The organism is Cerasicoccus arenae (assembly GCF_014651635.1).
GTDB lineage: Bacteria > Verrucomicrobiota > Verrucomicrobiia > Opitutales > Cerasicoccaceae > Cerasicoccus > Cerasicoccus arenae.
In genome coordinates this window covers 57,672-115,342 of record NZ_BMXG01000005.1, presented here as the reverse complement: position 1 = coordinate 115,342, position 57,671 = coordinate 57,672, and the positions used below count along the sequence as shown (strand labels likewise).

The window sequence follows — 57,671 nt, the reverse complement described above, 5'->3', positions numbered from 1 at the left end:
CTGGCCCATCTCCGATCTCTCGTTTCATACCTGTCCCCGGATAAAACGGGTATTGGTGAAAACTCACAAAGAACACTGTAGGATCACGATAAAACGCGGATTGAGTACCGTTTCCATGATGCACATCAATGTCGATGATTGCGACTCGAGACAAGCCGTACCGCTGTTGTGCATATCGCGCAGCAATCGCTATGTTATTAAACAAACAAAAACCCATCGCTTCCGCTCGTTCTGCGTGGTGTCCCGGTGGACGCATAACGCTGAAGGCGTTCTTTGCCCTACCCTGCATCACTACGTCAACCGCCATCAACCCAGCACCAACAGCCAAACGAGCAACCGCAAAGGAATCCTCGCAAACCTGCGTATCCCCGCGATCCAGCACCGATTCTCCCCGCAAGCATACTTCCTCGACTTGCCGCACGTAAGCCGCGTCATGCACGGTTTCAATCCATTTCAATGCCGCTGGCTCAGCTTCAAGCCAAAGCAATTCGTTCCCGGTAAAAAAGCGTTGTAATGCATCAACCACTACTTGCGTGCGCTCAGCACGCTCCGGGTGATAACTACCAGTATCGTGCAACGCACAGTCCGGATGAGAAATGATAGCTGTCGGAATCATGCGCCAAAGCCTCCCCCCCCCGGTGTCTCGATGCATAAACGCTCCCCCACCTGTGCTTCATAGTCCACACTTGCCGACAAGATATCCTGATGGCCATCTAACCGCATGCGGACTTGCCGACCTGGTGCACCATCCCCCCCTCCCTGTCGACCACGCGGACCGCGAGCACGATGCTGCGTTAATAAAGAAACCGAAACTGGAGTTAAAAACTCCACTTCGCGCACAAGTCCATCGCCCCCACGCCAGCGCCCACAACCGCCCGAACCTACTCGCAATGCAAAACGCCACAAGCGCAACGGATAACGACGCTCCAAAATTTCTGGATCAGTAATCGCAGTGTTTGTCATGTGCGTGTGCACGCCCGAAGCGCCCTCATACCCGTTGCTCGCACCTGCCCCCCCCCCAATCGTTTCGTAGTAGCTCAATGTATCGTTGCCGAAGATGAAATTATTCATCGTGCCTTGGCTATCCGCCACAATACCCAACGCGCGCAAACAGCACTCAACCACGCGTTGACTCGTCTCCACATTACCACCAACCACCGCCGGCGCTTCACGTGGATCATCCGGAAATTCAGGGTTCAAAAAGCAGCGCGGCAGCTTAACGCTCACTGGTACCAGTAACCCTTCGTTGAGCGGAATGTCTTCGCTTACGAGCAGTCGCAGCACATAGATCAGCGCACTTGAGACGATCGCAGGTGTGGCGTTGAGATTACCTGGATGCGATTTCGACGTTTGCGCGAAATCAATGATTAATGCTCCTTCCTGAGCCTCCAGCGAAACATGAATTTCCTGGCCATCGTCCAGCACAGATACCGCCTTTCGCGATACAGCCGGAAGCGCGGATAACGCAGAACGTAGTGCTTCCGTCGAAAAATCCAACAACGACTGCATATAATGTTCAATCGCATCGGCACCATACGTTTTCGCCAAAGCCAATACCTGCTTTTCGCCACGTCGATTCGCCGCAACCTGCGCATTAAGATCTGCAATGTTGTCTTCTACAGCTCGCGAAGGATACGGAGCGTTGCGCAGCAAGGCTTCAAGTCCATTCATCTGGCTCTCGCCAGCGCGGAAAAGATACATGGGAGGAATCACCACACCTTCTTCAGCCAAGCAAGTTGCATTCGGCGGCATGGAACCCGGACGTATCCCCCCCAGCTCAGCATGATGTGCGCGATTAGCCACGTAGGCTATGAGCCGTCCTTTGTAAAATACCGGCGTGATCACCGTGACGTCGGGTAAATGCGACCCACCATAGCCCGGATGGTTCGTCACGATTACATCCCCAGAAGACAGACTTATCTGCTGCGCAATTGTGCGCACGCAAAGCCCAAGCGCGCCGAGGTGGACCGGGATATGCGGAGCATTGGCAACCAGTCGCCCCTGACCATCAAGCAATGCACAAGAGAAGTCGAGACGCTCCTTCACGTTGGTCGAAACCGCAGTACGCTCAAGCTGCACCCCCATCTCATCGACCACTTGACGGAAGCGGTTGGTGAAGAGTTCGCGAGCCACGGCCTCCGCCACTGCAGCACCACGCACGGCGGGTGACTTTCGTTCCATGCGAAGTGTCCTGTTTGAGCCGATAACCGCACGCCACTGTGCTTCGATGAACAAGGTGCAAGTCTCATCGTAAATAATGGCTGGGCCGTCCAACGAGGCCCCTGTTGGCAGTTCATCTCGTGATAAGATCGCCATCTCGGCAAAGCCCTCACGTACCTGCCCACGCAGTGACAACTCAGCGGGTGTCTTCGAGAAAACTTCATCCGGCAAGACAACGTCAGCAGTCGAAATCACCACTTGTAATGCAACGACTTCGATACTTCGGCCTTGTGGGAAATAACCGAACACCTGTTCGTATTCGCGCTGAAAAGCCGCTGCAAGGTACATCGCGTAGTCAATCGTCAAGGTGGACTCTTGCCCATCCAATCGCAAAGTCACACGCTGCTGCCGAACTTCTAAATCCGCTTCAGCCAATCCTTCAGCTTGCATCTCGCAACGCAATTCAGCGGCCAACTCTTTTAACTGTGAGCCTAGTGTAAGTTGAACTTCCACCAGTGGTCGCATCACCTGACGTTCGCCGATACGCTCCACCCTCGCCTGCTGGATACCATACGCACTAAGGATGCCCGCGTGCGGCGGAAAGAGCACGGTATCCATTCCGAGTTCGTCCGCAATGGCACAAGCATGCAGACCACCAGCACCACCAAAAGCCACCAGCGCATACTCGCGTGGGTCGTAACCCTCTCGCACAGAAATCGTTTCGATCGCGGCCGCCATACGTTCGTTGGCTATGCGCAGAAAACCGGTTAACAACTCTGCCTGGGGGATGTCCGCTTGACACGCAATGGCATCCGCCGCCTTAGACGCATGATCAGGATATACTGGGATGCTAAAGGCTTCAGGCAACACTCGGCCAAGCAGTAAGTTCACGTCCGTCACCGTCAACGGGCCACCAGCTCCGTAGCAAGCTGGCCCTGGATGTGCGCCCGCACTGTCCGGCCCGACGAAAAGCTTGCGCCCGTCCCAGCCACAAATCGAACCTCCGCCTGCGGCCACGGTTTCAATTTTCAAGGCGGGTGCGAGAATGGATGCGTCACCCACGCGATGCGAGGAGCGATAATCAAAATCACCTTCGCTGCGGGAAACGTCGGTGCTCGTACCGCCCATATCAAAAGCGATGACACGGGGATAGCCCGCTTGCTGGCCACTAGCAACAGCACCAACCACGCCGCCCGCTGGCCCACTCAATAGAGCATCCTTCGCGCGAAAACTTTCGCGCGCCACGAGGCCACCCGCGCTGGTCATCACACGGAGCCGGCCACTACCCAAAGCACATTGCACCTGATTCAGATAGGTGTTCATAACCGGGCTGAGATAGGCGTCGACAACGGCGGTTTGCGCACGGGGGAGCAGCTTAATAAACGGCGCGATCTGAGATGAAAGCGTCACTACCTTAAAACCAGCTTCGGCCAAAAACTGCGCCAGAGCCTGCTCATGTACTGGATTACGGTAGCTATGCAACAGCGCGACAGCGGCGGCTTTACAACCAGATGCGCGCACAGCATTCACTTGGTCCCACAACGTTTGGTCTAGCTTCAGGGAAACAATTTCTTTGCCATCGGCATCGAGACGGCCCGTCACCTCAATCGCCTGACTGATGAGCGGTACCGGCTTCTCGATATTCAACGCAAAGAGGTCGGGACGTCGCTGATCCCCAATCGCCAATAAATCGCCAAATCCCTCAGTGACAAAAAGCACCGTCTTAGTCCCCTTCCGCTCAAGGAGTGCATTCGTCCCGCGCGTAGTGCCAAGACGGAGATTCATTGGCGGCAGTGGCTGGTCACCCGGAGTCCGCGTCATCACTCGGGCACCGAGGATAGGGGCCTCTTCCCCAGTTGATAGCTCGATCATCGAGCCCGGCGGCAGGCGGCCATGCATATCGAGCAGCATCGCCTTGTCACGCGCTCGGTAGTCAAGCACGCTCAGCGATTCGCCTCCGGGAAAAGTGGCCAAAAAGCCTTTAAAGAATCCATCCGGCAGGCCCCAACTGGCATTCAGCTTTAGCCAGCCACCACCCGATTTACCCGCTACCAGCGCACGCAAGCTGGCGTTGGACAGCACCTTGGCGCGCTGAGCACGGCCATTGGGATCCACACCAATAAGATCGGTGAACGTTCCGCCAGTGTCCACCGATATTTGCCAAGGGGTTGCCATCAGCTATCAGCTAAATTCAGACAGCCCAGCAAGTCTATGCAAAAGCTGCGCCAGTATCTGGCGCAGCGCTCTTGGTCAGAATCCGGAATTGATACTAACCGAAAAGATTTGCGCCAAGCACTCTTACAGAATCATCCCTGCGGCAACGGTCTCGTTGGTAAACTCGTCGATGAGCACAAAGCTGCCTGTCTGGCGGTTACGCGAATAGCTATCATAGAACAGTGGAGAGGACGTGCGCAGGCAGATACGGCCGATGTCGTTGAGCGATAGCTCCAGATCGTCGTCGATTTTGTGCAGCGTGTTAATGTTCACCTTGTAGCGAATGTCCTTCACGATCACTTTGGCTTCCTTGGTGGTGTGGCGAATGATATACTTCTCGCGGCCCTTCAGCTTTTTCTTGTCGGAGAACCAGCAAACCATGGCCTCAATATCCTGATCAATCTTGGGCTGATTGTTCGGCTTGGCGATCATGTCACCACGTGAAATGTCGATCTCGTCTTCCAGCGTGATCGTGCACGACAGCGGGTTAAATGCCTCGGGAATCTCGCCGTCGATTGTGTGGATCGCTTTAATTTTGGTCGTAAAACCGCTGGGCAGTACCACGACGTCGTCACCCGGCTTGAAAACACCACCAGCCACACGGCCTGCATAGCCCCGGAAGTCGTGCCACTCGTTGGACATTGGACGGATCACCCACTGTACGGGGAAGCGCGCATCGATGTGGTTGGCGTCCGGGCCCACGTAAACATGCTCCAGATGATACATGAGCGTCGGGCCTTGGTACCAGTCCATGTTCTTGGACTTATCGACCACGTTGTCGCCCTTGAGCGCACTGATCGGAATAAAGGTCACTTCGACGACGTTATCCAGGCGCGAGGCAAATTTCTTAAAGTCGCCTATGATCCGCTCGTAAACTTCTTCGCTCCAGTCGACGAGGTCCATCTTGTTAACGCAAATCACGACGTGCTGAATGCGCAGCAGGCTCGCAATGAACGCGTGTCGGCAAGTCTGCTCAATCACGCCCTTGCGCGCATCAATCAGAACAATGGCGAGGTTGGCCGTGGAGGCCCCCGTCACCATGTTGCGCGTGTATTGGATATGCCCCGGCGTGTCCGCGATGATGAACTTGCGCTTCGGCGTGGCAAAATAGCGATAGGCCACATCAATTGTAATGCCCTGCTCGCGCTCGGCGCGTAAACCGTCGGTCAGCAGCGCCAAATTAACGTGCTCATCGCCGCGCGACTTCGAGCTCAGCTCCATCGCCTCCATCTGATCTTCGAAAATGTTCTTCGAGTCGTAAAGCAGTCGACCAATCAGCGTGCTCTTGCCGTCGTCCACCGAACCCGCCGTCGTAAAACGGAGCAAGTCCATGTCTAAGTATCCGCGTTCTTCACTCATGAAATTGAAAAATAGAAATTAAATAAAAAAGTCGTTCGTGCAGCCCAGGCTTAGAAGTAACCCTGCTTCTTACGGTCTTCCATCGCGGTTTCGGAGCGCTTGTCGTCGGAGCGGCCACCGCGTTCGGTTTGGCGGGCGGCGGCGACTTCCTCAATGATATCGTCAATCGTGCTCGCGTTGGAGCGAACGGCACCCGTGCAAGTCGCGTCGCCGATAGTGCGGAAGCGGACCATCTCCATACGCTTGCTGGCTTCTTCTTCCGGCAGCAGCGTAATGAAGTCCGTTTGCGCAAGTGTCACGCCATCACGCGTGAAGACCGGACGCTCATCGGCAAAGTATAGATTAGGCAGTGGAATTTTCTCCGCCTTAATGTATTGCCATACGTCCATCTCGGTCCAATTGGAGAGAGGGAACACACGGAAGTGCTCACCCTGTAGCTTACGGCCGTTGAAGATATTCCAAAGCTCGGGTCGCTGATTTTTCGGGTCCCACTGACCGAATTCATCTCGGTGCGAGAAAAAGCGCTCCTTGGCGCGAGCCTTTTCTTCGTCTCGGCGACCACCACCAAGGCAGGCATCGTAGGCATTTTTCTCAATCGTGTCGAGCAGGGTCACGGTCTGCAGAGCGTTGCGGCTAGCCTTGGCCCCCTTTTCTTCCACAGCGCGGCCTTGGTCAATGGACTCCTGCACGGAGCCAACGATGAGGTTCGCCTTAATGTCCGCCACAAACTGATCGCGGTAGGTAATCGTCTCGGGGAAATTATGGCCAGTGTCCACGTGAACAAGCGGGAAAGGCAGCTTGGCCGGATAGAAGGCCTTGCGTGCCAGCCATGCCATGACGATTGAGTCCTTACCGCCCGAAAAGAGCAGCGCCGGCTTTTCAAACTGCGCAGCGGTCTCCCGCAAGATGTAGATCGCCTCGGACTCAAGTTGCTTGAGGTGGTTTACCTGATAACTGTGGTGGTTTTCCATGAGAAAGGTTTATGCTTCCACGCGCGGCAGCACATAGTCGAGCAGCCTTTGGACGCTTTGTTCAATGGTTTCGTTTTCGGTGTCGATGATCAGTGCAGGCGCGGTGGGTTCTTCAAATCCGCTGTCCTTGCCGGTAAACTGCTTTACCTGGCCGGCCTGCACTTTCTTATAAAGTCCCTTGGGGTCACGTTCCTGGCAGCGTTCGTAGCTGGCCTTCACGTAAATATCGGAAAAATCGTCCGCGCCAATGGTTTCCCGCGCCAACGCCCGGAGCTCCTCTTTCGGACAAATAAACGACGTAATCGTGACCACACCCGCCTGCGCAAATAGCTTCGCGACTTCGGCAATGCGGCGGATGTTCTCGGAGCGATCTGCGTCGGAAAAGCCAAGGTCGCGGTTGAGCCCGCTGCGGATGTTGTCACCATCGAGAACTTGGGCAAAACGCCCCGCTTTAAACAGCTCCCGCTCCAGCGCCAGCGCCAGCGTGCTCTTACCCGAGCCGCTCAACCCAAACAACCAAAACACATGCGAACGCTGCTTAAGCGCCGCCTCACGATCTGCTCGCGGGAGCATACGGTCGAAAACGTGGTAGATGTTGTCTGGAGTTTCAGCCATGTAAGGAAAGGAAAGTTGGGTATCGATAGGCGAAATAAAGGCAAGCGCAAGCTTATTTTTAGTATCTTACCCAACTTACCAAAGATAAGACTCAAATGTCGTCCCTCCCCCCCCCTTTGAGAGGATTTATAAGCAGAAAAACCGGCAATTATTACCGAAGCTTGCCAAACCTAAAAAGCTTCGTGATATCTATACACAGTGTCTCGTTTAATCTCAGTTTTGGTTGTGGCCAGTCTGCTATTGCCGGTTTTGTTGCGCGCACAAGCGCCAACTTCGACCGAGACCCTCCCCACCCCCACCGCACGCACGCTCTATAATCAACCCCGTGATGGCGTGCCATTGCTTTTGCGAGCCCGCGAAACCTACGCAAATTGCGCGACCTACCGCGCTCAAGGTGCCGTGCGAATCGTCATCTACGAGGAGAGCGAAAACGGCGGCGGATTTCTCTTCCAAGGCCAAAACGGACCCGCACGAGCCAAGCGCTACAAACTCTTCTCCACCGCCTTCACCCGCAAGCCCTTTGCCCTGCGACACGAGATCGTCAGCTTCGGACACGGCCGCAGCTTTACCTCGGTAGATTTCTGGAGCGCACAGCGTCATGCAACCGACCACTTTTCATCCTCCCCCCTCCCCCTAAGCTCAGAAGCGCTCGCCAGCGCAATCCACGAAAACAATTACCTGCTGATCAACTACGACCCCACGCCAGAATGGCTCCTTGCCTCTAATGAGGCTCTGGAGGACGCCCTGCCTAGTAAACTCGACTGGTTCACTGATAAGCGAAAATTCCCTCGTGACGCATGGTGGGTGGGTGAAGAAAACCTAGCTGGCGTGGCCACAGACCTAGTTGTGTGGAAAAATTCCGATGGCACCCACGTTGCCGTTTGGCTCACCCGCGAACCAGTTGCCATTGTCAAAACCATGGCCGAACGTGCGGAAGAAAAAGAATACGCCAACGTCACGGCCCTGATCCAGCCTGAGTTCGGCGTAAAAGTCACTCCAGAGGAACTAACGCTCAACCGGCCCCGCCCGGCCTTTTTTGACATCGACCCGAACGGCATTGTCTTTGGGGCACTCGACCTCCCCGCCATTCCCGCCGACAATGTGGCTGTCGCTCCTGCGGCCACAGTTACCGAAATCGACCAAACGCCCCGAACAACGGTCACCCCGACACCAAGTGAGCCGGAGCCCATTCCTGAACCAGAACAACCCCGATCGGGCAGCATCTTCGCCCCTATAGCCAGCGATAAGCTCCCGGGCGAGCAAGTCATGGAAGAAGTGGTAGAGGCCGAAACCAAACAGACCCTGCTGACTGCTGAACAACTCGCTGCGATTGTCGTCATCGAAGGCGATAAAGGAGTCGGCACTGGCTTTTTCTGCAATATCCGCGGTCGTGATTTTATCGTGACCAATCAGCACGTACTCTCTGGGCACCGTCAGTTGCGGCTACGCACGGTCAACGGCGACCCCGTGGACGCTCAGGATATCTATGGTGCTATCGGCCACGACATCGCAGTTATAGCGGTCAATAATACGCAAGGTAGCCTGAAGGCTGCAATCAATGTTGCGGAAGATACACACATTAAGGACCGCGTCGTCGTCCCTGGCAACAAACTGGGGGGGGGGGTCGTCACGCAAGTTGAAGGGCAGGTGCTTGGCATTGGGCCTGATCGTGTCGAGATCGATGCCCGCTTCGTGCCAGGCAACAGCGGCAGCCCCATCATTGACTTGGACACTGGCGAAGTCATTGCCGTGGCCACCTATGTACGCAAGGATATGCCTGATAATTTTGCCGAAGAAGAAGCTCTTCGCGGCGACATAGAAAAGGACGGCGCGATTATCCGCTGGTTCGGCTACCGCATTGATTCCGTCACTCAATGGGAGCAGATTAGCTGGCCCAAATGGCAACGCCAGTATGACATGGTTCGCCAATTCAACGACGACTCCGTTGCCATCTACAATTACCTCACAGACAAGCCTGCATTCTATAACAATGACGAGTTGCGTCGCCTTTATGATGACTACCTCGAGGCCATGAGCGACCGCAAGCAGCGCACTGAATACTACGAGCGCGAGACCAAGCTCTTTCTTCAGCACGTTATCAACTTCGCCAAACGCGATCTAGACGACGTGAGCAAAACGCACTTCTACGATTACTTTAAGTCCACCGCTGGAGCCGAGGACAATATCGAGAAGAACATCGAATACCGACGCCGCCTTATTAGCCACCTAACCCGTATCCGGGATACCAACTGGCGCATTCTTTATCAGCGCGTGCGTAATTAGTAACGCAATAGCGAGCTGTGATGCCACTCGTCTGAGATGAAAGTTACCATGCAGACAATAGCGGACCGAATCGGCGTTTCAAAAAACGCTGTCTCGCTTGCGCTCAAGCATGATCCCTCGATATCCGAGGAAACTCGAAACAAAATTTTGGCCGTCGCTAATGAGCTTGGCTATCGCCGCAATCAAGTCTTCGGCGAAGTCATGTCCCAAATGCGCAAGCGAGGGAGTGACTCTGTATCCGCTACCATTGCACTGATAAACGGCAATCAAAACCACCGCGCCTTTCGTGAGCATCCAACCATTCCCAACTACGTTACCGGCTGCAAAGAACGTGCGTCACAGCTCGGATATGCCATCGATTCACTATGGCTATTCGATCAATCAATGTCTGGCCAACGTTGGATAGATATACTCCAAACCCGCGGCATACGCGGTATTGTAGTTGTCGGATTGATGAATGAGAATCAACTACCGCCAGCCTTCGTTCCCGTGATCGAGGCGTTTCCTTGCGTTGTTACCGGCGTGCGCACGCGCGAGCCAACGTTGTCATTTTCATGCGTTGATCATCACATTTTGGCTCTGCGCGCTTTTGAAAAAGCGCTGGAACTTGGCTATCAGAGACCTGGCTTAGTCTTGGATTCCGTAATCGACCAACTTGTCGAACACCGATTCAGCGCCGGTTATCAAAGTGGGCAGACAGTCTTGCCCAAATCCCGTCGCATACAACCATTTTTTGATGTTGCCAAGGCACGGGAGAATCATCGGCATTTTCAGGATTGGCTGAAGAAAGAGCAGCCTGATGTCATTTTCACGCTCTACAATGAAGTCCATGCTTGGCTAGAAGACATGGGGCTCAAGGTCCCGAAAGACATTGGACTCATCCAGTTGGAATGGCGGGCATCCCGACCCAATTGGGCGGGCATGAATCAACACAATGACATTGTCGGACAGACTGCAATGGATATGCTCATCGGTATGATTCACCGGGGAGATAAGGGCGCTCCCCCCTTTCCGCGCGCAACCCTCATTGGTCCCACTTGGGTTAATGGCCAAACCGTTCGTCAACAGACTCACGGACACTTGACTGTCAAGTCCCAATAGCCTTTTTACCGCCGCTGTAATCCATATTATGGGTTGATGGCTTATACCCTAGGAATTGATTACGGCACAAATTCTGTGCGGGCCGTTGTTGTACGTTGCTTGGATGGAGCAGAAATCGGCGAAGGCGTTCTTCATTACCCATCGGGCAAAGAAGGAATTCTTCTAGATCCTCATGATGCGAACTTAGCACGTCAGCACCCCGGCGACTATTTGGAGGGCTTGGAATCCTCCGTAAGACAGGCGATCGAACGGGCAAAGAAAGCCGATCCACTATTTAGCGCCAAAAGCGTTGTCGGCATCGGAGTCGATACGACTGGTTCCAGCCCTTTACCCGTTGACGAAGCGAACGCACCACTCGCGCTCAACCCGAAATTCAGGGACAACCTAAACGCGCAATGCTGGCTTTGGAAAGATCATACCAGCCACGAGGAAGCTGCACGCATCACGGCGCTGTCCAAGGAGCACCGCCCACAATTCGTTGCCCGAACTGGCGATACATATTCCTCCGAATGGTGGTGGAGCAAAATTTGGCATTGCCTAAACGTTGACCCCGAAGTCTTCGACGCGGCGCATAGTTGGGTCGAGCTTTCCGATTTCATTCCCAGCGTTCTCTCCGGGATAACGGACCCCTTAAAGATTCAGCGCAGTGTTTGTGCAGCTGGCCATAAGGCGCTTTATGCGCCCGAATGGGATGGCCTGCCGGACAAGGAATTTCTCGCCATGCTCAATCCAAAGCTCGCTGACCTGCGTCACCGGCTCTACGAGAAGGCCCTCAACTCAGATGCCACCGCCGGACATCTTTGTGACGATTGGGCCCATCGCTTGGGGCTGCCTACTGGCATCCCAATCGCAATGGGATTAATGGACGTCCACTACGGTGCGATCGCTTGCGGGGTAAAGCCCGGCACATTGGTCAAGGTCATCGGCACATCGACTTGCGACTGTGCAGTCATGCCTGCCGACCAAGAAATTAAGGAAATCCCTGGAATCTGCGGCATCGTCAATGGCTCCATCATCCCTGGTTGCTATGGCGTTGAGGCTGGCCAAAGCGCCGTTGGCGACATCTTCAAGTGGTGGGTGGAAGGCGTATGCCAAGGCAGCCCCAGTCTCCACGTCAAACTAACTCAGGAAGCCACCAAGCAACACCCTGGGCAGCATGGACTACTTGCGCTTGACTGGAACAATGGCAATCGAACCGTGCTCGTTGACCAGCGGCTCACTGGTTTGCTCCTTGGCCAGACTTTGCACACTACACAGGCCGACATCTACCGCGCCCTGATCGAAGCAACCGCTTTTGGTGCCCGAAAAATCATTGAGCGCATGGAAGCTTATGGCGTGCGAATCGACTGCGTTGTGTGCGCTGGTGGCATTGCGGAAAAAAACCCGCTGCTCATGCAAATCTACGCTGATGTTCTTGGTCGAGAAATGCAAATCACTGCCTCATCACAAGCTTGTGCACTGGGCGCAGCGATCGGGGCCTCAGTTGTGGCAGGTGTCCATACCGACTACGCCTCCGCCCAAGCCGTCATGGCTCACATACGCCCCCAAAGCTACCAGCCGATTGAAGCGAACCGCGCAATATATAACGAGATATATGCACTCTACGAAAAGGTCCACGACGCCTTTGGCGGCGTATCCGTGGTCAACTTGGGCAATGTTATGAAGGAACTGCTACGCATCAAAGATGGCAAACCGACGATGAAAACTTGCGATTCAAAGCCCGAATCCGTCGATGCTGCTCCTGTTTCAAACTACATCTTAAATTTCGAATAAATCATCCATGACAACCTCTTCTCGTGAACTCTGGTTAGCCACAGGCAGCCAGCATCTCTACGGCCCGGAAACACTCCGCCAAGTCGATGCCGATAGCTATGCCATCGTCACCGCCCTGAATGCCGGCGACGCGTTACCGCTCAAAATCGTATTCAAGCCATGCTTGAAAACGTCCGAAGAAATCACCGCACTTTGCCGTGAAGCCAACAACACGCCAGCATGTGTTGGCATGGTCTGCTGGATGCATACATTTTCCCCAGCCAAGATGTGGATCGCTGGGTTGAAGTCATTGCAGAAGCCGCTCTGCCATCTTCATACGCAGTTTAATCGCGATATCCCCTGGGCAAGCATAGACATGGACTTCATGAACCTGAACCAGTCCGCCCACGGAGGGCGAGAGTTCGGGCACATTTGCGCGCGAATTGGGCAGGCTCGCCACGTGATCGTTGGCCATTGGGAAGATCCGGAAATCCGCAATGACCTAGCGGCTTGGGCCCGCGTAGCGGCAGCATGGGCAGAGTTCCAATCTCTCAAAGTCGTTCGTTTTGGAGACAACATGAGACAGGTCGCCGTAACCGATGGCGACAAGGTTGAGGCGGAAAGAGTCTTTGGCGTCTCCGTTAATACCCATGGCATTGGTGATCTCGTCGGCGTTATTAACGACGTGTCGGATTCCGCAGTGACCGACCTATGCGGCATCTACGCAGATAACTATGATCTCGCGCCTGAGTTGGCGAAAGCTGGCGAACGACACGAAAGCCTCCGCACCGCAGCGAAGATCGAGCTCGGGCTGCGCTCTTTCCTTGAAACCGGTGGCTTCGGCGCATTCACGGACACCTTCGAGGACCTTCACGGGCTCTGTCAGCTTCCTGGTCTGCCTGCACAACGGCTCATGGCGGATGGCTACGGCTTTGGCGCAGAAGGTGACTGGAAACACGCCGCCCTATTGCGCGTCATGAAGGCAATGAATGCCGGCGCGGATGCTGGCACCTCCTTCATGGAGGACTACACTTACCATTTTAAACCTGACGGCATGCGCTGCCTCGGCGCACACATGCTGGAAATATGCCCCAGCATTGCCACAAAGAAACCGAGCTGCGAGATTCATCCACTGGGAATCGGCGGCAAAGACGATCCCGTCCGCCTTGTTTTTGACGGTAAGCCCGGCCCTGCGCTCAATGCGTCTCTCGTCGACATGGGCAATCGCTTCCGCCTACTCATTAACGAAGTCGTCGCCTACCCGCCCGAACAAGCCTTGCCGAAGTTGCCCGTTGCCCGCGTGCTGTGGGAAGTCATGCCTAACCTGAAAACCGGGGCCGCTGCCTGGATTCATGCTGGTGGTGCCCACCACACAGTCTTCAGCTACTCGACGACGACGGATCAGCTTCTCATGCTTGCCGAAATGGCTAGCATCGAAGCGTTGGTCATTGACCAAGATACGAACCTGCGGCAATTCCGCAACGAGCTACGCTGGAACGCCACAAGCTACGGCCTGAAAGGTTTAGCGTGAACTACCAAGCCATCCGCGAAGCCTGCTACGAAGCCAATCGTAAACTTCCGGCGACCGGTCTCGTCGACCTCACATTTGGCAACGTTAGCGTGCTGGATCCAGATAGCGGCATTTTCGCGATCAAGCCCAGCGGCGTCGACTACGACGCGCTTACCCCCGAGAACATGGTGCTTCTTGATTTAGACGGGCGCATTGTCGAAGGCGAACTACGGCCCTCCTCCGACACGCCAACGCACCGAAGACTTTACTGCGCCTGGGCTGACCAAGGTGTCGTCTCGGTTGTTCACACACACTCGCGCAATGCCGTGGCCTTTGCTCAATCTGGCCGCGACCTGCCTTGCCTGGGCACGACTCATTGCGACTACTTTAATGGCCCAGTCCCCGTGACCCGTATCATGAGCGTCAACGAAGTCGATGGGGACTATGAATGGGAAACCGGCAATGTGATCGTTGAGCGTTTTGCGGATCTGGATCCCACCGAGATTCCCGCTATTTTGGTCCAGCACCATGGCCCATTTGCATGGGGAACATCCGCCAACAAGTCCGTAGAAAATGCACGCGCTCTGGAAATCGTAGCAGACATGGCCTTGAAAAGTCTCGCTCTGAATCCCGACTTAACTGGAGCTCCTGATCACTTACGTAATAAGCATTTCTTCCGCAAACATGGAGCATCGGCCTACTACGGACAAAGATAGAAACTCCAGCATTTTAGCATGGTTGCTTTTATTCTGGCCAACCAGAGCGGAAGAACGAACAAAGACAAGTCATCGAACAGCACCAATCTTAGCTTTGCCTTGCGAGTCCAGAAGCTGCTGAAGCTTGGTCATTAATTCTTGTCGCTGGTAGGGCTTCGCCAAATAAGCGTCGGCACCCGCACTAATAACGCGAGCTTGATCCTCTGCCATCGCATAAGCTGTCAGAACGAGAATCGGGATTCGCCTATCAGCATCTTTTTTAGTCGAACGAATTTTGCGGATAGCAGCGATGCCATCCATTTTAGGCATTCGCACATCCATAATGATTACGTCGAAATCATTCTCGTCGTGCGCCGTCAGCGCATCCAATCCATTTTGAACTGCAGCGACATTGACTCCATCCACTGAAAGCATCTTGCGGAGAATATGACGGCTAGACGCATTATCATCCGCCAATAGAATATTGAGCGAGGACTTGCCCGGAGGAGGTGCCAGAGACTGCCAAACGGGAGGAGCTTCTTTACAGTCGGTGGCTATCTCACTCGGAGCAGACAAGCGGACAAGCACCGTAAAGGTGGAACCTTCGCCCAGTTTACTTTCCACCATAATACCGCCGTCCATTTTCTTGGCAAGGTGGTTGGAAATGGCTAACCCGAGCCCTGAGCCGCCACGTTCTTCATTTATCTCGCCGTGCACTTGCTGAAACGTTTCAAAAATCTCCGAGACACGATTATCCGGTATCCCGATACCAGTGTCTTCTATAACAATGCTTAGACCAACATAGTTGTCTTTGACCTCTTCAAGATGGGCCATAATCTTCACGCTTCCCTTGTCGGTAAATTTGATCGCGTTCGCGACAAGGTTCGTAACGATCTGCGAAAGACGCACCGGATCGCCATAGACATAGGCAGGTAAATCGGAAGAAAAATTTGCGGACAATAAAAGACCCTTTGCTTCCGCCTTCATCCGAAATAGCTCCACAATATTCGAAATTATGAATTTAACGTCGAACGGAATACAGCGCATTTCTAGCTTGCCCGCTTCAATTTTCGCCAGATCCAGAATGTCATTAATGATAGCAACTAGGTTTTTCCCCGACTGTTGAGCAATGGTAAGCTCTGTCTGATATTTATCCTGAAGCTCAGGATCGTCACCCAATAGCTCGATTGCGCCAAGTAGCCCATTGAGCGGCGTGCGAATTTCGTGAGACATATTGGCTAGAAATTGAGACTTCATTTCGCTGGCAGACTCAGCATCAGCTTTCTTACGGGCTTCATTGACCAGCTCCTGTTTTGTCTTTCGCAATTCCTGCGGATTGGGCAGTTGCAGGGCTTCAGGGATCATACGAAACATCACGATGGCACTTGCCAGAGAAACCACTCCTGTCACCAGTAACACCATGCTTTCAAACAAATAGTAGGGCTTCCATATCGTCAAAATGGCTATGGCGTGTGTCGTGGCGCAGCACAGGATGAACAGCCCAAATAAGACAAAGATCCGCTTGTAAATCAGGTCGCGGCGACGACGCACAAAGTAAAACAATCCAAACGAAATCGAACAATAGGCCATGAAGATCACGCCATTGGCAATGACACTAAGCCATAGGACAGATGGGTCCCATGGATATTCGTTCTCATGAGGCAGATAGGAAGTGCTACAGAAGCCCTCCCACCAGTTCGCTAGCGAGGTCATTCACCTAGTTCTATAGCAAAGCTAATATGGCGCGAGTTCAGAGTATAATACCCATTAATTTGTAGTGCAAATTCACACCTTAAAAAAGATGAGATTCAACTATCCTCGCCTCAAAAAATGTTGTAGATCGGCCCTGAGACCAATCGCCATCTATGTTTGGACCGACTTCGAACGTATATACACTCCAAAATGGGCACAAAAAGGACCGCGAGACGAACAAGGCATCTCTTTACGTTCGCGCGCGATCTTTGTAGTTAAATATAATAAGTCCTAACGTTGTTTGAGTAATTCCCCTCCGCTCCAAACGCCGTTTTACTAACGATCGATTGCTCTAAGGTGCGTCTTTATCAACCTGCAAACGCAGAAAAGAGAGCACGTCTTGGAACTTTTTCTGATTGCTGCTATCGGCTTCCACCAGACATTCGTGTGCCTTAAGAACCATAGCCGCATTATCTCGCTCGGTCTGACTCGCATTACTGAGAGACTCTGTATTGGAAGCATTAAACGACATATCGAAGGAGCCGGTCTCCACATTCATAATCCGGTGAAGACCCAAATTACGCACCAGCTCCAAATTGCGCTGACTCAACCGCACCAACGTAAAATCGCCCGGTGGCTCAAGTTTTCGAAACTCCAGCGCCGCACCTGCCATAATGCCCAGGAAGGTGCTGTCCATCCCAGTGCAGTCCTGGAAATCAATCACCACGCTTCGCTTACCCATCTCAGCTACCCGGTCAAAGAAATCACGCACCGGAGCACAGTTAAGAAAACTTGCGCGTCCTTGAATACGCAAGATCACCGGCTCAGAATAGGCGTCGATGAGAAAAACTGGGCTCTCTGCTTCGGCCATGGAATTCAATTATTTAGTTTTGGGAAATAAACGATCGATCACTAAAATCGGATGCAACCGGTTTAACGATCAATCAGCTCTCTGATGTATTTAATCGAGCAATTGCCGCAAAACATAAGTCAAGATACCACCGTTACGGTAATATTCGATCTCAACTTGGGTGTCCAGCCGCACATCTAAAATCACTTCTTCGCTCGTTCCATCTGTTCGATGGATAACAAGTGTTGCCTCGGAATTTGGCTTAATTTCGTCGCTAAGCCCTAGAAGGTCAAAGGTTTCCGTACCATCGAGGCCCAGTGTATCCTTGTCCACGCCATCCTTGAAGCAGAGCGGAAGAACGCCCATCCCAATCAAATTGCTGCGGTGAATACGTTCAAAAGATTTCGTGACCACTGCGTTCACGCCGAGTAGGACTGTACCCTTGGCCGCCCAGTCTCGGGAGGAACCCATGCCATAATCCGCGCCGCCAAAGACGATCAGACCGGCACCTCGCTCCTTGTAGGTCATCGCGGCATCGTAAATTGCTTCGATCTTACCGTCCGGCTGTAGCTTGGTGTAGCCACCTTCCTTGCCTTCGGCCATCTCATTGCGAATGCGAACATTGGCGAAGGTGCCGCGCGTCATCACCCGGTCATTACCGCGGCGACTGCCGTAGCTGTTGAATTCCTTCACTTCAACGCCCTTTTCGATCAGATAACGACCCGCTGGGGAGTCTGCCTTGATCGCGCCTGCCGGCGAAATGTGATCCGTGGTGACGGAGTCGCCCATAAGGGCCATCGGACGCATGCCCTTAAACTCGGTAATCGAACCGGGCTTCATCCCAAAACCGTCGAAGAACGGCGGCCGCTGGATGTAGGTCGAATCTTTGTCCCACTGATAAATCGCACCCGTGGAGGTCTGTACTTCGTTCCACTGTGGGTTGGCTTCATTCAGCTCGGCGTATTTTGAGCGGAACATCTCAGGCTTGAGACCCTTGAGAATGTTGGCCTGGATCTCGTCGCGAGTCGGCCAGATATCTTTCAGATAAACCGGCTCACCGTCAGCACCCGTGCCAAGCGGCTCGGAATCGAGGTCAATATCCACCTTGCCCGCGAGCGCAAAGGCGACCACGAGAGGCGGTGACATCAAGAAGTTTGCCTTAATCGAACCATGCACACGGGCTTCGAAATTACGATTACCAGACAGGACAGAGGCCGTAACGAGCTCGCCTTCCATAATTGCTTCTTCCACAGACTGGTCCAGCGGACCGCTGTTGCCGATACAGGTCGTGCAACCGTAGCCAACAAGATTGAAGCCCAGCGTATCGAGATACTCGGTCAGACCAGTTTCATTCAAATAATCGGTCACCACGCGCGAGCCCGGAGCCAGCGAGCATTTGACCGTCGAATCAACCGTCAGACCCTTTTCGACCGCTTTCTTGGCTAGTAGACCTGCGGCCAGCATGACTGACGGGTTCGAGGTGTTCGTGCAACTGGTGATCGCAGCGATCAACACTGAGCCGTGCGTGATTTGTGGCAAAGTCTCAGTGGCGACCAGCGCGCCACCTTCGTCACGCCAACGGTCGACATCCTTGCTCGTGTTAACCGTCGCGGTGCGCTTGCCATTGGCAATGGACACGCCGTAGCCACCTTCGGCGACTGGAGCGTGTAACATCGTATTAAAGCTGCTCTTGAGCGCGGGCAAGTCGATGCGATCCTGCGGACGACGCGGGCCAGCAACACAGGGAACGATAGTCGCCAAGTCGAGGTCAACTGTTTGCGTATACTCGATCGTGCCAGCCTTTGGCATCCCAAAGAGTCCCTGAGCTTCCAGGTAAGCCTTGATCATTGCGATCTGCTCGTCGGTGCGGCCAGTGGCGTGTAGGTATTCGAGCGACTTATCGTCGACAGGGAAAAAGCCCATTGTCGCGCCATACTCTGGTGCCATGTTGGCGATCGTCGCGCGGTCAGCCAACGACAGAGCTGCAGCGCCTTCGCCATAAAATTCAACAAACTTGCCGACAACCTTTTGCGCGCGGAGCAATTCCGTGATGCGAAGCGTTAGGTCAGTTGCCGTGACGCCTTCCTTGAGCATACCCGTCAAGTTCACGCCAATAACTTCCGGCGTCTGGAAAGTAACCGGCTGGCCAAGCATGCCAGCTTCCGCCTCAATGCCGCCTACGCCCCAGCCAACGATGCCCAAGCCGTTGATCATCGTGGTGTGCGAATCCGTGCCGACTAGGCTATCTGGATAAAGAACAGTCTGGCCGTTAATCTCCTTGGAGAAGACGACGCGGGCCAAGTATTCTAGATTCACCTGGTGCACAATGCCGATTGCAGGCGGCACTACGCTAAAGGTTTCAAATGCTTGCTGGCCCCACTTGAGGAACTCGTAGCGCTCGCGGTTACGCTCGAACTCACGGTCGAGGTTCGCCACGAATGCGCCTGCCGTCCCTGCGCGGTCCACTTGAACCGAGTGGTCGACGACGAGGTCCACCGGCACTAGCGGCTCGATGATCTGCGGGTCTTGGTTCAGCTCAGCGACGGCGTCACGCATGGCGGCCAAGTCAACCAGTAGCGGCACTCCGGTGAAGTCCTGCAAGACAATGCGGGAAACCACAAACGGCACCTCTTCCAGCGCAGGAGATGCTGCATTCCAGTTGGCTAGACGCTTAACATCACCTTCCGTAATGCCAGCCGATCCGCAATTGCGCAGGACGCTCTCTAACACAATGCGGATAGAAACCGGTAATTTTGAAACCGGTCCTACCCCTTTTTTTTCCAACTCGGGCAGTGAATAGTAAACGCCCGCGTCGGAGAGTTCTTTGACGACGTTAAACGGATCGGCAAGTTTAGTCATGGTATTTGTTAAAGCGAAGCAAGAATGATGCGAATTAGCTGAGCACAGCCTTAATTTCCTCGAAAGGAGGCAAATCATGTGGGTCATCCGAAGACCAAGAGTAGGCAATTTTACCCTCAGCATCGACGACGAAGGCCGAACGCTTCGAGACTCCCTTGAAACCGAGCAAGTCAGCGTAAATTACGTCATAAGCCGCGGAGACTTCCTTATTAAAGTCCGACAACAGTGTGACGCTGATCTGATTAGCCTTGGCAAAAGCCTCTTGTGAGAAGGGGCTATCAACTGAAATGCCATATACAACGGAGTCGAGCTTGGCGTAATCCTCAAGCTGGCCACTCATCGTGCACATCTCCTCTTGGCAGACACTCGTGAAAGCCAACGGAAAAAAGAGCAAAACCGTCTTTTTTGAGCCGTAGTTGGCGCTGAGGGTGACGTCTGTAAGGCCGTCGGCGTTCTTAGTCTTGAGCGTGAAATCTGGTGCGGAAGTTCCGGTAGCAAGTGCCATAGTCAAAGAATGATTGAATGAGCTTACTAAGCAAGCGCCATGGCGAGACCAAGTCAAGCATTGCAGCGCAAACGAATGCGCCCTCCGCAAAGAAATACTAGCGGCTGATTCCACGACCAAGCAACTGTCATGAAATGCCACGCGATTTCGTTACCCGACTCCTAATAAAATCTACGGCCGTTCAACGGCGACGACGCAATACAGCAACCCCCAAGGCCAATCCACCAACCAGCATCGCCCAAGTCCGGGGCTCGGGAACCGCTACGATATCAATCTGCAGCACGTTGAGGTAAGTCAAGTGGCTCGTATTGGTGACGTCTTCCGTCATGGATACAGTCATCTCAGTATCGCCGCTATCGAGCATGACACCAGTAATGGTCGCGGTCATGGAGTCATTGCCTCCAGTGTCGAGAAAAGCAGTTGAAACTGGCTGGGTGCCCCCCGGATTAACGGTGTATTTTGCTACGCGGTCCGAAACGCTGCTCCGCGATCCATAGAAGGTGAACGTGTAAGCGTATCCAGAATCCAAGCCTGTCATGGTTAATGTGCCCGTAGCCCCGGCATTTTGCACATAAAAGCTGTCCGTAGTTGCCGAGTTCGGATAATCAAGTGTCGGCGCGGCTAGGCCACTGCCATTAAATTGGCGAAATCCGCCCGTAGTCATGGAGATACCGGTACTCGTACCCGTTTCATCTAGCAGCAAAACGGTTTGCCCATTGGGCGAAACCAGTGGACCTGGGCTGACGGTTTGAGACGCAAAATTGTTCCAAGCAATGCCACCAGTCGTCGGTGTTTCATTACCAACTTCGCCAAAGTCGATGTAGATCGTGATGGCGTGGGCGGATGCAGCTCCCAGTAAGGCAGCACTCAAGAAGAACTTTTTCAGCGGGTAGAACATTAAAAGGGGGGGGTAAACGTTATTTCTCTCACAAGCAGAAAAGAGAATTCACAGATAACACTCAGCAAATCACTGACTAAGTCAACTGAATTCTTGACCCAAAAACACTGCTCACTGTCTCATTACGGCGACGGCGATGTTGGCCGGGTGAATCGGTAGAGCGCCATAAAGTCACCCTCAATGGGGTCTGCCAGCCGCTCGACATCATATCCTGGCAGAAAACGGCTAATTTTCGCCAGTTCATTGCCTTGAACTAGGAAATAGAAGCTTTCCTTGGCCTGCAAAAGCTGGGGTGTCGTCAGGTGGGGCTGGTCTAGCCCGAGCCCCTCCAGCGCCAGATGATTTTTCACCTCAACCAACATTAAGCGTTCATCCCCCCCCTGCGGTAAAAACAGGATGCCCACTGAATCCCTCGGCAGTTTGCCGTAATGCCAAAGCGGATACGCCGCCAGACGAGTCGAGGCGTAAATGGGCGTTTCGTTGCTTGGTTGCGCGTCTTCCAAATAGTGATGAGCGACTGAATCCGCCCGCTTGCCCTCCAACACCAAATAGCCGAGGCAATATTTCTGACCAATCCAGAGGAACGCCGCGAACACCAACAGCCGAACAGGGATCACACTGCGAGACAGTATCAATGCGACCATGGGCACCCAGCAGATCAGATATGGCATGCAGTAACGCGCCATCATCACCGGCTGCACCAACCAAGACAACGTGACCAAAACCAACGGGAACACCACCAGCCCCAAAGGCGCGGCAAACGTTCTTAAAAAGTCAATTGCTGGCGGCGGCGGGCGCTTGATTCGCACAATGAGCTGCACCGCTAGGAACGCCAGCGGCACCCCGACAAACCACAGTAGCATCTCGTTTCGCAGGAATTGAACGGAAGCCGCAAAGGTCGGGTCAGCAATCCAGGTTGCAGGCGCATCAGCAAAGAGCGATCGTTGCGATTGATACAGTGGAATGAACACCGCCAGTGCAAGCACGCCAGGCAGCAGCGCAGCAACATCCCGCCAGCGATCTTTGGTACGAAAATCAAGCAGAACGTGCGACGCCCCAATCAGCCCCAGCGAAATCACGCCAAAATAATGTACCGAGCAGATCCAGACGCTGACGAGTGCGATCAACACATACCGTAACCCGCGGCCAACTCTTGAGTGAGCGGGCCGAACCAACAGCAGACAAAGCACTGCCACCCCAGCAAACCAAGGGCCGTAAAAACGCGCCTCAAAGGAATGCACAATCAATTGGCCGCCGGTCGTTGCCCAAAAACCGACCGTAGTGACAAAGCACACCAGCCGAGAAAACCGACTCCCCAGCATATAGTAAACACTCACCAGCCCAATGAAAACGCACGCACTGGAGAATGCCCGAAACGCCGATTCCGACACTCCAAAAAACGAGGACCAGCCCTTGAGGGCCATATACAATGCTGGTGGATTATAGTCCCCGCCCTGAGACAAGGCCTCGATCAACGTCTTGCCTGGATAGCCCAGCACCATGAAATACGTGTATAGCTCATCCAACCAGAATTCCTTAGACCAAATATGCCACAACGGCGCTCCATAGGCAACGGATGCCGCGGCAATGATCAACAGCACCGCCAGCGCAATCGCCAACACCGTCACCAACAGCTCGACGCAGCCCACCGCCGATTGCGGCGAGTTTGGTTTGCGGCTACAAACAGCGCACCAGCGAGCCCAGACACTCTCTGCTCGGTCAGACGATGGCGTATCGACCTCCGCTAAGCTAATTGGTTGCATGCCCTAACTTCCTGAATGCCTGAATGCGCAATGCAACCCAATTAGGGGCCTCCAATCGCCAACTCTTCAATAATAGTCGTTTTTCCAAATATTTTAACCCTTGTCCATCGCTGGTGAATGCGCCTTAAATCCACACTTTTCTAAATCCCCATGAGCCGACTCGACATCATAAAGCAGAACATCGACACCATCATTGGCGCAGACGAGCTAATGGAACGCATCCGCAAGGGTAAGAAACTCCGCATCAAGCTCGGCGTCGACCCCACCCGGCCAGACCTCACCTTCGGCCACCTCGTTGTCTTCAACAAGATGAAGCAGTTTCAGGACATGGGCCATGACTGCATCCTGCTCATCGGCGACTACACTGCCACCATTGGTGACCCCAGCGGACGCTCTGACACCCGCCCCGTTCTCACCACCGACGAGGTGCGCGCCAACGCCGAAACCTACCTCGAACAAGCTTTCAAAGTCCTTGACGAAGAACGCACCCTCGTGCGCTACAACAGCGAGTGGTTCAACAAAATGTCCTTTGGCGACACGCTCAATCTGGCCCGTAAAATGACCGTCGCCCGTATGCTGGAGCGCGACGACTTTGCCAAACGCCACGCCAGCAACAGCCCGATTTCTATTGTCGAATTCCTCTACCCGCTCGTGCAGGGCTACGACTCCGTGATGCTTGAGTCCGACGTCGAGCTCGGCGGCACGGACCAGCTCTTTAACATGCTCGTGGGCCGCCAACTCCAGAAAGACGCTGGCCAGCCAGAACAGGCCGTCATCACCATGCCGCTTCTCGTCGGCCTCGATGGAACAAAGAAAATGTCTAAGAGCGCGGACAACTATATCTCCTTCAACCACTCGCCCAAGGACATGTTTGGCCGGGTGATGTCCATCAGCGACGAAGCCATGTGGGACTACTACCGCCTGCTGCTCATGATGGACGAAGAGCGCATCGCCAAACACAAGAACGACCACCCGATGCTCGCCAAAAAACACTTGGCGTCCTCGCTCGTGGCAATGTTCTACTCCCTCACTGACGCCAAGCGAGAGCTGGAGCAATTCGAACAAGTCTTCGCCAAAAACCAGCGCCCCGATGACATGCCCGAGTTCACTTGGGCCTCGCTCGCTGGCCCCGAGCCCACCTACGGCCTCATCAATCTAATGAACGCCACGGACTTTTTCCCCAGCAAAAAGGAAATCCGCCGCCTCATTGAGCAAGGCGGCGTCAAGCTCAACGACGAAGTTGTCTCCGAAACCACACTGATCCTCGACAAACCCGACGACGAAGTCGTCATCCAGGCCGGGAAGCGTAAGTTCTTTAAAATCAAAGGGTAACAGCCCGCATCGCCACTTTTCTTCTTGGTAGCGCTGGCGCGTCCCCGCGCCGCAGTTCCATCCCTTTAGCCAGCATGACGCATGCGGCGCGGCGACGCGCCAGCGCTACCAATGATAATACTGGGAAAAACTCTCAATCTCACTCTACTATTGGAGTCGAACACTGCCAACATTCGGCAAAGCCGCCTTCGTTCTCGGCGCCGCATTGTTTGCATTCCCAAGCAGGCAAATCCTCTGGCTGCTTTGCTGCTTCCTCGATCAGCTTGCGGGCCTCGGCCGCATCTTCCTTCGAAAACACAACGATGTTCGGATACATGACGTAGATCGGGATTTCCGTGGTCATGGACACGGCGTTCCAATTACGGACCATCGTCTTGATGCCCGCATTGCGCAGAACACCATCATAAAGCCCGACCTTCGCCGTGCTAATGTCGCGATAGACCTCGTAGAGCGGTTGTTCCTTACTCATCGCATAGTCGGGTGAATGAATCCGGCGAATTCCATATCACCACGACATAGACGATTTACGACGCGTCATCAACAATTACCCTATCCCAATTGTGATTCATACAAAGGGGATTTCGAAAATGCGGCTTACGCTCGAACGGAAAGCGCTTACTTGAGCACAATAGCTTCAAGCAGCTTGCTTGCGCCTGCGGTGCAGCGCCATCGCGCCAACAGTAAGCAGTAAGGCAATCATGCCAGTTGCGTGGGCTGGCTCAGGAATGACTGCCACAGTAATCGAAGAGAAAACCGCAAAGTTGCTCTCACCGGACAAGACACCCAAGCTGATCGGAACATTGGCCGCCAAAAAAGTATCGGCAGGGAAAGCGGTTTGGGAATTCGCCGATACGATCGTTACCAGCGTATTGTCATCGACGTCATCAATGTAGAGCGGCGATTGATTAATCCGCGTTAGGGCTGAGATCAATTGGACATCCTGATCGAAAGAAATGCTGAAGCTTTGGTTGGGATTGATGCGGTCATTGCTAATGCCAATGCCGTCGGTGCTAACGCTGAAAACGGACGATGACAAACCCACCAGCGGGTCGAAAACGGTGATGGTCAATCCGCTCACGGTATAAGAGCCAGACGTCCCACCAATGATAGGGTCACCACTGGAAATTAGGCCATTTCTTCGCAGATCGTAAGTAATATTCTGTGCTTGAATGGATGGAAGAAATGCAGCAACGAGTAATGCTGTGATGGGGGCTTTAATCATTTTCATAGTGTCAAATTTGAATGTGTTTGCGCGCCTGGAATGGTCAGGCATAATAACAATCAAGGATCTCGGAATTGCCGACGCCAATTCCAGTTAACCTATTACATTCACCGATGCCCCCCCCCCCCCCCCCCCCCCCCCCCCGGGCGGGCGGCAAGTTAAGAATTAGTCAAGCGGGCCTAAGGCGCGGAATAATCTTTCACCAAGGGCGGAAGAGGATTTGTCTATTCAGCTTCGTGTGAATCCAGAGTTTCTCCAGCATCCTGCTTACCTACTAAGCCTATTTCTGATCGCCTCAACGCTGATGATTTGGCGACTGGAGCGGCTGTCGGAAGGTGGCGTCGAGGGCACCGTCCTCGGCAACTTGGTGATGCCCTACCTCTCCGGCCTTGGCAACCTGCTCTTTGTCTTTGTAATCCTGCGCACAGGGCAGTCTGGGGCCGAAGTTATGATCAACTGCCTAGTCAACAACGCGACGAACCTGACTCTGCTGCTCGGGCTGCCGGCACTCATATGGGGCCTGAGCCTAGCCCCCCGAGGCAAAGCCAAAAAAGCCCGCCAGCAAGCGGAGTTGCACCGGCTCGCGCTGCTACTCACGCTGTTGGCGATTTTCTTCTTCGGCGGCATTACGTGGGCGCTCGGTCGAGATGGGACCTTGGACTTTGGTGACGGCCTGGCGTTGATTGGTCTATTTTTCCTCTGGCAGCTTTTCCATGTGTATGAAGTGCTCAAGGAGAACGTCCGCAGCTCAGGTAAATTCAACCCGTGGATGCTGGTTGAACTGCTCCTGCTAGCGATTGGCGGCTATGGACTATATTTCAGTATATCGGGCCTTGTCGACTGGTTGTCCGGCATTGAAACAGGCCTCATTAGCCGGGAAAACATGGGCCTACTGACCGGTCTCCTGATGGCCCTGCCCAACGCCCTGCTATCGTTCTTTTACGGTTCACGTGGCGAGGCAGATGTCGTTTACAGTGCTCAGGCGGGCGACGCCCACGTCTGCATCCCGCTCTGTGTTGGGCTGTATGCGATCATCCACCCCCTCCCCCTCCCTCCAGAGTTCACGCCCGCCATTTTAATGATCGCTGGCGTCGCCGCCTTCCATGTGATCAGCTTGGCGTTGTTCCGCCGCCTGCACCGCTTCAGTGGCCTATTGCTCATAGGCCTATACGGCGCTTTCCTTTATTGGAGCGCGTGAGTTGCAAATCACTGTAGACTGCATTGCCTTGCTGACATGTGGCACTCAATCCGCACAGAGCTAACCCTCCCTCTCCCACAAGAGACCGTGTTCGATTTTTTCTCTCGAGCAGAAAATCTGGAGAAAATCACCCCCACCGAACTTGGATTCCACATCACAACGCCGAAACCCATCGTCATGCGGCAGGATTTGGAAATTGACTACAAGATTCGCCTTCATGGCTTGGCGTTGCGCTGGCGGACGCTGATCCCCGTTTGGGACCCGTCACACGAGTTCGTCGACGAGCAGGTTAAGGGGCCCTTCAAAACCTGGATTCACCGACACACCTTCAAGGCAATCGGGCCAATGGAAACCAAGATGATTGATTACGTGCGGTACGAATTACCATTCACCCCATTTGGCGATTTGGCCTACCCGCTGATCCATCGGCAAGTCAAACGCATCTTTGCTCATCGCAACACGATGATTCCCTCTCTACTTGGCGTTTAGATAAACGGCCTATAAGCAGATTTACACTGCATGTTCGCTCGGTCTCTTCGCTTGACCCGGACTACGATAAAAATTAGCCTTCCGGTAAATTTTTCTCTCTGTGAATACACAATTTCATCGTACTGCTACATTCCGCATCGCCAGCCTTGCTAGTTTGGCGCTGATCATTTTTTCCATCGCGTGGGCCCAAAGCCCATCCGCACCTGCCGCCGCCGCAACCGCCACTATGAAGCCCGCGATCGCACTGGTCGCCCGGGTTACTGGCAACGCAACCTACACTGACTACGCCTTGGGAGAAGAAGGCCGCATTGAACCCAAAATGAGATTCAAGCAAGGGGTAACGATCAATACAGCTTCTGACGCCACTGTCGTGCTCCTCTTTTCCAATGGCTCATCTCTGACCATCAAGCCAGATACCACCTTGTCGATTGAAGAGTACTTGCAGGCTCCTTTGCCTCAAGACGCACCGACTCTCGACTCGCTGGACAAGGAGCCAACCACTTCGAAAACAAAACTTCGCCTTCTCGAGGGTGACATCATTGGCTCGGTTAAAAAGCTAAACACCGAGGAAGGCTCATCCTATCAGGTTGACTCCCCCATCGGCACAGCAGGCATCCGTGGCACTAATTACGAATTCAGCACGAATATCCGGGGCATTGCCACACCCAGCGGGCGCTTCGGCATCGCCATTGGGAACGGCATCTATATTCCTTTAAGCAACAAAGAAGAGGTCGTAGGTGCCTTGGAAGAACTCAATTTCACAGGCGTCTTAAACGGTGATGGCTCAATCACGATCACCAGCATACAGGCTCAAGGCATGAGTGAAGCACAGGCCACTTCCATCAATATATCGGCCAGCCAAGCACAAGCGTTGTTCGCTGAATTTAGCAACGACGACTTCAACCCAGACGCCCCTGGGGCTAAGGGCGGCGAATTTTCAGTTAAAGTCACGCCAACGACTCCTGCTCCCCGAGTAACTCCGGAACAGGGCGTAAACAACAACACTGGACAATAAAGCCGTTCCACCTCAGGCTCTTCACCCGATGGTTAAACAATCAACCGTTCGGGCTGGCTCCAACCACCGTCTAGTCAATTGCTATCGCATTGAGTCTGAACTTGCTTGCCCTTCAGCAAACTGATCCTCCCACGTTGACCCTATGAATGACGCCTCAGCCATATTGGATGCCACAGGCGGCGAGGTAGGCCTCGTTGCTTGGCAGGACTATGTTCACACCGCGCCTTTCACCTGTGAGGGGGGGGGGGCACTGACAGGCTTCACGCTGCGCTACGAAAGCTATGGCCGATTGAACGCCGAGCGGAGCAATGCAATTCTCATTTGCCATGCGCTTAGTGGAGATCACCACGCGGCTGGAGTTCACGATCTGAATGATCGAAAAACCGGCTGGTGGAACACCATGATCGGCCCTGGCAAGCCAATTGACACCAACGAGTATTTTGTCCTCTCCGCCAATTGTCTTGGCGGCTGCCAAGGCTCGACCGGACCTTCCAGCATAAATCCGGAAACTGGCCGCCGCTACAGCTTGGATTTTCCCGTCGTTACCATACGTGACATTGTCCATGCCCAGAAGCTCCTGACCGAGCACTTGGGTATCAAGCGCCTCCACGCAGTCGTGGGAGGCTCCATGGGCGGCATGCAGGTGCTTCAGTGGATGATCGAATATCCGGAAGACGTGCGCCTAGCCTTACCAATGGCCACAACCGCACGCCAAAACGCACAAGCCATCGCCTTTAACGAAGTAGGCCGTAGTGCAATCATGCAAGACCCCGAGTGGCAGGGTGGTGATTATGGCGAGGGCCAAGGCCCGCATGTCGGTCTGGCAATCGCACGTATGATGGCGCACATCACCTACCTATCCGATCGCGGAATGGACGATAAATTCGGGCGCAAACGGCAGGCTGCAGAACGGGCTCGTGAGTTATTTGATATCGAATTTGAGGTCGAGAGCTACCTACGCTATCAGGGCAAAAGCTTCGTGAATCGCTTCGACGCAAATACCTATCTGTATTTCACTAAGGCTCTCGATCGCTTCGACCTCTACGGCAAAAACGGCCGACTCGAAGATCAGCTTGATGCAGTACAATGCAAGACGCTCGTCATCGGCTTTAAGTCTGACTGGCTCTTCCCGCCCAAACAGAATCGAGAAATAGCCCAAGCTCTCCTGCGCTTGGGTAAGCACGCGACCTATGCTGAAATTGACAGCGACCTAGGCCACGATTCATTTCTAGTCGAGGCACCCGAGCTAGAAGCGCTGATCCGCCTGTTTTTGAAGGGCTCATAAGTCATTACGAGTCCTTCATTCAAACAAAGCGGTTTCCTCAATCCGGTACGACTTTGTTCAATGGGTACTCGATAATGCCTTCAGCACCCAGCGACTTGAGGCTTGGGATGATCTCGCGAACAACCTTTTCGTCCAGAACCACTTCAAGCGCAACAAATTGATCGCAAGTCAACGTGGAGATCGTCGGATTTCGCAAAGCAGGAAGTTTCTTAAGGATTTCTGGAACTCTGGACTTCTCAATGTTGAGCTTAAGCCCGACTTTTTTCTCAGCCTCGAGTGCAGACTTCAACAGCAGTGCCATGCTTTCGATCTTGGCGCGCTTTTCTGGATTAGCCCAAGCATCCTTGTTTGCAATCAGCTTGGTGTTGGTTTCCAGCAACACATCAACGATCCTGAGCTTGTTAGCACGGAGAGAGTTACCCGTTTCCGTTAAGTCAACGATCGCGTCGACCATTTCCGGCACTTTAACCTCGGTAGCACCCCAAGAAAATTCAATGTCTGCTTTGACCTCGTGAGCGGCCAAATAGCGCTTAACGATATTAACGACTTCTGTGGCGATCATCTTCCCCTCAAGGTCCTTGACCGTCTTAACAGGTGAATCCTCAGGCACCACGAGCACCCAGCGGCTCTTCACATTGGAAGCCCGGCTGTAGATCAGGTCACAGACCTCGACGACATCTGACCCATTCTCCACGACCCAATCGTAGCCAGTCAGGCCGCAATCGAAGAACCCATGCTCAACATAGCGGCTCATTTCCTGGGCGCGTATGAAGCGACCGTCGAGCTGTGGATCGTCAAAGGACGGACGATAGGAGCGCGAGCTTTTCGCAATCCGATAGCCAGCCTTGCCGAACAGCTTCAGTGTGGATTCTTCGAGACTGCCCTTCGGCAAGCCCAACATAATAAGCGGTTTTTCTGATGACACGATAACGCATGACAAACCGCCACTGGCCCCACAGACAAGCTAATTTTGCTTTGCCTTCGGCAGTCCGCTTAATAGTCTCTGCGCATAACGATATGCATTCACGGTAAATATTGAGGATGAATACGCCGACTCTACTCTCTCCAGGAGAGCAATCTCCAAGCTTCGATTTTCGCTATGCCAATGGACTTCATGGGCATACTGACGAACTGACGGGGCCATATCTCGTGTATTTCTATCCCCGTGACGACACACCTGGATGCACTAAGGAAGCATGCGCTTTCCGCGATAAATTTTCTGATTTCAATGAAGCTGGTTTAACCGTGATCGGCGTCAGCTGTGACGATGAGATCTCCCACGATAAATTCCGCCAAAAGTTCAACCTCCCCTTCCCCCTCGTAGCCGATACCGACCAAACGCTCGTGAACGCGTTTGGTGTTTGGGGTATGAAGAAGTTTATGGGGAAAGAATATGAAGGCATTCATCGTATCTCATTTTTGGTTGGTCCAGATGGCGTCATTCTGAAAACATATCCCAAGGTTAAGCCTGATGAACATGCCGAAGAAGTCCTTCGCGATGCCCACGCCCATTTCTAAATATCATGCCTAAAGAAGCCAAACCCCTCATCTTGATCTGTGAAGACGAAAAAGAAATCGCCGAAATGGTCGCTGACCACCTCGAAGGCGAGGACATGCTGCCCCAAATGTTTCATCGGGGTGAGCACGCGATTCGCTTTCTTAAAAGTAATCACGCCAACCTAATGCTCCTTGATGTCAATCTCCCTGACACAACTGGCTTTCAGCTCATTGAAGAGCTGCGGCAAAATAACATTCAGGTGCCTATTATCTTTGTCACCGCGCACAATTCAGAAGTCAGTAAGGTCAAAGGCCTGGACCTCGGTGCGGATGACTATCTAACAAAGCCCTTCAGCCTGCCCGAGCTCACTGCACGGATTAAGGCAGTTCTGCGTCGGACTGAAACGGCCAAAGACCAGTTGATTACCAACAACGTCGAGATTACTGAAAAGCCCTTCGATTTCTGTGACGCTAAAGTCAACCCCACCCGCATGGAAATTGAATTCCCTGATGGGGCCAGCGAAAAAATCGGCCGCAAAGAGCTCGGAATTATTTCATATCTCGTATCCTATCCCAACACCGTGCTTACTCGGCGGAGTCTGATTCACGCCGTATGGGGGGTCCATGCCGATGTGCGCAGCCGCTCTCTAGACCAATATGTGGTTAAGATTCGCAATCTGCTGACCGCACATGAATGCAACACAGACATTTTCCGCACGGTTCACGGTGTCGGTTACATTTACGACCCAGTTTGACGTACACAGCCCATATTTCTCTAAGTCTCTAAAAGAGTTCCGTCTGCCCATAACGGTCATAGGCCTGCTTGGCTGACTGGTGCATCTCCATTTTCTCTAAAAAGGCAACCAGCTCATTTAGGGCAACTGGCGAACGCGCAAGCACGCCACAGTCATGACTCAAATCCAATGTGACTAGCTGAACATTGCGCCTTAATTCTGCTTCAAAAAATGGCAATTGCTCGCGGAAACGCGGCGGTTTTATCTCTGCTGCATGCGCGAGGATGCCATCTAGTGAGCCGTATTCCAACAGCCATTTTGCTGCAGTCTTTGGGCCACAACCTTTAAGGCCCGGAATGTTGTCTGATGCATCTCCAATCAGTGCCAGATAATCTGGCACAAGCTCAGGCCCCACGCCAAATTTCTGAGCAACACCTGCCGCATCAAGCTTGCGCCAACCAATCCTTGGGTTTGCCGTCGGTGCTGGAAGCAACTGGTAAACTCGACCACCGACGCATTGCCCAAGATCTTTATCCGCACTGACGATGACCACTTCGTCGCCGAGTTTCGCCAAGGTTTCAGCGGCAGCACCAATCAAATCATCCGCTTCAATGCCCCGTTGAGAACGAATCGGGTATCCCAATAGATTCGTCAGTTCACGAATAAGCGGAATTTGCTGCTCCAACGCCTCGGGTGTTTCATCTCGATTTGCTTTGTAATCTGGTAAAATTGAAAGGTGACGATCGGAGCCGCCATCATCAAAGAACACAGCAATGACATCAGGTTTTTCAAGGTCTTCTAGCTTCCACATCGCTTTGATCCAGCCGTGCAGCGCACCAGTGGGCATACCATCCGATCTGGTGAGATCCGGCAAAGCATAGAAGCTACGAAAGGTAATGTTGTAACCGTCAATCAGAAGAATTTTACGCATAGACAAAGAAAAGGCGGACCGTTTCCGGTCCGCCAGTATGTAATTTCAAAAAGCATTAACACTAATTAGTAACAACAATACGTCCGCGCAGGAACGAGCAGTTGCTACTCAGTGGTAATGTTACTCGAATTCGCTGATAACCCGTTGGTACGTTTGCCTGCGAAACACCAGCTGCTGATATTTGGCCGCTTGGGACACTCGTCCATCCCGAAGCGCTCAGTGTCTGGTTGCACTCAAACAGGATTGTCATGTCATCAGGTAACTCACTCTCATTCAGCACTAATACTTCTACCACCAAGTTATCTCCGTCAATTGATGGAACAAAGACAGGCTTCGAATTATCGCTGGTTGAGTCTGTTCCAAAGACGAACTCTTCTAAATTCGTGGCCCCGTCACCATCATAGTCGATAGAAGGATTGATTGAAGTCGGATCAGTCACGCCTTTTTCTGCCATCTTCGTCGCAATAACTGAAGCCGTGGATACAGTTACCGGGATAACAGAGAAGTTTGCTACCAGTGAAGTATCAGCCGTTATCGTAACAACGAGCGGGTTACTGCTAGATACAGTAGAACCAGTCCATCCATTAAACTTTGACCCATCGCCTGGTACCGCAGTCAGTGTGACCAAACTGCCTGATACATAAAGCAATTCCGTTGGATTCTGCGGATCGTACTGCTCTGGATTGATTGTTACTGAACCAGAGCCATTCGTCGATACCGTTAGATTGTATGTCGAAGTAAAGCGCGCGGCGTATTCTGCCGAATCAACTAAAGACTGAGCATAGTTAGCCAAGTTGAACTGACCTTTATTCGCTGCAGCTTTAACTTCAGCATCGGTTGGCTCACGTCGTAAAAGACCAGCAATCAGCTGTGCAACTCTAACACGATTATTAAAATACAGGTCTGGCAAATGATAGCCCCAAGTCTGTCCCTCTGCATTTGCAGCGCCAGGGAAGGCTGTACTGTACCACTTCCCGACAGATGGATCATATATCCCGTTAGTGTTGCTAGTTAACGCTAGGCTAGCTTCTGTGTTACCATTAACAACTCCACCGACTGAAGCGTTGTAGAGAGCAATACCAACCACTGTTTGTGAAAAAGTCGTCGATTGAACACCATACTTATTTTTGATCAATGCATTAACATAGTAGTTCTGAGCCAAAAGAGTCGGGTCAGTCTGACTTGTTCCTTGTGGATCGATCGGTGTAGGCGGGATAATGTTTATTTGTGGGTATTTCTGCGAAAACAGCCCATATAAAGACGCTGCATAAGAATCGATGCCCAATGAATTGAAACTAGTCCACTCAGTCTCTAAATCATCGTAGTCTAACCAATCACCAACCATCGTACGATAAATCTGCGCTGTCTGATAAGGGGCAATAGAACTTGTACTGTTCTTCATCAGATTACTAATGAAGGTGCCACGCGTCTGACCACCTGCCATCGCAGCTTGGGCATCACTCAGTTCCAATGCCGTTGGAGACCGGAATAGCAGATCGACGTAAGTCTGTGTGATGAAATCGGAGTCAGAAATAAGTGGATTGGCATCCGAGACAGTAACTGTGAGCGGTGCCGTAGTCGCCTGAATTCCAATTGAATTCGTGGCTGTTGCACGAACAGTGAAAGTTCCAGGTGTTGAAAAAAGACGTGTGAATGTATACGGTTCGGCATTTAGGCTAGCCTCAGTGACACCATTTACAATGACCTCAACTAAATCGACACTTCCATAGGTCGAACTAGCTTCGAATTCGAAGTCAATGGAATCTCCCGTACCCACATTTGTGTCAACCAGAGGTTCTAAAAAGTCAATGGCAACTACTGAAGACGCTGATGCCGTCACCTGAACAGGCAATGATTGAGCAACGTCATTCTCAATTGTAGTAGCTTCCGCATACACACTGGAAACCCCTACTGCAGAGAAGGAAGTAGAGAGCACATAAACGTCTCCCTCAGCCGTTGATTGACGAGTCGCCTGCCCAAGTAATTCACTGATGTCTTGTCCTGTCGTTGGATCAGTGTACTGACGTATGAATTCGACTTTTGCGACCTGACGATTGGAGTCAACAGTCGCGCTAAAATCCACAAGTTCCCCTAAATCAACGGTAATCGGCCCATCTGGTTGAATAAGGTCGACTACTGGATAGTCGAACGCACGAACTGAAAAGACGATAGGATTCGCGATACCAGTGCGACCCAGTGCGTCAGTTGCAATTGCGAATACTTGATAAGTTCCGACCTCAGGTGCCCAAGATCCATTAATAACTCGTCCAGGGAATCGAGTATTATAAGGACCAGGAGCCGCTATTACGCCCTGAGAGACCCCATTCACAAAGTACTCCACAGACACAATTTGACTGTTCGGACTGCTGGCTTCAGCAAACATCTCGAAATCACCAACAATACCTGGAAAATTAACCGAATCTAGAACGATGCCATTATTGCTGGCCACAGTACCTGTCACGGAATCAATTTTTAAAATCTTCCCATTCTCAATCGTGTAGGTGACCGTAATGAAACCACCTGCCCCATTATCAACTCCGCTTAGGCGAACGGTGCCAAACTTAGTATTCCGGCGCAAATAACCGCTGCCCGTCGTTTCTGGATTTACGAATGAGCCAACGTCCCCTCCTAGATAATCACCAGCAGGAATCTGAATGATGGCAGGTATAAATTGGTCCGTGATAAAGCCATTGGCTGGCGAAGTAATCCGGATGGATGGATCGCCACCGTTGGATACCATCGTAAAACCTAGATTTTTCGTCACTGTATTGCCCTCTATATCTGTCACGGTGAGGGTTATTGTGTAAGTGCCAGAGTTGCTTACGTCATTGGAAACAAAGAATGCGTAGACATTGTTTCCTTGGGCAACGCCAGTAACGTCTTCAAAAACACCAGGGCCATTCAGACGCGCTACTGCTGTATCAAATTGATTCGTGCCAATTTTCGCTATCAAAAAGGAATCTCCTGCAGTCATCAAAGGAATCGTCGTATTGGTCAATGGGTAGATAACATCAATCACCGGCGTTATCTCGAAATCGGTAATGCTACTATCGAAAAATGCTCCATCTGACTGATAGGCACGCACTTGAATGACGTGATTACCACCGGTTACTTCAAAAAATGATGGATCAAATCCAATTGGAAGGTTAGCTTGATAGGAATTGCCGCCAACGTTCGTTAATTGAGCAAAGACCACTCCATCAACAAATACCTGTGCGTTACTAACCGTGTTACCAGTGCTCGCAATGATAGATGCCGTTACATTAAAGGATGCAAAATTGCCATTTATTGTCTGACCCGATGTTGGGCTCGTAATGGTTATAGTAGGCGCAGCACCAAAAACAGTAATTGTTACATCCTGAAAGTCAGAACCAGCTGTATTAGATGCCTCGACAGAAACGGTAAATGTGCCGCTATTTACGGGGAAACCGGAAATTAAACCAGTATCTACATCAATGCTTAGACCACCAATGGCAGCAATGCCAGTAGCGTCGAACAACGTAGGGCTGTTAATCGCAGTGATTTGATAATTAAAAGCACGTCCAACCACTCCTGCAGCAGTGGTAGAGGATGTGATTACCGGGATAATCTCATCAATAGTAATGACTACATCTAAAGTGTCTGTTCCAAATGCATTGGAGGCAGACACAGTAACTGTGAAAACGCCACTATTAGTCGGCAATCCTGATATCAAACCCGTCGCTGGACTGATAATTAACCCACCAATATCGTCCAAGCCATCTGCATCAAAAGAAGTAGGCGTATTAGTCGCAGTGATCTGGTAATTGAAATTCTGATTAATAACACCGCTAGCTGCTGCAAGAGATGTAATGACTGGAGGTTCAGCGTCGCTAACTGTAATTGTCAGTTGAGCAGAATCCATTCCCGCACTATTTGTGGCTGAAATGCTAACTCCATAGGAACCGGGTGTTGTCGGAACCCCTGAAATGACACCAGTGTCGGTATTGAAATTTAATCCACCAATTGCTCCTAGGCCAACAACTCCATAGGAAGTTGGCGTATTTAAAGCGCTGATCGTGTAGTTGAAGGCCGTCCCAACGAAGCCCTCGGCATTCAGACTAGAGACAATCACTGGAGCGACGACCAGCTCATCAATGGTGATGGTTAAATTTTCCGTATCGTCACCAAAATCATTCGATGCAGATATAGTCAGATTAAAGACACCAGTTGTGGTAGGCGTACCGCTAATCAGTCCCGTTTGTGTCGAGAAAACAAGGCCAGAAATGGCATTCAACCCAGTGACACCATAGGAGGTTGGATTATTCGAAGCGCTAATTTGGTAAGTGAAAGCGACCTCCTCTGTCCCCGATGCCGTTGTTGACGAAGTAATTACTGGGAGTTGCGTATCGAGTACACTAATTGTAAGTGTATCACTATCTGAACCAGTGGCATTGGTTGCGGAGATAACGACATCAAACGAACCAGAAGCCGTTGGAGTCCCCGATATAATTCCAGTATTTCCATCAATGCTTAACCCCAATGCGCCAAGTCCAACTGCACCATAACTGGTCGGGTTGTTAGTCGCGACGATCGTATAACTAAACGGCTCATTCACCAAAGTATTCACCGACAATGCAGATGTAATCACTGGGGCCGGATCGAGTACACTGACGGTAACCGGATATGCTTCACTGGTCTCGTCTAGATCATTGGTGGCAAAAACATTGAAGATGTAGTCACCAGCAACAGTAGGCGTACCACTAATATTCGCCCCTGAGCGACTCAGCCAGCTTGGCATACCTGAAGCTCCATAGACAACAATAGGCCCACCGCTCGCCGTAATCGTGTAGTTGAAGGCCACGCCGACTTCGCCCTGTGGGTTTGCAGGGCTATCAACAACCGGCACCGCCGCGTATGCTGCACCCGAGGCAGTTAACAAGGAGAGGAAAAATAGGAACTTTGAAAATGACCAAGCTGAGTTCATTGGACGATCTTACGATTTAGTAAAGAATTGGCGTGCTCGCTTAACTGTATGACCTGTGTTGTCTGTCTGTAGAAGCGAACGCATGAGATTAATGTGTTGCCTATTCGCGAATTGCACGGCTGACACCACCACCAGGGGTGACAACAACTGGGCTCTGGAAAAGTGAATTGGCTTCAACCGTACCGATTGATTGACGAGCAGGCGACCCTCCGGGGGAGATCAAATTAGCAGTAACAAAGATAAGCAAATTGCGCTTTTGAGCCGTTTCACCCTTGTTCTGGAATAAACGACCTAAGAATGGGATATCGCCCAAAACTGGAACTTTGTCTTCAATCGTCTTGATTTCCTCACGAGTCAAACCACCAATAACCACCGTCGCACCATCAAAAATAGTGACTTCAGTGCGGACTTCACGAGTCGAGAAGATCGGTTGGAAGAAACCGGAAGGGACCGTAACGGTCGTGCCACCAGCAATCGCGATACTCGGGCCACCGTATTCAACAAAGCCTTCAAACTCCGTGACGCGTGGCTCAAGTTTGAGTGAAATGTTGTCGTTTTCTTCGACTGTAGGCGTAACTTCCATTTCCACACCAACGTTACGGACGGAGAAATCTTGAGGTGTTCCAGCAGTGATCGCCACCGCAGCACTACTCGAACCACTTACACTGAGGCTACTACCACTCTGTGAAACTTCGGCTTCGATATCACCGTAGTTCTCTGGATAACGTAGTTCCTGAGCGACAACAATTTGTGCGGTGCGACCGGAGAGAACTGTCAGCTTAGGAGCACTAAGCAGATCGCTTCCTTCCTGACGTTGCAGGGCATTTACAGTCAGATTGACATCTACGCCTTGGATAACACCCATGAATGAGCCCATGACTCCACCCAATGCGCCAAGGTCAATGGCATTTGGTATGTCTGGTGCACCGGCAGAAACATTCTTAGTAACGGTGTTTGTAATGCCAGTAATTGGGTTCGTGGAAGTCGTGTCGATGGAGATGTTCGAGTCCTGTGTGTTAATGCTGAAGATATTGTCCAACGTCTGATTATCAGTGCTGAACGAATTGCGACCGCTTGCACTCTTTACGCTCCAGTTGAAGCCGAGTTCGTCGAGGTTACCCTGAATGACATCCAAAAACTTTGCTTCAATTTCAACTTGCTTGGTTTGGTCGTAGCGGCGCAAAATATTACGCATTTTTTCAAGATTTTTAGGAGTCTGGGTCACGATCAGCTGCGTGCCGTCAAAGGCGAGGCTTGCACCTGGCTCATTGAAATCTACACCAGCCCGAGTGAAGAAGTTACGAAGGGATTCTTCGTCGTCACCTGAACTTGGGCCAGTTGGTGCAGAAGGAGCCGAAAACGGATCAGATACTGCAGAACTGGCACCGCCGCTATTACCACCACCGGTAAGGCGGATGATAACCGAGCGGGCAATTGGGAAGAACTCGGTTTCAAGGCGAACATTACCACCAGTGTCACCTTTCGAGACGATTACGGTTTCATCGCTAATATCCCAAGTATAGCCCACTGATTCTGTTGCAAAATCCAAGATTCGGTCGAGCGAAAGGCTACGGAGAGTAATATTAACCAATGGATCGGCACCACCGGTGTTGAGGAGAACAATGTTCACACCTCGATTCTTCTCTTCAGCATTTACGTCCGGATCATATTCTACAGATAGCTCGGAAAGCGTTTCAATCACACGAGACAATGGAACACCGGAGAAGCTAACTCGTGGGATATAAATAGAACGCAACTTTTTCAAAACTGGTGCAACGCCATCAACAACAACAGCAGGGCCTTCCAGCTCATAAACCTGTGGACGCTGCCAGCCGCGGGCAACCTCTTCCAGCATTTGGTCACGTGTTTTGGCATGGTCCAGCCAAGCGGACTTCTGTAGCTGTTGCATGATTTCCATTTGCAAAGCCTTAGCAGCAGGATTCATGGCGTCACGCGCTTCAACTTCACGTAGCTTGGCTTGGGCACCAGGATAGTCTCCGTAAAGCATCATGGCGCGGGCAGTTACTAGGATGTTATCAACTGCTTCAACCTTAGCGACATAATCTGGGCTGATCAGCCCAGGATCTTGGCGCCATGGATTCATCTGCAATTTCTTCACCTGCTTCTCAAAGCTAGCGAGACGCTCATCATCGCCTAGTGTGTCGCGGTAAGCTTGCAAGGCCGCTAAAGCAGCAGTCACGTTATTATCGTCAAGTGCTTCTTCGCCAGCAGCGAGAATGATGTCTCCGCGCATGTTGCGGATGTCTTCAAGCACGAATTCCGTGGAAGTAGACTCGGGAATGGAATTCTGTGCGGCCTCAAGGATGGCGTCCGCCTCGTCAGCACGACCATTTTCAATGAGGACAGAAGCGTCGGCCATTGCCTGTTGACCTTGTGCTACTGCTTTTTGTTGCTCACTTGCAGCAGCGGCCATAAGAAGGTCGACATCACCACCGCCGGTCAAGAGGACCTCTGTAGTAACCTCTGTACCATCGTCATTCGTGATTGGCACTACAGTCGTTGTGTCGGTAAACGTGACGTCACCCGGCTCAAAATTGGTAACATTGGCTGCTTGCCCATAAATGGTTGGCTGCCCGGTGCCAAGACGTTCGATGTCCTTATTGACCGAAGCAAGCAAGCGCTGCACGTTCTGGTCATCCGGATTTATGCGAAGTAGATCTTCCAAGTTTGCCTTTGCGGCGGCGAGGTCACCGGCTTCACGTGCACGGAGCGCAGTCGCCATAAGGCGGATTTTTTCTTGGGTTTCGCTGCTCTGGGCATGAACCTCAGTCATGCTGAGTAACGCCGATGCAATGAGGGCGGCAACGGCGAAAGTGGATGCGAAGCGATGGAGTTTCCGGAGTCGTTTCATGATTCGTTAGTTAGCAGGCAACGGCAGGAGATTGCACGTCGAACTTCAAATTTCATTTAGGAGTATCACTTAATTTTGGAACAAATTGTCAAAATCACTAGGAATTTCACTTTGAGGTGAATTTTCTTCTGTGATGTCATCTGATCCCAAAGGTACGGAGGGGGTTGTCGAAGCAACGGTAAGGGTTTCTATTTCGAGAGGTTTCTCGTCAGCAAACGTTTTTTCGACGGAAGCCGTTTGCTTGTCAAAAGCAAATTCAAGTAATTTAAAAGTAACGTCGGCCACAACTTTGCTATCCCCGGTCTTTTCCCATGTAAAGTTTTGCTTTGGATATGGGTTCATTGTCTCGAAATTCAATTGATAGGAATTCGGGATGAATAGTTGCTCGTCGGTGGTCAGAACAATCGACTCGCCACTGGCCAAATCCTTGATCGTCACCTTTGGCATGCGACGGATGGTGCCATTGTCATTGATCAGCTTCTCCACCTTGAAATCCACAATTTCCGCTTCGTGCTCGGGGAACTTGTCACCGACCTTTCCGCGGAAGGAATCGCCAGTCTCGTTATCAAAGAAGGAAATAGAAGCGTCCCTGTCTTTACCGGTGAGAGCAGTTGCGTAGCTCTCCAATTGAATGCGGTATAGCTCCTGCTCGATGGAAACAAACTTTAGACCAAATGGAATGACTTCCTCGGGTGGCTTTGGTGGAGCGAAATCAAATTTCTGCTCATCTTCAAACCACCAGATTTTTGGTGGAGTAAAGACATCATATAGCTCGTACCCTTTCTCATCCTGGGGAATGGGGTCGTTCCATACCCCACTCTGCGTTACAACCTCTGGGATTGCGAGCACCTCGTAATCCGATCCCATTGGACTCGATGGAGTGAGCGCTTTGTCCTGTGCTTGCTGCGTGGCATAGTAGGCACCGCTACCAGCTAGGGCAAGAACACCGACCGCGAGGATGATTTTATCGTAAAAGCCTTTCATTAGGATAGATCCCCCTCTCCGTCATCGTTAGTCTCATCGTCTTGGGAAACCGTAACGGTAATGTATTCCAAGACTACCGTAAATTCCGAGACATTCTCTTCAACGATCGGCTCTTTGTCCGGCCCAACGTCAGCAACAGGCGCAGAGTCATTCTTGCCCGCACCGCCAAGATCACCAAAAAGGGCGAACGGCGAGGCTGGTGCCGCTGGGGCTGAAGCCGAGGCAACGTTTGCGCTGGCTTCCAATGGCACGGTTTCAACAGAACGAACCACCAACGGAATTTCGAATTCTTCGATTTGCTTGAGGAAAGAGCGGAGATTTTCCGTGTAACCAGTGAAAACTACTTTAAAAGAGAGCGTCTCCACCGCACCGTCCACTCGAGCAGTCTCACTGCCAATACGAAATTCATCCGCCTTCAGGACTGGGCCAGTATTAGTGCTATTTCTAGTCGTCGCCCCCGGCGCTGGCTTCGGCAACTCAACCGGACCACGCACTACAGACACCAAATCAATGGGGCGTGTGTTGAAGAGTTTCCGTAAGATATAGGTTAGAATTTCCTTCTGCTGGTAAATCACGGGCACATCGGCGTCCTTGGGTGGCTCACCAGAATCAATGTACCGGCTGAAGCCAAAAGCGAAATTTGCCGGGATGCTTGTGCTTGGAAGCGTTTCGCCTTCTTCTTGCATTTTAGCGACCTCTGCGTCACTGGTTGCAATTGGTATCGTGCGCTTGGCAACCTGAGCGAATTCATCGCGGTAAGCGCGAAGCTGGAAAAGCATTTGAGTACCACTGGTAGGCGCTTTACTACTGATCAGCCCGGGTTTTTTGCCCAAAGTCGACTTGACCTGCTTTTCAAGCGCATTGGACAAGTCCTGCACATTTTTCTCGGCTGTTTCAATATTGGCCTCGGTTGGTGCTGGTTCCAGAGCCAGCGCTGAACGCAGTTGACTATTGCTAGTGGAAACCGATTTCTTCTCCGCCTCTACTTTGGACTGGAGCATGAAGTTCATTACAACCCCGCCGATGAACAGCAGTATGAACAGCGTAAGCAGCACGCTGAATACCGGGTTCTGTTTAAAGAATTTCATAACAGGTTACAGGGGACGTTCAGGGTTGATAACAAGAGTAAAGTCAAAAGGCAGGATACGTGGATTGCCCTCATCGAAGTGAGTGTTCTCCACCGAAATGATGAACTCGGAGGCCTTGAAGCTCTCCAGCAGACTGTTTACACGCTGATAAGCGCGCTGATAGCTTTCCGTCGCATTATTCTCATCCCAATCTTTAATGAGCATACGGCCAGACAACTTCAAGTTGCCAGTGGTTTGGCGATTCAGCTTGAGGTCTTCCAGCCAAACATCCTGCACAGCTTGCAGACGATCCTGCAAATCACCAAAGAAGGTAATCCAGTTTGAGCGAGAATTAACCAGGCTTTCCAAATCAGAAATATTTGCCTGCAGCTTCACGGCCTTTTCTTGTAGTTCGACAATCTCTTGGTGGGCCACATTCAGCGGGGCCACTTGCTGCTTCAGGAACTGCGCCTCTTCCTTGTATACCTCAGTTGCTTTGAGAGAGCCCAAAATCGGCGGAATTGTCGCCAAGGCGAGACAGGCAGCGCCAAGCAGGATGAACGGCTTTTGTTTGCTAAAGCGCATCGAGTCCGCCAGATGCTGCGGAAGCAAATTGATGCTGACCGCGTCCGGTGTGGACATACGAGCCGCCTCACCAATAACTTCGCTCAACACGTGTTGATGCTCTTCGAGTTCAACCGCATCTACACCAGAGCCAACCTCGATGCCGGCGATTGGGTCAAAATACTCTACTGGTATACGTTGGCTTTGCGCCAATTGCTCGGACAGGCCTGGCAGCAAGGCAGCACGACCAGTCAACAGAATGCGCTTAGGTGCCTGAGCTCCCTTTTGGCGACGGTAGTTGACGATGGACCGTGTAATTTCTTGGCTGATCTTTTTCTGGAAATTTTGCGCGTTGGTTTGGAGGACCTGAGCGCTCGGGTCATCTTGCTCGTAGCTGGATTGACCAGAGAAAAATGCAATTTTGATCTGCTCCGCTTCAGTGAAACTCTTGCCCAAGCTATCTGCGAGGTTCTGAGTCAGCGAATTACCACCCAGCGTGATGTTACGGATAAAGAAGCCCTGATCGCTAATGAAGAGCAGATTAGAAGAACGAGCACCGATGTTGATCAGCAGCGTGTCGTCGCCATCACTTGGGTAGCAAAGCCGGTAAGCATTGTAATCCAGCACTGAAGCCGCTTCCACGCACGTCGGCGTAATTCCCTGCTTCCGCAAGTCGGCGCAAAATCCGTTAATGACCTCGGACTTGACGGCAATAACGATAACCTCGGTTTCCACTCCATCGTCAGCGATGACCTGATGGTCCCAAACGACTTCGTTGAGTGGGAAAGGTATCTTGTCCTGTGCCTCAAAGGCAATCATCTGTGCGCGTTTGGACTCGTCCACGTGAGGCACCATGATCAGCTTGGTTAAAAGCTGATAACCGGGCACGATCATTATCGCCTTATCGCCACCCTTTACCTTGGCTTTGACCTTGCGAATCGCAGCCATCACTGCGGGCAACCAGTCGTTCTCCTCGGTGTAATCGTAATCGAGGTCTTGGTGGGCGAAGCTTTCGAGCACCAAGCCTTCTTTGCGTTCACTGAAAACCGAAGCGGTCACATGACCAGCTCCACAGTTGATAATCAAATTCTTAGCAGCGCTCATGAACGGGGAAAGGGGCCATTTGAAAAGAGATTTAGTCGAGCGCAAGCATAATTCACTACCGGCGCGTGCAGAATGTATATCACCATCAAGAGTTTAATTCTCTTCTTTGCGAATAAAAGGCGGGCGATTTTCACCGCGCTCGCGGTAACCATTACCAGAAAGGTACCCTGGAAGCAGGATTCCCTCTGAGGCGTTAGACGCCTGATTTTGCATACTTTGGATCGCGGTTGGATTACGCAAATTGGAGGAAGCGCGATTGCGGACGTTTGCCTGACTGATCGGAATCTGTGAATTATCCACTTCAATATCGATATACCAGAACTCAGGCTCTTTGCCGACATTGTCACGTTGGGCAATGTCATAAGGGAGCCAGAAGCCAATCTTGCGGCTCTTCTTCACCTCCATCGTAGCAATCACGACTTCGGAGATATGGAAAATAAATTCACCCGACTTATTGGGATGAGGATAACCCATCAATAGCGACACCTTAACGTCATCCACATATTTGGGATTCGTGGCCTCAGGATTTGGGTTCACCTGACCTTCTAATTCAATCTCACAGAGATAGTCTTTGTAAGCACCTTCTTTGCTGTAAAACTTGACGTTCTTGACTGTTACCGGGTCTTGGGTTTGAGCCGACAATTGTGAAAATGCCGGACCCAGAAGAAGCGAAACGAGGATAAAAAGAGAAGGTATACGGGGATGCATCCTGCATGGTAAAAGAGAATCAACCACTCGAATCAACAAGAAAACGCTGTTAATCAACCAGATGGCCCAATTTTGTCCCTAATCTGTTGAAATTTGCCGTTTTTTCGCCTCCTCATGCACATTGCATGCAAAAAAGTTGCTTCGCCCTCTTCAAGCCCTTCCCATACTCATGTGACCGAAATTGCCACCCTTCCTTTCAAAATCAGCGTCCTCGTTTTTTTGCGTTCCGAAGATGGACGACTGCTGTTAATCCAGCGCCGTAAAGCACCCAATCTCGGGTGCTGGAGTCCGATTGGCGGCAAACTGGAAATGGCCCTCGGAGAATCCCCTTTCGAATGTGCCGTGCGCGAAGTACACGAAGAGGTCCAATTAAAAATCGCAACAGACGATTTACACCTCTTCGGTTACGTCTCTGAAAAAAGTTTCGAGGGTTCCGGCCACTGGTTGATGTTTCTCTTTGACTGCAAAGTAACCATTTCCGCCCTCCCCCCCGAAATTGACGAAGGCCATTTCGCATTTTTCACGCGAGAAGCCATCAACACCCTCGCAATCCCACCATCCGACCATCAACTCGTCTGGCCATACTATGACTCCCACCGCAAACGCTTTGTTGCCCTGCGCGCAGATTGCCATCCTGGCCAAGAGCTGGAAATTGTGGTTGAACAATCCCTGTAGTGTGCGAAACTGCGCCGCTTTCCCGCAATATCTGACGAGTGTCAGGCGAGAAATACACCACTTCTAATAGATTCATCCATCCGAACGATCACCGCACCGTGACCGCCAAAAAAAAGTCGAAGACAATAAACAAAGCTGAACGCTGGCAGGACGTAGATGTCCATGAGCTAGCTCAGCTGGAAATCAATCAACGCCTCAGCACCGACGAAAAAGTCCGCCTTTACACCGACATGGTGCGCATCCGGCGCTTTGAGGGCCGCAGCTTGCGTTCATACCAGGCCGGCAAGATTGGGGGATTCCTCCACCTTTACGAAGGCCAGGAAGCAGTCGCAGTAGGCACCATTTCGCTACTTGGGGCCGACGACCATGTAATCACCGCATACCGCGTACATGGCCACGCCATCGCGGTCGGCATGGATCCCAAACCCATGATGGCCGAGATGTATGGCAAATACACCGGCTGCGCCAAGGGCAAAGGCGGCTCCATGCACATGTTTGCGCCTGATAAGAATTTCTGGGGCGGGCATGGCATCGTCGGCGGACAGATTCCCCTTGGTACCGGTTTAGCATTCGCGCTCAAGTATCAGGGCAAAAAAGGTTGCTGCCTCGCCTACATGGGTGATGGCGCAATCAATCAGGGCGCTGTCCACGAGGCCTATAACCTCGCCGCCCTCTGGAACCTACCAGTCATTTTTATTATCGAAAACAATGCCTACTCAATGGGCACCAGCCAGGAGCGTTCTTCCGCTTTCCCTGACTGCCTCGCCCAACGTGCTGAAGCCTATGGCATGGAATGGGACACCGTTAACGGCAACATCCTTTACGACGTTCGCGCCAAGACTTACGAAGCCATCAAACGCGCCCACGATGAATCTCGCCCAACCGTGCTCGAGATCTTCACCTACCGCTACCGCGGCCATTCCGTGGCCGACGCAAATGCGGAGAAGTATCGCTCCAAAGACGAGATCATCGACTACAAGGACAACAAGGATCCGATCACCCTTTTGCGCAAACAGTTCATCGAAGAAGGCGTCCTGACAGAAGAACAGGCCAAGGAAATTGATAAAGCAGCCAACGAGGAGGCCAACGAAGCAGCCGAATTCGCTGAAAAATCCCCCTTCCCTCCTGCAGAGTCCATCCTCGACGACTCCTACTGGAGTAGCGACAACAAGGGACAAGACCCCGAGATTGATGAACTCAATCAGGGCCGGTTCGTCTTTGAAGACGGCGGAATCTTCGACAAATAATTTTTAAATAAGCCAGACCATGCCGCTAATCACTTACCGCCAAGCCGTCAAAGACGCGCTTGCTGAAGAAATCGCCCGCGATCCCAACGTCTTCGTTATGGGTGAAGAAGTCGCCCAGTATAACGGAGCCTATAAAGTCACTGAGGGCCTCTGGGATAAATTTGGTGACAAACGCCTCGTCGACGCCCCCATCAGTGAAGCTGGCTTCGTCGGACTGGGCATCGGCGCGTCCATGCTTGGCCTGCGCCCCGTCATGGAATTCATGTTCTGGAGCTTCTGCTACGTCGCCTTCGACCAACTCCTTAACAACGGCTCGTTCTGCCGCTATATGTCCGGTGGTCTGATGAACATCCCGATTGTTGTCCGTGGCCCCGCCAACGGCGGCACCAATGTCGGCGCGACGCACTCTCATACGCCCGAAAATCTTTGCGCCAACCATCCTGGCATCAAGGTCGTTTGCCCATCCAACGCTTACGACGCCAAGGGTCTCATGAAGACCGCGATCCGCGACAATGACCCCGTCTTTGTCATGGAAAGCACTGTCCTCTACGGTCAGAAGTGGGAAGTGCCTGAAGAGGAATACCTGATCCCCATGGGCAAGGCCAATATCCTCAAGGAGGGCAAGGACATCTCCCTGATCGCCCACGGTCGCGCCGCGATCACCTCATTGGAAGCCGCAGGCATTCTTGCTGAGAAGTACGACATCGACGCCGAAGTCATCGATCTACGCTCAATTCGCCCACTCGACGTCGAAACCATCCTGGCCAGCGTCAAGAAGACCAACCGCGTCGTCTACATCGAAGAAAACAAGCCCTTCTGCGGCGTTGGAGCTCAGATCGCCAGCATCATCCAAGACGAAGCCTTCGACCACCTTGATGCCCCCGTCAAGCGTGTCAGCGCCATTGATGCACCGCAGATCTACTCCATGCCTCTGGAAAAAATCCAGATTCCTGACGCCGCTCGCATTGTCAAGAAGGCCTTGGAAATCTGCTAACGCATTCGAATTCAATTTTGCTACACTAAGCTCGGCCTTTTGCGCCGAGCTTTTTTTTACGACTGCTCCGAGCCAAAGTATTCGTCGTCGATTTGTTTCAGCCGCTTTCGCTGGTAGGCACCATACAGCACGTAAACCAATAGTAAGACGGGCCATAGATAGTTCACATAGCGAACCCAGAGATTTCCTTTAAAGGCAAGACCGCCCAGTTCCTTGGAAAGCTCTGCAATCTCCTCGTCATCTAAATCATAATAGTAGTCTTCATCCGAAACCACATATGCTTTGTGCCAGGTGACAACTGGAATATAGAACAATCGCACCGCCTACGACACACTCTATAAAGACACTACATAACTGGAAAGTGGTGCGCGCTTAGGCGTCAGGCAACTGGCAGCTAGGCCAAAGTAGCAGCGCGTTCGCGGTTGATCTCCCAACGAGTTGGCTGATCGTCAATCATACGGTCGTATTCGGCGATCATGAATTGCGCCATGCGGCGGCATTCATCCCCGATTGAACCAGCAATATGAGGAGTGAGCACCACATTGGGTAGCGTGTAGAATGGCGATCCATTCTTCGGCGGTTCAGGATAGGTTACATCCAGAATCGCAGTGATGTCAGGGCGCTCGGTTAGCACACTGATTAAGCCCTCTTCATCCACTACTGCACCACGGGCAGTGTTGATGAAGCTAGCCGAAGGTTTCATTGAAGCGAAATGCTCACGGCGCAGCATTTTCACAGTCTGGGGCAGCCACGGCGTGTGGCAGGTAACCACGTCCGCTCGAGAAAAGACCTCTTCCAGCGAACAGATTTTAACACCCATCTCATGTGCGTCCTCTTGGCTCACAAACGGATCATAAGCAATAATCTCCACATCCAGCGTGCGTAAACGATCAACGACCAGTCGGCCAATTTGCCCCAGGGAAAGAAGCCCCACTGTTGAGCCATATGCGCCCGGCACCCGATCAGAGATGTATTGCTGACGAGCGAAGGATTGCTCTTTCCATACTTGGCGGATGGTAGGCCACGCCCGCTTCAAGCAAAGAATGATCTGTGCAAAAGTGTATTCTGCCACGGGGAAAGCATTCGCTCCCCAGGCGCTAAACAAACGAACGCCACTCTCCCAAAATGCATCGCTGGTAAAAGCTTTAACCGAGCCTGCTGCATAAAAAACCGCCTTCAAATTAGGCATGGCCCGCATAAATCCCTCATCCATCATGGGCATACCCCATGTGCCAAAGATATAGTTCGCTTCCGCTAAGATTGAGGGATCATTCAACACATCGCTTTGCGGCAACTTCGTCACCGACAATCGCTCTTCAAGCATCCCACACTCTTTCGGTCCGTAGACAACATCGATCCGGTGATTCATTCCGGTGATTATGGCTTTGTTCATCTTATTAATATTTTGTGGAGCATTATTCGCACTTGGCAATCCTCATCATGATAACAGCCACCGACAATAAAGGCATTCATATAGAACGCCCATTTTAAGCACAAAACCAGCCTGTGGGAATCCGCTAAAGCCGTCCAGCATGCTTCTTTAGCAAGCGGCGCAACTGATGATAACCGATGCCCAACAACTCCGATGCCCGACCCTGATGCCCCTGTGTCCGGCGCAATGCCTCCGCCACATGACGCACCTCCACCTGCTCCAAAGCCTCAGTAAGCGACCTATCAAAATCAACATCCGCCGCGGCGCTTTCCGGCGAAGATTTTGTAGAGGAGTCCGGTAATCGCATCTCAGGGGCCGGCGCTGCCAAGCGACTCGTCCATGGCGTATCAAATGGATCGAAATCTACGTTTTCCACGACAGATTCCTCCGCTTCCAGACGATAAACCGCGCGCTCAACGACATTCTTCAGCTCACGAATATTGCCTGGCCAATCATGGCTCTCCAATGCCCGCCGCGCTACTACGGAAAATTCTGGCACCGAGCGATCCAGCTCATTCGCCATGCGGGCGGCAAAGTGATCCGCTAACAATCTAACATCGCCACGGCGCACACGTAGCGGCGGCAACACCAACACCTCAAAGGTAAGCCGATCCAGCAAGTCTGGCAAAAATTTACCCACCCGAGCAAGCGCCGGAAGGTCTGCGTTGGTGGCAGCAACCAGCCGCACATCCACGTTCACGGGCTCACTGCCCCCTACCCGCTCAAATACGCCATATTCCACTACGCGTAGGATTTTACGCTGCACCTCAAGGGGGGCCTGCCCAAGCTCATCGAGGAAAAACGTGCCACCATCCGCAGCTTCAAAACGCCCTTCGCGCCGCCTCGCCGCCCCAGTAAAGGCACCCTGCTCATGGCCAAAAAGCTCGCTCTCCAACACCCCAGGGCTAAGCGCAGCGCAGTTCAGCGCAGCCAGCGGCCCATCCCAGCGGCTCGATAGAAAATGCAACCGCCGAGCGGCGAGCTCCTTACCGGTTCCACGCTCGCCCACGAGTAAAATTGGCCGATCAATCGGCGCAGCCCGGCTCAGACGAGACTGAAATTCCAGAAAAACATCAGATTCTCCTAAAGGCTCCTCCGGCTCGATCATTCCGCTAAATATTTAGCGAAATAATTTAATAATCAATCATTTTCGATAATTACATATACCTGTGAATCAAGCCCATAAATCATTTATCACATTGATATAGAATAACTTAAAGATCACAAAAAGGATTTGGCACGGTAAATTCTATAGGAAGGGAAGTAAACCGAAGAAAAACTTAGAAAACGAACACCTAAACTTAATTCAAAAACTAATACGACCATGGGCATATTCTCCCGATTCCGCGATATCGTCAGCTCAAACCTCAACTCCATGTTGGATAAGGCTGAAGATCCTGAAAAACTCCTGAAGCTCGTCATCCGCGAGATGGAAGACACACTCGTCGAGCTCAAAGCCTCTTGCGCCGGTTGCATGGCCGAGCGTTCTAAAGTGGAGCGTGGCCGCCTTGAGGCTGAATCACGCGTCAATGATTGGTCCGCCAAAGCTGAGCTGGCACTGAGCAAAGGCCGCGAAGACCTCGCCCGCGAAGCACTCTTGGAAAAACGCGCCTACACCGACCGCGTTGGAAAGCTGACCGCCGAAACGACTCAGCACGAGGAAGTCGTCGCCCAGTATCAGAGCGACATTAACGAACTGGAAGCCAAGCTCAATCAAGCACGTGACAAGCAACGCGTCCTGCTTCAGCGCCACGAGCATGCCACCCAGAAGAAGCGAGCGCAAGGCGACATCCGCAAGTTCAACGTCAAGAACACCGCTGCCAAATTCGAGCAGTTTGAAAACCGCATTGATCGCTTGGAGGCCGAGGCCGATTTGGTAAACCCAAAAACCAAGCCATCACTCGATGATGAATTCTCCCGCCTCGCGCAAGACGATGCGATCGAAGCTGAGCTGGCTGGCTTGAAAGAAAAAATGGCGACCGCCAAGAAGTAATCCGCCTCGCCTTTTGGCCCTGGCTCAACTAAAGTACCCACATGACACTAACCGCCATATTGATCCTTACTGGCATCGGCATCCCGGTTCTCTGCGGCTCGGCTATTGCAATCGCCGCTATCTTCAAGGGAAGTTCGGCGATCACATCCAAAAACCTGTCCACCGACGAGACACGGATTTTGCAGGAAATCCATCAAGGCTTAACCCGAATGGAAAAGCGTATTGAGGCCCTCGAAACCATCGTTATCGAAAACGAAAAGCACCGCGAACATTCTGAATTATGAAACCACCTTCTCTCCCACTTTACCGCTCCCGTAACGGCTGGCTGCTCGGCGTCTGTCAGGGCATGGCGGATTGGCGTCAAGTACCCGTGCTCTGGGTCCGGCTCGCAGTCTTCATCACAATCATGTTAACGGGCTTCTGGCTCGGCTTGGCGATCTACGTCATCGTCGGGCTGCTGCTTAAGCCCGCCCCTGTTCTGCCCACTTCCAATGACGAAGAACAGGAGTTTTACGCCAGCATTTCCACTTCACGTCGGCAGGCCCTCGGCCGCCTCCAGCGCACCTTTGAACAACTCGATCGTCGAACTCGCCGACTCGAACACGCCGTGACTAGCTCTGAATACGATTGGCAGCGGCGTCTCAACTCCGGAAAGTAGCCCCCCCCCTCGAAGTGATATTGATTAAATAATTGCGGGAACAAATCCACCACTGGAGTCTCTTACGTAAACTTTCCGGGGCTTCGGCCCTTTAGCCATAAAGCAGTCCGGAGCTAAATACTCCGGGCTGTCTAGCTTCAAAAAGCCCTAGATTCACTTACGCCGGCAGCACGAGGCCTCCGGGCCGGAATGAATTCACAAGAGCTTCAACCCATGGAGACTAACTTCGCTGTTGAGCGTAGCCAATGGGTTTGAGCGCATCAGCGATTTCGCTCAAAATTGCGGGATCGTCGATGGTGGCCGGAATCTTAAAGTCATCGCCATCGGCAATCTTACGCATACTGGCGCGAAGTATTTTGCCAGAGCGTGTCTTCGGCAACCGAGCGACAACCACAGCGCTCTTGAAGGCAGCAACTGGGCCAATCTCCGCCCTCACCTTTTGAACGACTTCCTTGACGATATCCGCATGCGGGCGATCAACACCTGACTTGAGCACGATCAGGCCAAGCGGCAGCTCTCCTTTCAGCTCATCCCACACACTGATCACCGCGCACTCAGCGATATCGGGATGGCTGGCCAACACTTCCTCCATCGCTCCCGTGGACAAACGATGACCAGCAATATTGATAATGTCATCGATCCGCCCCATGACCCATAGGTAGCCATCGGCATCCTGATAACCCGCATCACCAGACAAATAATAGCCGGGATACGGATCGAGGTAGTATTCCTTAAAATGGCGCTCATTCTGCCAGAGCGTCGGCAAAGACCCCGGCGGCAACGGCAGGCGGACGCAAATGTTGCCCATTGTATCAGGAGAGACCTCATTTCCGTCCACATTAAGCACACGAACATCGTAACCCGGCGCGGCCTTCGTCGCGGAGCCCGGTTTGACGGAAAATGGCTCAATGCCCAAGCAGTTTGCCGCAATGGCCCAACCCGTTTCAGTCTGCCACCAGTGGTCGACCACTGGCACGCCCAACTGCTGCTCTGCCCAGACTAGGGTATCCGGATCACAACGTTCACCCGCCAGGAACAAAGCGCGAAGCTGATTTTTCCCATACATTTTAATGAGCTCTCCCGTTGGGTCCACACGCCTAATCGCACGGAAAGCCGTGGGTGCAGTGAACAATGTCGAGACGTTATGCTCGGCCACCACGCGCCAGAAAACTCCCGCGTCGGGTGTACCCACTGGCTTGCCCTCAAAGAGCACCGTCGTGCAGCCTTGCAGTAGCGGGCCGTAAACAATGTACGAATGACCAACGACCCAACCAACATCTGACGCCGCCCAATAGACTTCGCCCGGCTTGACGTTATAAACATACTCCATGCTCCACTTCATGGCGACTGCATGCCCCCCGTTGTCCCGGACAATGCCCTTGGGAACGCCTGTCGAGCCACTGGTGTAGAGAATGTAAAGCGGGTCAGTTGCCTCGACAGACACACAGGCGGCGGGCTCAGCATTGGCCATTTCCTCCGCCCAATCCAAGTCACGCCCTAAGGTGAGCATGGCCATGGTTTGAGGACGTTGAAGTATGATGCAGCGATTAGGCTTCACTGTCGCCATATGGATCGCCTCATCAAGCATCGGCTTATACTCAACGACGCGGTTGGTCTCGATGCCGCAAGATGCGGAAACAATAAGCTTGGGCCGAGCGTCGTTGATGCGCTTGGCCAGCTCGTTGGGCGCAAAACCACCGAAAACCACGGAGTGGATTGCCCCAAGACGCGCACAGGCTAGCATCGCAATGACCGTCTCAGGAACCATCGGCATGTAGATCAAAACACGGTCGCCCTTCACCACACCCTGCGCGGCAAGCACCCCAGCAAAACGCGCGGTCTTGTCTCGTAGCTCATTATAGGAATAGCGACGAATAGTATTGGTGACGGGGCTATCGTAAATTAGCGCCAACTGCTCCCCACGACCTTCATCAATATGTCGGTCGATGCAATTGTAGCAGGTGTTGAGCTTGCCTCCCGAAAACCAGCGGTAGAATGGCGGGAGGGAGGTATCAAGCACCTTGTTAAAAGGGCGATCCCAGACAATAGCCTGAGCGGCTTCACCCCAGAATCCATCTGGGTCGTCGATAGATTGACGATGAACCTCGGAGTAGGATCGGGCGGGAGACAGCATAATTTATGCGGGGGGGGAGAAATGGCGGATTGGGTAAAAAAAGCATCAGCACTCAGTAACCAGTCGGGGTGGTCAATGCTTGATCACGCATCTTTGAGGCCTATCGCCCTGTAAACAGTCATCTCATACAGGTGCTCCATTGCAGAAGCAATTTAACGCTTCTGGTGACGACGCTGGATAACTGCCATGAGCACGACCACGCCCAAAAGCATGCCGTAGGTCGCGGGCTCGGGGATAGAAATAGCGGCCGCATCCAGCAAGACGTGGGTGTTCGCCCCCACCAAAGTCTGTTGGATATAGGCGATGTTCAAGACATCGTTGTCATTATCGGCAACTGCCGTCAGCTGATAGATTCCAGACTGCTTAAACGTCGAAACAGGAGCTGAAAACTCGTCATTAGTATAGTCACTGGCACCACTTAGACTCGCCGTAAAAAGCCCCGCTGAAGTACCACCCGTTTCCGTATTGTATTGAGACCCCCATATCGTAATCAGGTAGGCCGTCCCCGCATTCGGCAAGGTAATATCTAGGGATACTCCGGCCCCAACTGTATTCAACAGCGTATTAAAGATACCGCTCACGTTGTTGGTGGTACCACTTTCTGGAGATGTCCCATTGGTATAAGAAAAATCTGCGGTTGTATCAGAGTTGGAACCGCGCAAGGAGCCTCCGCCAATGGCGACTGGTGTTGCAATTAACGTTGCCGAGAGCATACTATTGGCTGGAACGCCAGTCGTCGGGTTACTGCTCGTATTCCAATATGCCCAGTCGAGATCCCCAGCCGTAGTCAGGTCGTAAACGGTTGTGCCATCGATGGCAGAGAAGGAGCCCATCAGAGTGGCTGCATTAGCAGATGCCGTCATCGCAAGGCCAGCAATGAGAAACTTGAAGGTGTTACAATTGAAATTAAGGTATTGAGACATGATGTAAAATTGGGTGTCTGATTATAAGTAGTATGGAGCAAAATGAATCGAATTGAAATGCAGAAATCGCCCACATAGTTACATAGTTTGAAAATCTACACTATGCCCATAATTCCATTCGGACATCAGGGGTGAGCCAGAAGCTCCAATTAGCGCGGCAGGTCCATCCTTGACCTTACGCTAATAATCGGGAGATTTACACGATATGTCCGACGCCATCTTGACTGGATATAATGTGCACACCGAGGAGGATCGCCAAAAGATGCTCGCCGCGATGGGCAAATCCACCATTGCCGACCTCTTTACGGAAGTGCCGGAGCATCTCAGAGTATCGGGCCTGCTTGACCTCCCCCCCCCCCTCAATGAGTGGGAACTGGAGCGTCATCTCCGCGACCTCGCCAACCAGAACGCCACCACACTCGACACGTTGAGCTTCCTCGGGGCCGGGGCCTACGAGCATTTCGTGCCATCCGTCATCGACGCCATTGCGACCCGGGGCGAATTTCTGACCGCTTACACGCCCTATCAGCCCGAAATGGCGCAAGGCATCCTCCGATTCCTGCACGACTTTCAGCTCACGATCAGCAAATTCCTCGGCCTCCCCGCAGTGAACTGCTCCGTCTACGACGGTGCCACCGCACTCGCAGAAGCCGCCTGGATGACCTGTCGTATCACGGGCAAGCGCCGCATTGTGGTCTCGGCAAGCCTTTGGCCGGACTACCGCAACGTGCTCGAAACGTATTTACGCGGCCGCGGGGTAAACCTCATCACCGCCCCCACCGACGAGGCCACGGGCCAAATTGACGAAGCCGCGCTGGCGACACTCATCGACGAAGAAACGGCATCCTTCCTTTTCCAATCACCGAATCGCTTTGGCGTGGTCGAACCGATGACCCGTATCGGCCAGCTCGTCAAGGAGCACGACTGCCTGAACGTGATGGCGAGCTACCCGATGATTTTCGGGCTGATGAAAAATCCCGGCCAAGCGGAGGTCGACATCGCCGTATGCGAGGGACAATGTCTCGGCCTACACCTGAACGCCGGTGGGCCTTACCTGGGCATCATTGCCACCAAGACCGAGTATGAGATGCACCTGCCCGGTCGCATTGTGGGCCAGTGCACGGACCTCAAAGGCGAAGAAGCCCTAGCCCTCGTCAAGGAAGAGCGCGAGCAACACGTCGCCCGCCACGAGGCCACGAGCCACATCTGCTCGAACCAAGCCAACCTCGCGCTGCGGGCCTTGATTTATCTTTGCCTGATAGGCGAACAGGGCTTCCGCAATGTCGCCGACCTCTGCGTCCAGAAGGCACATTATCTGGAAGAAAAACTGACCGCACTGGGGGGGGTATCGCGCGTCCACACCGGCCCATTTTTCAACGAATTCCTGCTCACGCTACCGAAGCCAGCAACCGAAATTCTCGCCACCCTACGCGAACAGGATATCTTCGGGGGCGTAGCTGTGACTGACCTCGACCCCGCCGCACCAGACAATCAGCTCTTAATCGCCGTAACCGAAACCAAAACCAAGGCTGACCTCGATAGAATGGTCGAGTGCCTCGCAGCAGCATTGTAGTGTCATCCCGAAGAGGCAGCTTTCGTCTCCTTCGTGGTTAACTAAATTCCCAATCCATGACCCCCAAATCCATTTTCAAAAAGTCTCGGCCCAACGTCAGTGGCGCGAGCATTGTTGATGCTGATTTCCAGCTCGGCGAAAGTATTGGCGTTTGCTGTGAGGCGGAAGACTTGCGCGATGCGCCGATAGGCTTGCCGGAGTTGTCCGAGATCGACGTTGTCCGCCACTTCACGAACCTGAGCCGTCAGGCGCACGGAGTGGACAACGGGCCGTATCCGCTGGGCTCGTGCACGATGAAATATAATCCCAAGCGCAACGACAAGCTCGCGATGTTGGATGGCTTTGGGAAAGTCCACCCATACCAGCCGAGCGACTCAATGCCCGGCGTATGGTCGATGCTGTGGAATTTGCAGACCGCCATTGCCGAGATCACCGGGATGGACGCGGTCACGCTTCAACCTGCGGCTGGCGCACATGGCGAGTTCACGGGCTTGCTCGTAATGAAGAAGCATTTTGAGAAGCTCGGGCAAACTAACCGCAAGGTGATCCTGATCCCGGACACCGCGCACGGCACCAACCCCGCCAGTGCGGCTATGTGCGGCTTTACCTGCAAGATCATTGCGACCAATTCCAAGGGACTCATGGACCTCGACGCCTTCGAAGCGCACCTTGATGAAAATGTCGCGGGCCTGATGATTACGAATCCGTCGACGCTGGGACTGTTCGAGGAAAACATCGAACACATCGCCAAGCGCATTCACGATAACGGCTCGCTGCTCTACTACGACGGCGCGAATCTCAACGCCATCATGGGCCTCATCCGCCCGGGCGACATGGGCTTCGACATCATCCACATCAACACGCACAA

At 52.5% G+C, this 57,671-nt stretch carries 46 protein-coding genes (2 of these 46 cut by a window edge); 20 read left to right on the top strand and 26 right to left on the bottom strand.

Annotated elements, in window-relative coordinates; genetic code table 11:
• From IE065_RS05390 to cysC, 5 genes are all read right to left on the bottom strand, one after another.
• Positions 1 to 652, bottom strand: partial view of a histone deacetylase family protein gene (locus tag IE065_RS05390; protein ID WP_200163274.1) — the 5' portion only. It extends 332 nt beyond the left edge of the window; 652 of the gene's 984 nt are visible here — the first part of the coding sequence; its start codon is at positions 650 to 652; the stop codon falls past the left edge of the window.
• The gene (locus tag IE065_RS05385; protein WP_189512643.1) at positions 613 to 4,335 is read right to left on the bottom strand and encodes a hydantoinase B/oxoprolinase family protein; all 3,723 of its coding nucleotides are present in this window, start codon (positions 4,333 to 4,335) and stop codon (positions 613 to 615) included. Before IE065_RS05385 ends, IE065_RS05390 begins: the two co-directional genes overlap by 40 nt.
• Before the next feature lie 123 nt (positions 4,336 to 4,458).
• Positions 4,459 to 5,733 carry a sulfate adenylyltransferase subunit 1 gene (locus IE065_RS05380; RefSeq protein ID WP_200163273.1) on the bottom strand — a complete coding sequence of 425 codons (1,275 nt, stop codon included), beginning with the start codon at positions 5,731 to 5,733 and terminating at the stop codon, positions 4,459 to 4,461.
• A 50-nt stretch (positions 5,734 to 5,783) separates the two neighbouring features.
• Positions 5,784 to 6,704, bottom strand: a complete 921-nt coding sequence (cysD, locus tag IE065_RS05375) for a sulfate adenylyltransferase subunit CysD (protein WP_189512640.1) — start codon at positions 6,702 to 6,704, stop codon at positions 5,784 to 5,786.
• 9 nt (positions 6,705 to 6,713) lie between these two features.
• Entirely contained in the window at positions 6,714 to 7,319 is a 606-nt protein-coding gene (gene cysC, locus IE065_RS05370) for an adenylyl-sulfate kinase (RefSeq protein ID WP_189512637.1), read from the bottom strand.
• A 198-nt stretch (positions 7,320 to 7,517) separates the two neighbouring features.
• Between cysC and IE065_RS05365 the strand changes: the two genes are divergently transcribed.
• From IE065_RS05365 to araD, 5 genes are read left to right on the top strand one after another with little or no spacing between them, the layout of a single operon-like run.
• Entirely contained in the window at positions 7,518 to 9,602 is a 2,085-nt protein-coding gene (locus IE065_RS05365; protein WP_189512634.1) for a S1 family peptidase, read from the top strand.
• A gap of 48 nt (positions 9,603 to 9,650) precedes the next feature.
• Entirely contained in the window at positions 9,651 to 10,703 is a 1,053-nt protein-coding gene (locus IE065_RS05360) for a LacI family DNA-binding transcriptional regulator (protein WP_189512631.1), read from the top strand.
• Positions 10,704 to 10,739: 36 nt separating this feature from the next.
• Complete coding sequence (locus tag IE065_RS05355) at positions 10,740 to 12,476, top strand: ribulokinase (protein WP_189512628.1); 1,737 nt, start codon at positions 10,740 to 10,742, stop codon at positions 12,474 to 12,476.
• Between the two features lie 7 nt (positions 12,477 to 12,483).
• Positions 12,484 to 13,986, top strand: a complete 1,503-nt coding sequence (gene araA, locus IE065_RS05350; RefSeq protein ID WP_189512625.1) for an L-arabinose isomerase — start codon at positions 12,484 to 12,486, stop codon at positions 13,984 to 13,986.
• Complete coding sequence (gene araD, locus IE065_RS05345) at positions 13,983 to 14,681, top strand: L-ribulose-5-phosphate 4-epimerase AraD (RefSeq protein WP_189512622.1); 699 nt, start codon at positions 13,983 to 13,985, stop codon at positions 14,679 to 14,681. The genes araA and araD overlap by 4 nt, the downstream gene beginning before the upstream one ends.
• A gap of 69 nt (positions 14,682 to 14,750) precedes the next feature.
• Here the strand turns inward: araD and IE065_RS05340 are convergent, their stop codons facing one another.
• The 6 genes from IE065_RS05340 to IE065_RS05315 all read right to left on the bottom strand — a co-directional run bounded on the left by IE065_RS05340 (position 14,751) and on the right by IE065_RS05315 (position 23,227).
• Positions 14,751 to 16,373, bottom strand: coding sequence for a response regulator (locus tag IE065_RS05340; RefSeq protein WP_189512619.1), 1,623 nt, complete (start codon positions 16,371 to 16,373; stop codon positions 14,751 to 14,753).
• A 331-nt stretch (positions 16,374 to 16,704) separates the two neighbouring features.
• Entirely contained in the window at positions 16,705 to 17,223 is a 519-nt protein-coding gene (locus IE065_RS05335; protein WP_189512616.1) for an STAS domain-containing protein, read from the bottom strand.
• Positions 17,224 to 17,313: 90 nt separating this feature from the next.
• A complete protein-coding gene (gene acnA, locus IE065_RS05330) occupies positions 17,314 to 20,061 on the bottom strand; it encodes an aconitate hydratase AcnA (RefSeq protein WP_189512613.1) in 2,748 nt (915 codons plus the stop codon).
• A gap of 34 nt (positions 20,062 to 20,095) precedes the next feature.
• On the bottom strand, positions 20,096 to 20,566 hold the full coding sequence (locus IE065_RS05325; protein WP_189512610.1) for a redoxin domain-containing protein: 471 nt from the start codon (positions 20,564 to 20,566) through the stop codon (positions 20,096 to 20,098).
• 181 nt (positions 20,567 to 20,747) lie between these two features.
• Positions 20,748 to 21,464, bottom strand: a complete 717-nt coding sequence (locus IE065_RS05320; protein ID WP_189512607.1) for a PEP-CTERM sorting domain-containing protein — start codon at positions 21,462 to 21,464, stop codon at positions 20,748 to 20,750.
• Between the two features lie 122 nt (positions 21,465 to 21,586).
• Positions 21,587 to 23,227: a hypothetical protein gene (locus IE065_RS05315; protein WP_189512604.1), complete on the bottom strand. Its 1,641-nt coding sequence runs from the start codon at positions 23,225 to 23,227 to the stop codon at positions 21,587 to 21,589.
• Between the two features lie 150 nt (positions 23,228 to 23,377).
• Here IE065_RS05315 and tyrS point away from each other — a divergent pair, with 150 nt between their 5' ends.
• Complete coding sequence (gene tyrS, locus IE065_RS05310) at positions 23,378 to 24,559, top strand: tyrosine--tRNA ligase (protein ID WP_189512600.1); 1,182 nt, start codon at positions 23,378 to 23,380, stop codon at positions 24,557 to 24,559.
• A gap of 139 nt (positions 24,560 to 24,698) precedes the next feature.
• Here the strand turns inward: tyrS and IE065_RS05305 are convergent, their stop codons facing one another.
• Complete coding sequence (locus IE065_RS05305; protein WP_189512597.1) at positions 24,699 to 25,028, bottom strand: putative signal transducing protein; 330 nt, start codon at positions 25,026 to 25,028, stop codon at positions 24,699 to 24,701.
• Between the two features lie 165 nt (positions 25,029 to 25,193).
• Complete coding sequence (locus tag IE065_RS05300) at positions 25,194 to 25,787, bottom strand: hypothetical protein (protein WP_189512594.1); 594 nt, start codon at positions 25,785 to 25,787, stop codon at positions 25,194 to 25,196.
• A gap of 232 nt (positions 25,788 to 26,019) precedes the next feature.
• On the opposite strand from IE065_RS05300, the gene IE065_RS05295 reads away from it, so the two are divergent.
• The 4 genes from IE065_RS05295 (at position 26,020) to metX (ending at position 29,768) form a co-directional block, all read left to right on the top strand.
• Complete coding sequence (locus IE065_RS05295; RefSeq protein ID WP_194500005.1) at positions 26,020 to 26,979, top strand: sodium:calcium symporter; 960 nt, start codon at positions 26,020 to 26,022, stop codon at positions 26,977 to 26,979.
• 36 nt (positions 26,980 to 27,015) lie between these two features.
• Entirely contained in the window at positions 27,016 to 27,468 is a 453-nt protein-coding gene (locus tag IE065_RS05290; RefSeq protein ID WP_189512590.1) for an SRPBCC family protein, read from the top strand.
• Between the two features lie 100 nt (positions 27,469 to 27,568).
• On the top strand, positions 27,569 to 28,483 hold the full coding sequence (locus IE065_RS05285) for a FecR family protein (RefSeq protein WP_189512587.1): 915 nt from the start codon (positions 27,569 to 27,571) through the stop codon (positions 28,481 to 28,483).
• A gap of 142 nt (positions 28,484 to 28,625) precedes the next feature.
• Positions 28,626 to 29,768, top strand: coding sequence for a homoserine O-acetyltransferase MetX (gene metX, locus IE065_RS05280; protein WP_189512585.1), 1,143 nt, complete (start codon positions 28,626 to 28,628; stop codon positions 29,766 to 29,768).
• A 37-nt stretch (positions 29,769 to 29,805) separates the two neighbouring features.
• Here metX and hisG read toward each other — a convergent pair whose 3' ends face one another.
• Positions 29,806 to 30,669, bottom strand: coding sequence for an ATP phosphoribosyltransferase (hisG, locus tag IE065_RS05275; RefSeq protein WP_189512582.1), 864 nt, complete (start codon positions 30,667 to 30,669; stop codon positions 29,806 to 29,808).
• A 140-nt stretch (positions 30,670 to 30,809) separates the two neighbouring features.
• Here hisG and bcp point away from each other — a divergent pair, with 140 nt between their 5' ends.
• Positions 30,810 to 31,286 (top strand): thioredoxin-dependent thiol peroxidase, encoded by a 477-nt coding sequence (gene bcp, locus IE065_RS05270; RefSeq protein ID WP_189512580.1) that lies wholly within the window; start codon positions 30,810 to 30,812, stop codon positions 31,284 to 31,286.
• Positions 31,287 to 31,291: 5 nt separating this feature from the next.
• Positions 31,292 to 32,020 (top strand): response regulator transcription factor, encoded by a 729-nt coding sequence (locus tag IE065_RS05265; protein ID WP_189512578.1) that lies wholly within the window; start codon positions 31,292 to 31,294, stop codon positions 32,018 to 32,020.
• A gap of 28 nt (positions 32,021 to 32,048) precedes the next feature.
• Here IE065_RS05265 and IE065_RS05260 read toward each other — a convergent pair whose 3' ends face one another.
• The 7 genes from IE065_RS05260 to IE065_RS05230 form a co-directional block, all read right to left on the bottom strand.
• Positions 32,049 to 32,930, bottom strand: a complete 882-nt coding sequence (locus IE065_RS05260) for a 5'-3' exonuclease (RefSeq protein WP_189512575.1) — start codon at positions 32,928 to 32,930, stop codon at positions 32,049 to 32,051.
• 61 nt (positions 32,931 to 32,991) lie between these two features.
• Positions 32,992 to 37,875, bottom strand: a complete 4,884-nt coding sequence (locus IE065_RS05255) for a beta strand repeat-containing protein (RefSeq protein ID WP_189512572.1) — start codon at positions 37,873 to 37,875, stop codon at positions 32,992 to 32,994.
• A 100-nt stretch (positions 37,876 to 37,975) separates the two neighbouring features.
• Entirely contained in the window at positions 37,976 to 40,747 is a 2,772-nt protein-coding gene (locus IE065_RS05250) for a type II secretory pathway, component PulD (RefSeq protein WP_189512569.1), read from the bottom strand.
• A 69-nt stretch (positions 40,748 to 40,816) separates the two neighbouring features.
• Complete coding sequence (locus IE065_RS05245) at positions 40,817 to 41,731, bottom strand: hypothetical protein (RefSeq protein WP_189512566.1); 915 nt, start codon at positions 41,729 to 41,731, stop codon at positions 40,817 to 40,819.
• Positions 41,731 to 42,819, bottom strand: coding sequence for an Amuc_1100 family pilus-like protein (locus IE065_RS05240; protein ID WP_189512564.1), 1,089 nt, complete (start codon positions 42,817 to 42,819; stop codon positions 41,731 to 41,733). The genes IE065_RS05245 and IE065_RS05240 overlap by 1 nt, the downstream gene beginning before the upstream one ends.
• Before the next feature lie 6 nt (positions 42,820 to 42,825).
• Positions 42,826 to 44,466, bottom strand: coding sequence for a pilus assembly protein PilM (pilM, locus tag IE065_RS05235; RefSeq protein WP_189512562.1), 1,641 nt, complete (start codon positions 44,464 to 44,466; stop codon positions 42,826 to 42,828).
• Positions 44,467 to 44,559: 93 nt separating this feature from the next.
• The gene (locus tag IE065_RS05230) at positions 44,560 to 45,174 is read right to left on the bottom strand and encodes a hypothetical protein (protein ID WP_200163410.1); all 615 of its coding nucleotides are present in this window, start codon (positions 45,172 to 45,174) and stop codon (positions 44,560 to 44,562) included.
• 171 nt (positions 45,175 to 45,345) lie between these two features.
• On the opposite strand from IE065_RS05230, the gene IE065_RS05225 reads away from it, so the two are divergent.
• The 3 genes from IE065_RS05225 to IE065_RS05215 all read left to right on the top strand — a co-directional run bounded on the left by IE065_RS05225 (position 45,346) and on the right by IE065_RS05215 (position 48,090).
• On the top strand, positions 45,346 to 45,849 hold the full coding sequence (locus tag IE065_RS05225; protein WP_229792062.1) for an NUDIX hydrolase: 504 nt from the start codon (positions 45,346 to 45,348) through the stop codon (positions 45,847 to 45,849).
• A 98-nt stretch (positions 45,850 to 45,947) separates the two neighbouring features.
• Positions 45,948 to 47,096, top strand: a complete 1,149-nt coding sequence (gene pdhA, locus IE065_RS05220; RefSeq protein WP_229792061.1) for a pyruvate dehydrogenase (acetyl-transferring) E1 component subunit alpha — start codon at positions 45,948 to 45,950, stop codon at positions 47,094 to 47,096.
• A gap of 19 nt (positions 47,097 to 47,115) precedes the next feature.
• Complete coding sequence (locus tag IE065_RS05215; protein WP_189512554.1) at positions 47,116 to 48,090, top strand: alpha-ketoacid dehydrogenase subunit beta; 975 nt, start codon at positions 47,116 to 47,118, stop codon at positions 48,088 to 48,090.
• 56 nt (positions 48,091 to 48,146) lie between these two features.
• Here IE065_RS05215 and IE065_RS05210 read toward each other — a convergent pair whose 3' ends face one another.
• The 3 genes from IE065_RS05210 to pspF all read right to left on the bottom strand — a co-directional run bounded on the left by IE065_RS05210 (position 48,147) and on the right by pspF (position 50,630).
• Entirely contained in the window at positions 48,147 to 48,404 is a 258-nt protein-coding gene (locus IE065_RS05210) for a hypothetical protein (protein WP_229792060.1), read from the bottom strand.
• A gap of 80 nt (positions 48,405 to 48,484) precedes the next feature.
• On the bottom strand, positions 48,485 to 49,483 hold the full coding sequence (locus IE065_RS05205) for a hydroxyacid dehydrogenase (protein WP_189512547.1): 999 nt from the start codon (positions 49,481 to 49,483) through the stop codon (positions 48,485 to 48,487).
• A gap of 124 nt (positions 49,484 to 49,607) precedes the next feature.
• Positions 49,608 to 50,630, bottom strand: coding sequence for a phage shock protein operon transcriptional activator (gene pspF / locus IE065_RS05200; protein ID WP_189512544.1), 1,023 nt, complete (start codon positions 50,628 to 50,630; stop codon positions 49,608 to 49,610).
• A 216-nt stretch (positions 50,631 to 50,846) separates the two neighbouring features.
• Between pspF and pspA the strand changes: the two genes are divergently transcribed.
• Genes pspA through pspC form a run of 3 tightly spaced genes read left to right on the top strand, consistent with a single transcriptional unit; the run spans position 50,847 to position 52,173 of the window.
• Positions 50,847 to 51,515, top strand: a complete 669-nt coding sequence (pspA, locus tag IE065_RS05195) for a phage shock protein PspA (protein ID WP_189512541.1) — start codon at positions 50,847 to 50,849, stop codon at positions 51,513 to 51,515.
• 41 nt (positions 51,516 to 51,556) lie between these two features.
• On the top strand, positions 51,557 to 51,799 hold the full coding sequence (locus IE065_RS05190) for a hypothetical protein (protein ID WP_189512538.1): 243 nt from the start codon (positions 51,557 to 51,559) through the stop codon (positions 51,797 to 51,799).
• On the top strand, positions 51,796 to 52,173 hold the full coding sequence (pspC, locus tag IE065_RS05185; RefSeq protein WP_189512535.1) for an envelope stress response membrane protein PspC: 378 nt from the start codon (positions 51,796 to 51,798) through the stop codon (positions 52,171 to 52,173). Before IE065_RS05190 ends, pspC begins: the two co-directional genes overlap by 4 nt.
• Before the next feature lie 220 nt (positions 52,174 to 52,393).
• On the opposite strand, the gene IE065_RS05180 is transcribed toward pspC, so the two are convergent.
• Together IE065_RS05180 and IE065_RS05175 are read right to left on the bottom strand one after the other, a co-directional pair.
• On the bottom strand, positions 52,394 to 54,307 hold the full coding sequence (locus IE065_RS05180; protein ID WP_189512532.1) for a propionyl-CoA synthetase: 1,914 nt from the start codon (positions 54,305 to 54,307) through the stop codon (positions 52,394 to 52,396).
• 152 nt (positions 54,308 to 54,459) lie between these two features.
• Positions 54,460 to 55,230: a PEP-CTERM sorting domain-containing protein gene (locus IE065_RS05175; RefSeq protein WP_189512529.1), complete on the bottom strand. Its 771-nt coding sequence runs from the start codon at positions 55,228 to 55,230 to the stop codon at positions 54,460 to 54,462.
• 205 nt (positions 55,231 to 55,435) lie between these two features.
• Here IE065_RS05175 and gcvPA point away from each other — a divergent pair, with 205 nt between their 5' ends.
• Positions 55,436 to 56,803: an aminomethyl-transferring glycine dehydrogenase subunit GcvPA gene (gcvPA, locus tag IE065_RS05170; protein WP_189512526.1), complete on the top strand. Its 1,368-nt coding sequence runs from the start codon at positions 55,436 to 55,438 to the stop codon at positions 56,801 to 56,803.
• Between the two features lie 56 nt (positions 56,804 to 56,859).
• On the top strand, positions 56,860 to 57,671 hold the 5' portion of the coding sequence (gene gcvPB, locus IE065_RS05165) for an aminomethyl-transferring glycine dehydrogenase subunit GcvPB (RefSeq protein ID WP_189512523.1). Its footprint extends 649 nt past the window's final position; only the first 812 of its 1,461 coding nucleotides appear in the window; the start codon lies at positions 56,860 to 56,862; its stop codon lies off the right edge, out of view.

Excerpts from the sequence above, each read along its gene's own strand:
- gcvPA (WP_189512526.1), top strand. The coding sequence starts at position 55,436 with ATGTCCGACGCCATCTTGACTGGATATAATGTGCACACCGAGGAGGAT.
- IE065_RS05335 (WP_189512616.1), bottom strand. The coding sequence starts at position 17,223 with ATGGCCGAAGCAGAGAGCCCAGTTTTTCTCATCGACGCCTATTCTGAG.
- IE065_RS05315 (WP_189512604.1), bottom strand. The coding sequence starts at position 23,227 with ATGCAACCAATTAGCTTAGCGGAGGTCGATACGCCATCGTCTGACCGA.
- IE065_RS05325 (WP_189512610.1), bottom strand. The coding sequence starts at position 20,566 with ATGGCACTTGCTACCGGAACTTCCGCACCAGATTTCACGCTCAAGACT.
- IE065_RS05180 (WP_189512532.1), bottom strand. The coding sequence starts at position 54,307 with ATGCTGTCTCCCGCCCGATCCTACTCCGAGGTTCATCGTCAATCTATC.
- IE065_RS05360 (WP_189512631.1), top strand. The coding sequence starts at position 9,651 with ATGCAGACAATAGCGGACCGAATCGGCGTTTCAAAAAACGCTGTCTCG.
- IE065_RS05215 (WP_189512554.1), top strand. The coding sequence starts at position 47,116 with ATGCCGCTAATCACTTACCGCCAAGCCGTCAAAGACGCGCTTGCTGAA.
- tyrS (WP_189512600.1), top strand. The coding sequence starts at position 23,378 with ATGAGCCGACTCGACATCATAAAGCAGAACATCGACACCATCATTGGC.
- IE065_RS05265 (WP_189512578.1), top strand. The coding sequence starts at position 31,292 with ATGCCTAAAGAAGCCAAACCCCTCATCTTGATCTGTGAAGACGAAAAA.
- pilM (WP_189512562.1), bottom strand. The coding sequence starts at position 44,466 with ATGAGCGCTGCTAAGAATTTGATTATCAACTGTGGAGCTGGTCATGTG.
- pspA (WP_189512541.1), top strand. The coding sequence starts at position 50,847 with ATGGGCATATTCTCCCGATTCCGCGATATCGTCAGCTCAAACCTCAAC.
- cysC (WP_189512637.1), bottom strand. The coding sequence starts at position 7,319 with ATGGCTGAAACTCCAGACAACATCTACCACGTTTTCGACCGTATGCTC.
- IE065_RS05230 (WP_200163410.1), bottom strand. The coding sequence starts at position 45,174 with ATGCATCCCCGTATACCTTCTCTTTTTATCCTCGTTTCGCTTCTTCTG.
- IE065_RS05260 (WP_189512575.1), bottom strand. The coding sequence starts at position 32,930 with ATGCGTAAAATTCTTCTGATTGACGGTTACAACATTACCTTTCGTAGC.
- IE065_RS05175 (WP_189512529.1), bottom strand. The coding sequence starts at position 55,230 with ATGTCTCAATACCTTAATTTCAATTGTAACACCTTCAAGTTTCTCATT.
- bcp (WP_189512580.1), top strand. The coding sequence starts at position 30,810 with ATGAATACGCCGACTCTACTCTCTCCAGGAGAGCAATCTCCAAGCTTC.
- araA (WP_189512625.1), top strand. The coding sequence starts at position 12,484 with ATGACAACCTCTTCTCGTGAACTCTGGTTAGCCACAGGCAGCCAGCAT.
- metX (WP_189512585.1), top strand. The coding sequence starts at position 28,626 with ATGAATGACGCCTCAGCCATATTGGATGCCACAGGCGGCGAGGTAGGC.
- hisG (WP_189512582.1), bottom strand. The coding sequence starts at position 30,669 with ATGTTGGGCTTGCCGAAGGGCAGTCTCGAAGAATCCACACTGAAGCTG.
- IE065_RS05245 (WP_189512566.1), bottom strand. The coding sequence starts at position 41,731 with ATGAAAGGCTTTTACGATAAAATCATCCTCGCGGTCGGTGTTCTTGCC.
- cysD (WP_189512640.1), bottom strand. The coding sequence starts at position 6,704 with ATGGAAAACCACCACAGTTATCAGGTAAACCACCTCAAGCAACTTGAG.
- IE065_RS05355 (WP_189512628.1), top strand. The coding sequence starts at position 10,740 with ATGGCTTATACCCTAGGAATTGATTACGGCACAAATTCTGTGCGGGCC.
- IE065_RS05305 (WP_189512597.1), bottom strand. The coding sequence starts at position 25,028 with ATGAGTAAGGAACAACCGCTCTACGAGGTCTATCGCGACATTAGCACG.
- acnA (WP_189512613.1), bottom strand. The coding sequence starts at position 20,061 with ATGACTAAACTTGCCGATCCGTTTAACGTCGTCAAAGAACTCTCCGAC.
- IE065_RS05255 (WP_189512572.1), bottom strand. The coding sequence starts at position 37,875 with ATGAACTCAGCTTGGTCATTTTCAAAGTTCCTATTTTTCCTCTCCTTG.
- pspC (WP_189512535.1), top strand. The coding sequence starts at position 51,796 with ATGAAACCACCTTCTCTCCCACTTTACCGCTCCCGTAACGGCTGGCTG.
- IE065_RS05320 (WP_189512607.1), bottom strand. The coding sequence starts at position 21,464 with ATGTTCTACCCGCTGAAAAAGTTCTTCTTGAGTGCTGCCTTACTGGGA.
- IE065_RS05240 (WP_189512564.1), bottom strand. The coding sequence starts at position 42,819 with ATGAAATTCTTTAAACAGAACCCGGTATTCAGCGTGCTGCTTACGCTG.
- IE065_RS05385 (WP_189512643.1), bottom strand. The coding sequence starts at position 4,335 with ATGGCAACCCCTTGGCAAATATCGGTGGACACTGGCGGAACGTTCACC.
- IE065_RS05300 (WP_189512594.1), bottom strand. The coding sequence starts at position 25,787 with ATGAAAATGATTAAAGCCCCCATCACAGCATTACTCGTTGCTGCATTT.
- IE065_RS05190 (WP_189512538.1), top strand. The coding sequence starts at position 51,557 with ATGACACTAACCGCCATATTGATCCTTACTGGCATCGGCATCCCGGTT.
- pspF (WP_189512544.1), bottom strand. The coding sequence starts at position 50,630 with ATGATCGAGCCGGAGGAGCCTTTAGGAGAATCTGATGTTTTTCTGGAA.
- IE065_RS05380 (WP_200163273.1), bottom strand. The coding sequence starts at position 5,733 with ATGAGTGAAGAACGCGGATACTTAGACATGGACTTGCTCCGTTTTACG.
- IE065_RS05250 (WP_189512569.1), bottom strand. The coding sequence starts at position 40,747 with ATGAAACGACTCCGGAAACTCCATCGCTTCGCATCCACTTTCGCCGTT.
- IE065_RS05290 (WP_189512590.1), top strand. The coding sequence starts at position 27,016 with ATGTGGCACTCAATCCGCACAGAGCTAACCCTCCCTCTCCCACAAGAG.
- IE065_RS05205 (WP_189512547.1), bottom strand. The coding sequence starts at position 49,483 with ATGAACAAAGCCATAATCACCGGAATGAATCACCGGATCGATGTTGTC.
- IE065_RS05340 (WP_189512619.1), bottom strand. The coding sequence starts at position 16,373 with ATGACCTCGCTAGCGAACTGGTGGGAGGGCTTCTGTAGCACTTCCTAT.